Genomic DNA, 56,010 nt, shown 5'->3' with positions numbered 1-56,010 from the left:
TGACGAAGACAACGCAGCAGACGCAGAACGACACCGCCCTCCGCACGCTGGTCATCGGCGGCACCGGCAAGACGGGCCGGCGCGTGGCCGAGAAGCTCACCGCCCTGGGCCGTCCCGTCCGCATCGGGTCGCGCTCCGGTGAGCCGGCCTTCGACTGGAACGAGCCCGCGAGCTGGGGACCGGCCCTGGAGGGCGTGGACCGGGCGTACGTCACCTACTACCCCGACCTCGGCTTCCCCGGCGCCGCCGAGCACGTCGGAGCCTTCGCCCGGGTGGCCGTGGCCGCCGGGGTCCGCCGGCTCGTGCTGCTCTCGGGCCGCGGCGAGGAGGCGGCGCAGCGGAGCGAGGAGGCGCTGAAGGAGTCCGGGGCCGACTGGACGGTGGTGCGCGCCGCCTGGTTCAACCAGAACTTCGACGAGAGCTTCTTCCTGGAGCCGGTGCTCGCCGGTGAGATCGCCCTGCCGACGGCCGACGCCGTCGAGCCGTTCGTCGACACCGAGGACATCGCCGACGTGGTGGTGGCCGCGCTGACCGAGGACCGGCACATCGGCCGTACCTACGAGCTGTCCGGCCCGCGGCTGCTCAGCTTCGCCGACGTCGCGGCCGAGCTGTCGAAGGCGACCGGGCGCGAGATCGCGTACGTCCCGGTCTCGGACGAGGCCTACCGGGCGGTGCTGCGGGAGAACGGGCTGCCGGAGGAATTCGCGGAGCTGTTCACGCTGATCCTGGACGGGCGCAACGCGCACCTGGTGGACGGGGTCCAGGAAGTGCTGGGCCGCAAGCCGCGGGACTTCTCGGACTTCGCGCGGGAGGCGGCGGCCCGCGGCGTCTGGGACGTGTAGGGCATGGGCGGCCGGGGAGCGGATGGTTGGGGACCGGGTGGGGAGAATGGGCCGATGGATACGCTGACGGCTCTGCTCGAAGGCCCCAAGGCCACATCGGCCTTCCTCATCAAGTGCGTGTTCAATCCGCCCTGGTCGGTCCGGATCGAGGACCGGGCCCCGCTGTCGGTGATGACGACGGTGCACGGATCTGCCTGGCTGCTGCCCGACGGGGGCGAGCCGGTGCTCATCGGGCCGGGTGAGGCGGCCCTGGTGCGGGGACCGCTTCCGTACACCCTCGCCGACGCGAAGGACACGCCCCCGCAGATCAGGGTGGGTCCGGACCAGCGGTGCAGCAGGGTGAACGGCGGGGAGGACGTGTCGGACTCCATGGCCCTCGGAGTGCGGACCTGGGGCGCGGCGGAAGGCTCGGCGGTGCTGCTGAGCGGCACCTACCAGGACCCGGGCGAGATCGGCAGCCGCCTGCTCACCGCGCTTCCGCGGGTGCTGGTCGGCCCGGTGGACCCCACGCTGGTCGGGCTGCTGGGCGTGGAGATCTCCCGTACGGAGCCGGCCCAGGAACTCGTCCTGAACCGGATCCTGGACCTGCTGCTGATCGGCGTCGTACGCGGCTGGCTCGCGGAGCGCGGCGGCGCCGAGAACGACCCGGTCACCGGTCCGGCGCTGCGGCTCCTGCACGAGAACCCGGCCTTCGGCTGGACCGTGGAGTCGCTGGCCCGCAAAGTCGGCGTCTCGCGGGCCGCGTTGGCCCGCCGCTTCACCGAGCTGGTCGGCGAGCCCCCGATGTCCTATCTGACGGGCTGGCGGCTGGCCCTGGCGGCGGACCTGCTGCGCGACCCGTCCACGACGCTCGCCTCGGCCGCCCACCGGGTCGGCTACGGCTCGGCGTTCGCCCTCTCGACGGCCTTCAAGCGGGTACGGGGGGTCAGCCCGCGGGAGTACCGGGCGGGGACAGCGGCCGCGGCCGGCGCCCCCGCCGCGGGGTCGCCGGGTTAGAGGGTCGGGGCGGTGAAGCCCGTCACCTTCGGGTACGGGGTGGCCGTGCCCTTGCCGGGATGGACGGTGAAGACACCGGTGGGGGAGACCGACCAGATGTCGGGGATGCCGTCGCCGGTGAGGTCGCCGTCCGAGCCGATGCGGGGGGCGGTCGTGGTGGTGAGGGTGGCCAGGACCGGGGCGGCCTTCGGGTCCGTGAAGACGGAGGGGGCGTTGAGGGCGAAGGCGCGGATCTTGCCGTCGGCCTTGGAACGGGCCCACAGGGTCGGGAAGTCCGTGCCCTGGGCGCGGCCGGGGGTCAGGAGGTCGTAGCCGGCCCAGCGGGTGTCGTTCGGGGAGAGCAGGGTGGCGGTCTTGGAGACCATGCCTGCGGGTCCGGAACCCACGAGCCAGAGGCGGCCGTTCTCGACGAGGAGCAGGGAGGTCTTCGGCAGGGCGCCGCCGGCGAGGTTCGTGTCGCCCGTGGGGGATCCGACCGCCGCGATCGCGGTGACCTTCGTCCAGTCGGTGCCGAATCCGTTGGCGGAGCAGGGGATCGCCTTGGCCGCCGAGTTCAGGCAGGTGGTGGGCTTTTCGAGTGTCATCGGGCCGTCGTTGGTGAACTCGCCGACCCCGTTGTTGCGGAACACGTAGGCGTACAGGCCGCCGGGCGCGTGTGCGACGAGATCGTCGACCGTGCGGACGCCGAAGCCACCCCGGTGGCTGTACTGGACGGTCGCCCAGCTGCCGGTGCTACCGGGGGCCGCCATTCTGTGTGCGCCGGCGGTGCCGCGGGGGTCCGCGCCGGGCTTGCGGAGGTCGCCGGCCGCGTCGGGGAGCAGGACGTCCGGTTTGCCGTCCTGGTCGATGTCGCCGAAGACGCTCCTGGCGTTGGGGTCGGAGGGCACGTAGAAGGAGTAGTGGAGGGTCTGGGAGAGGTTGCCCGCGTTGTCCATCAACTCGAGGAAGAGGTAGTTGGAACCCCAGGTCGGCGGGCGGACCTTGATCTTCGCCGCGCCGTTCGTCAGGCGCACGACGTGCAGGTCGGTGGCCTCGTCGGAGCACTTCCAGCCCACGGACAGACTCTCGTTGACGCTCCAGCGGGCGCAGGCGATACCCGAGCCGGTGTCGGCGCCGGTCAGGGTGAAGGTGCCTTCCTGGCCCGGGTACTTCGTCGGCGTGATGCCGCTGCCGGAGGCGGGGAAGTCCTTGGAAGCGATACGGCCCGTCGGGGAGGTGTGGTCCACGCGGAAGTAGCACCACGGCGTGTACGGGCTGGTCAGCTTGGAGTCGCTGAGGCGGGCGCGCCAGCCGTACTGCTTGCCGTGTGTCAGGTCCCGGCCGATGTACGCCCGGTGGTCGGAGGCGCCGATGCCGCTGCCGGGGTAGGTGGTGCGCTTGCCTCCGTACGAGGTGTCCCACAGCTGGAAGCTCGGGGTCAGCTCACGGCCCGCCGGGGACTTGCCGGTCACGGTGAAGGTGACCTCGCCGTTGCCGACCCAGCCCGGGCCGTCGCCGCTCAGGCTGGTGTCGCAGGGGGAGTAGCGGTCCGTGCCGTGGAAGCCGGGTGTGGGGCCGGTGCGGGGCGCCGAGACCCTCGGGGTGGGATCCGGGGTGGCCGCGGAGGCCGCGGAGGCGGCGGGGGTGGCGAGCAGGCCGGCGCCGAGTGCCAGTGCGGCTGCCGCGGTACTCGCGAGGAGGCGCAGGCGGGGTCTGCGGCGCTGTCCCGGGTGCGGGCGTGGCTGTGCTGTGGGCTTCATGCGGGCGGTTCCCCCCAGGGAAATTGATGATTCGCAATCTGTAAGTTGTCAGAAGAATGACCAGACCGCACGGGCCATTACAGGTTTGCGAGTTCCAGAACGGCCACGGTTTCGCCGTCGCTGTCTTCGCCCGTCGGGCGGAAGCCGAGGGAGAGGTAGAAGGGTTCGGGGGTGCCGGGGCCCGGGTGCCACGTGACGTAGGCGTGGGAGGCGCCCCGGCGGCGGAGTTCGGCGGCGACCGCCGTGACCGCGAAGCGGCCGTAGCCCTTGGACTGGTGGGCGGCCGAGATGTTCAGGCGCCAGAGGCCGGAGCGGATGTCCCGGGGGTCCTCGGCCGGGTTCCAGGCAATGTCGAGGAAGGCCATCACGAAGCCGACGACCTCGCCACCGTCGACGATCGCCCGGGGCCAGGCCGTCTCCCCGTGGGCGTAGGCCTCGGCCAGCGACTTCACGACCGGGGAGACGAGGTGCTCCTGGTCGGGGCGGACCGACAGCGCGCAGACGGCGGCGAAGTTGTCGGGGGTGACCGGGGCGAGGTGGAGGGAGGTGGCGGGTGTGCTCATTCGCGCAGCCTACGTGTGCGCTACATGTGAGTTGGAGGGGGGCTGGGGGGGCTGGAGGTGTGCTGCAGGGGTTGTGGGGGCTCTGGGGGCTCTGGGGGCTGTGGGGCTGTGGGGCGCCGAAGGTTCGCTGGCCGGATGGCGACGGTGATGGCACGATCAACAGCCGTCGGGGGCGGTGGGATCCTCCCGGGTTCGGATTTCGACGCACATACGGGGGTACAGCTGATGGGATCCACCGGAACCAGACTCTCCACCGCGCTGCTCGTCCTGTCGACCGTCCTGGTCGGCCTGATGGCGGGGCTGTTCTTCACCTTCGACGTCTCGGTGATGCCGGGACTGGCGAAGACCGACGACCGTACGTACGTCACGGCGATGCAGAGCTTCAACGCCGTCATCGACGGCAACCCGCTCTTCGGGACGGTCTTCGTCGTCGCGCTGCTCGCGGCCTTCGCCGCGGCGTTCGTCGAGGCGCGCGCCGGGCGCCGCGCGGTCGCGCTGTGGGCCGCGGTGGCCGCGGCGGCGTACCTCGTCGTGCTCGTCGTCACCTTCGCGGTCAACATCCCGCTCAACAACGAACTCGCCGACGCGGGTGACGCCGCGAAGCTCACCGACTTCTCGGTCGTCGAGAAGTTCAAGGGCACCTGGGAGACGGCCAACATCGTGCGCACCCTGCTCTGCGCGGCGGCGCTGACCGCCCTGGCGCGGGCGCTCGTACTGTACGGGCGGGCGACGGGCGCGACGGGTGCGAGGGGAACAAGGGGAACAAGGGGAGCATCGACGGCGATGAAGGGCTGACGGCCTAGGCGGCCGCCGCCAGGAGGGCCCAGGACTGGCAGGCCAGGGCGGCCGTGCACAGGGCGGTACGCCAGCGGTTGGCGGGTACCCACTTCTTCTCGAACGCCGCGCGCACGGCGGCCGGATCCGCGATCCGCTCGGCGGGGCCGGCCGCTTCCAGGGCGTTGTTGAGGGGGATGTTCACCCGGCCGGTGACCACGACGGCGAGCACGTAGAAGACGAGCGCGCCCGCCAGCGCGGGCAACGGCGCGTGCTCGTCGGCGGGCAGGTGCAGGGCCAGCGCGAGGCCGGTGAACAGGAGCGCGCCCAGGAACGCCAGCATGAACCAGCCGTTGATGATGGAAGTGTTCACGCGCTGCATCACGGAGATGAGGGTCCGGTCGTCGGAGCGCTTCAGCGCCGGCATCACCGAGACGTCGAAGGCGAAGAAGAGGCCCGCCATGAGGCCTGTCGTGAGCGTCGCGGCGACGAGGGCGGCGACCCGTGCGATGTCCATATGGCCTGTCTATGTCCTGTCCCGTGGTTCTGTCCATGGTGGAGCGCGGGTCGAGTCATCCATGGTGGAGTGGGCGCCGATGAGAGCAGGCCGGAAAGGCTCGTGGCCGTGGTCGGCAGGAGGGGCACCCTCCGGCTGGGGACTGTGTTCGGATAAAGATTTCCGCCATGCGGAATTCTGGTCCGGAGCTTCGAGCCGCATCTCGGGGCCGGTCCCCACATCGAGACCTGGAGGAACAGACCGTGACGGACCCCAAGGACCCGCAGGGCCGGCTGGACGCGCTGCGTGCCGACATCGAGCGCCGCAACCCCGCCCAGCCCGAGTTCCACCAGGCCGTACGGGAGGTCCTGGACACCCTGGCCCCCGTGTTCGCGGCACGTCCCGAGTACGCGGAACCGGGTGTGGCCCTGCTGGAGCGGCTCACCGAGCCGGAGCGGCAGATCATCTTCCGGGTGCCGTGGCAGGACGACCGCGGTCGCGTCCACGTCAACCGTGGCTACCGCGTCGAGTTCAACAGCGCGCTCGGCCCGTACAAGGGCGGCCTGCGCTTCCACCCGTCGGTGGACATCGGCGTGGTCAAGTTCCTCGGCTTCGAGCAGATCTTCAAGAACGCGCTGACCGGGCTCGGCATCGGCGGCGGCAAGGGCGGCAGCGACTTCGACCCGCACGGGCGGTCGGCCGCCGAGGTCATGCGCTTCTGCCAGTCCTTCATGACCGAGCTCTACCGGCACATCGGTGAGCACACGGACGTCCCGGCCGGTGACATCGGCGTCGGCGGGCGCGAGATCGGGTACCTCTTCGGCCAGTACCGGCGCATCACCAACCGCTGGGAGGCCGGCGTCCTGACCGGCAAGGGCCAGGGCTGGGGCGGCTCGCTGATCCGTCCGGAGGCCACGGGCTACGGCAGCGTGCTGTTCGCCGCCGAGATGCTGGCGGTCAAGGGGCTGTCGCTGGACGGGTTGACCGCGGTCGTGTCCGGCTCGGGCAACGTCGCGCTGTACACGATCGAGAAGCTGCAGCAGCTGGGGGCGAACCCGCTGACCGCGTCCGACTCCCAGGGCTACGTGGTGGACGAGAAGGGCATCGACCTCGCACTGCTGAAGCAGATCAAGGAGGTCGAGCGCGGGCGCGTGAGCGAGTACGCGCAGCGGCGCGGGCCGTCGGCGCGGTTCGTGCCGGGCGGGCGCGTGTGGGACGTGGCGGCGGAGGTGGCCTTCCCGTCGGCGACGCAGAACGAGCTGACCGCCGATGACGCGCGGACGCTGATCGCGAACGGGGTCAGGGCGGTGTCGGAGGGCGCGAACATGCCGACCACGCCGGAGGCGGTGCACCTGCTGCAGGCGGCCGGGGTGTCCTTCGGGCCGGGCAAGGCGGCGAACGCGGGCGGTGTCGCGGTCAGCGCGCTGGAGATGGCGCAGAACGCGGGACGCGTGGCGTGGAGCGCGGAGCGGGTCGAGGCGGAGCTGGCGGGGATCATGCGGGACATCCACGCGGTGTCGTACGCGACCGCCGAGCGGTACGGCTCCGCCGGGGACTATGTGACCGGGGCGAACATCGCGGGGTTCGAGCGGGTGGCGGACGCGATGCTGGCGCAGGGGTTGATCTGAGGCGCTGAGGCGTTGATGCGCTGAGTGAGGGCGGGTACGGGGTGCGGGCGCCGTCGTGGGTGGCGCTGCGTGAGGTTGTCCCCGACCCGCCCTTCCTCCGTTCCCCGGGGCTTCGCCCCGGACCCCGTGGCGCGGGCGCCGGTGGGGGGTGGGGTGGGTTCAGGCCCGGACCCCGTGGCTCGGGCGCCGGTGGGGTGGGTTCGGGTCCGGAGCCGTGGCTCGGGCGTCGGTGGGGGTGGGGTCGCCTGGGGTGGGCGGTCGTAGGGTGGGGTCGTTGATGGTGATCGACTCCGTAGGGGGATCAGTGCTGACCGCGCTCACCGGGGTGTATGGAGACCGGCCCGATGCCCTGCGGGTGGCCGGACGGGACGCCTCCTACGAGGAGCTGCTCGGTGCGGCCCGTGCCGTGGCTGCCGATGTCGCGGGGGCGCCCGCCTTCGCGGTGACCGCGACGGCCTCGCTGGAGACCGTCGCCGCCGCCGTCGGCGGGCTGCTGGCCGGGGTGCCCTTCGTACCGCTGCCGCCCGATGCGGGGCCCGCCGAGCGGGAGCACATCCTGCGGGACTCCGGCGCGGTGCTCGTCGACGTGGACTTCGCACGGCGTGGCGGGGAGGGGGGCTCGGCTGGAACGGTGGCCGGGCCCGGGCAGCCGGCGCTGATTCTCTACACCTCCGGGACCACCGGCCCGCCCAAGGGCGTCGTTCTCACGGCCGAGGCCGTGGCCGCCGATCTCGATGCCCTCGCCGAGGCCTGGCAGTGGAGCGCCGAGGACACTCTCGTGCACGGGCTGCCGCTGTTCCATGTGCACGGTCTGGTCCTCGGGGTGCTCGGAGCGCTGCGTACCGGCAGTCGTCTCGTGCACACCGGGCGGCCCACCCCCGAGGCCTACGCGGAGGCCGGGGGCAGCCTGTACTTCGGGGTGCCGACCGTGTGGTCCCGTATCGCGGGGGCGCCGGCGGCGGCCGCCGCGCTGAGCGGGGCCCGGTTGCTCGTCTCCGGTAGTGCCGCGCTGCCCGCGCCGGTCTTCCGGGACCTGGAGCGGCTGACCGGGCTGCGGCCCGTGGAGCGGTACGGGATGACCGAGACGCTGATCACCGTGAGCGGGCGCGCGGGCGGGGAGGTGCGGCCCGGTACGGTCGGCACCCCGCTCCGGGGGATCCGTACGCGCATCGTGGCGGAGGCCGGCGCGGAGATCGGCGAGCTCCAGCTCAGCGGGCCGACGCTGTTCTCCGGGTACCTGGGCCGGCCCGAGGCCACGGCCGCGGCGTACACCGAGGACGGGTGGTTCCGTACGGGCGACATCGCGGCCGTCGACGAGGCCGACGGGGTCCACCGGATCGTCGGCCGGGCCTCCATCGACATGATCAAGTCGGGCGGCTACCGGATCGGCGCCGGCGAGATCGAGAACGCGCTGCTGGACCACCCCAAGGTGAGCGAGGCAGCGGTGGTGGGGCTGCCGGACACGGATCTCGGGCAGCGGATCGTGGCCTTCGTGGTGGCCGAGGGCGTCACGGGGCCGGAACTGACGGACTTCGTCGCCGCGCACCTGTCGGTGCACAAGCGGCCGCGCGAGGTGCGGTTCGTGGCGGCGATCCCGCGCAACGCGATGGGCAAGCCGCAGAAGAAGCTGCTCCTGGGTGACGCCTGAGGGTGCGTGCGTGCCTCCCGGTTGCCGTCGGCGTGGTGAACGCCGAGGGTAGTGGGAGGTTTTGTCCGTTTCGGGTGGGGTCGATCGGAGTGCACGTGGACGCGGAGCAATTGCTGGAGCAGATCGCACAGGGGCACGAGAGGGCCCGCGGGGACGAGGGGTACTGGGCGGGGATGGCGGCGTTCCGTTACGGCTACCCGCTGGTGGAGATGCACCGCAGCCTGTGGGAGTGGCACGTCGACACGGGTGCGCCCACCCACCTGGGGGCGATCAACCAGGTACACCACACCCCGCGCCGCGCGGAGCCCAAGGACACCTACTTCGTCACCCCGATCGTCGACGCACCCTATTCACGGACCTTCGTCGACCTCTCGGCCGGGCCGGTGGTGCTGTCGGTGCCCCCGATCGCGGACCGGTACTTCACCGTGCAGCTGCTGGACATGTACACCAACAGCTTCGCCTACGTCGGCACCCGCACCGGCGACACCACGGGCGGCACCTACCTGCTGACCGGCCCGGGCCGGCGCGGCACCACACCGCCCGGCATCACGCGCGTCATCACCGCGCCCACCGAGCTCGTCTGCCTCCTGGCCCGCGTCACCATCCTCGACGACGACGTCCCTGCCGCCGTCGCCCTCCAGGGGCAGATCGCCCTGCGCCCGGCCGACCCCGGCGCGCCCGCGCCCGACCCCGCCGTCAACCCGCCCGCGCGTGACTTCCGCACCGGCGACCCGCTCGACTTCTACCGCATGCTCGCCGACTGCCTCACCGCCAGCCCGCCCCCCGCCACCGACGCCGGTGTCCTGGGCCTGCTCGCGCCGCTGGGCATCGCCCCGCACCACCCGTTCGACCCGGACGCCCTGCACCCGGCCGCCGTGGACGGCATGCGGCGCGCCGTCGCCGACAGCCTGCGGAACCTGTACGCCGAGATGCCCTTCGCCGGGCCCGCCCGCAACGGGTGGGTCATGGTCGACCCCGACACCATCGGCGACTGGGGCACCGACTACTTCTCCCGGCTGGAGATCGCCCAGCTCGGCCTGCTCGCCAACAAGGCCCAGGAGGCGTACTACGTCGGCGCCATGCTGGACGCCGACGGCCGGCCCATGTCCGGCGACCACACGTACGAGATTCGCTTCGCCCCCGACGGCTTCCCGCCGGTGGGCGCCTTCTGGTCGGTGACCATGTACCTCAACCCCGAAGGGTTCCTCGTCGAGAACCCGATCGGGCGTTACCACCTGGGGTCCCTGACCAAGGGCCTGCAGTACGGGCCCGACGGGTCCCTGACCCTCTACCTCCAGCGCGAGAATCCCGGTCCCGACAAAGAGGCCAACTGGCTGCCCAGCACCGAACCGGGCACCCTCTTCCGGCTCATCCTGCGCCAGTACCTGCCCCACCCCGACATCCTCACCGGCCGCTACGCACCGCCGGCCGTCACCCGTACCGACGGCTGACCCCGGAGTCCTGCCGGGGATCCGGGCATCAGGGGCCGGGTGGGTCAGGGAGTGGCGCGGGGCTTCGGCTACTTCATCCACGACGTCGAAAAGGGCAACGGGGCTTTCGGGCGGGGCAGGTAGCTTGCTCGCATGGACAAGACGTCTGATCAGGTCAGGACCGACCGGCGGGCTCTGATAGCCGCCGGAGTGACCGTCGTGCTGTGGGCCTCCGCGTTCGTTTCCATCCGCTCGGCGGCCGCGCACTTCGGGCCCGGAGCGCTCGCGTTCGGACGGCTGCTGACCGCCTCGGTCGCGCTCGGGCTGGTACTGGTCGTCAAGCGGGTGCCTCCGCCGCCGAGGCAGGCGTGGCCCGGGATCCTGATCTCCGGTGTGCTCTGGTTCGGGCTCTACATGGTGACGCTGAACTGGGGCGAGCAGCTCGTGGACGCCGGCACCGCGGCCATGATCGTCAACATCGGCCCGATCGTGATCGCGCTGCTCAGTGGCTGGCTGCTGAAGGAGGGCTTCCCGCCCCTGCTGTTGGCGGGCATGGCGGTCTCCTTCGCCGGCGCGGTGCTGGTCGGACTGTCCACCTCGCACGGCGGGTCCGCCTCGCTGGGAGGGGTCCTGCTCTGCCTGGTCGCCGCGCTCACGTACGGGGCCGGGGTGGTCGCGCAGAAGCCGGCGCTGGCGTACGCGAGCCCGATCCAGGTGACCACGTACGGCTGCTTCGTCGGTACGGCCGTCACCCTGCCCTTCGTCGGTCAGCTCGTCGACCAGCTTCCCGGGGCTCCGCTCGCCGCCGTCCTCAACATGTTCTACCTGGGGCTCTTCCCGACCGCGCTCGCCTTCACCACCTGGACGTACGCGCTGTCGCGGACCACCGCGGGGAAGATGGGCGCGACCACCTACGCGGTGCCCGCCGTCGTGGTGCTCATCGCGTGGATCGCCCTCGACGAGGTCCCGGCCGCGCTGACCCTGCTCGGCGGTGCGGTCTGCCTGGCCGGGGTCGCCGTGTCCCGGAAGCGCCGGGTCCCGGCGGTCTAGGGCGAGTTCCGGTGCCAGGCTGCGTCCACGTAGCCGAGCGTGCGGTTCATGGCGATGGCCGAGGCGTTCGCGGGGTGGTGCATCGTGCGGATGACGGGGGCTCCGTGGTGGTCGGCGAAGGCGATGCCGCGTCGCCCAGCCGGGCGAGGGTCGTGAAGCTGAAGCCCTCCGCCCGGCACCGGTCGACGTACGGGGTGAACCGGGCGGCGTCGAAGGTGCGGACGGTGAGTTCGAGGCGCACCCAGCGGACGCTCACGCGAGGCGCAGGTCTACGAAGGGCACGGTGTCGCCGGGGAGGACGTAGCGGTCGAACTCGGTGAAGCCCGCTCGGCGCGCGAAGTCCAGGCCCTCCGGGTTGGAGGCGAGCACCACGGTCTCGATCACCTCGGCGCCGAGGGACCGTGCCTGGGCGAGTGCGTAGGAGTACAGCTCCCGGCCGAAACCCCGTCCCCGGTACGCGGGCAGGACGCGCGCGATCACGGTGGCGGTCGTGGAGCCGGCGGCGGGGGGCCGGAGCGTCGTGCATCCGACGAGGGTGTCGCCGAGGTGGGCGACGTGCAGGACGTGGCGCGCGGAGCGCTCCCGTACGTCTTCCAGGGAGAGGACGGCCGTCGGGATGACGGTGTTGTGGACGTGCTGCCAGTCGCTCAGGGCGGCTTCGGAAGCGGCGTCCACCGAGTGGATGCGGAGACCGGAAGCCGGCGGCGGGGTGTCCTGCGCGGCGGCGTCGAGGAGGACGCGGGCCAGGGCGGACGGGGCGGAGAACATCGGCCAGTGGCCCGTGTTCAGGGTGACCCACTGCCAGTCCGGGCCGGTGGCCAGGAGCTTCGCCACGTCGGGGTGGGGGTCGGCGCCGTCCAGCAGGCATTTGACGTAGGTCGCGGGGAGCTCGGCGAGCGGGTGGGTCAGTACGGCCGGTTCGGTGAGCGTGGCGCCCGGGTGCGGGGTGGCACCGGCGAGGAGCCGGGCGGTCTGCTCGTCGGTGAGACCCTGGCCCTCGAAGTCGGCGGCCTGCAGGGGCGGCCAGAAACCGTCGTGCGCGGCGATCGAGGCCTCTACGGCGGAGCGGCCTTCCGGCCAGCCGGAGACGAAGGATCCGTCGTGGACGGGGACGTTGGCATCGACGAAGACCACCCGGTTCAGGCGGGCGCCGATCCGCTCGGCGGCCTGGCCGACCGGGATGCCGGAGTAACTGTGGCCCACGAGGACCACATCGCGCAGGCCGAGCTCGTCGATGGCGTCGACTATGTCCGTGACGTGGGTCTGCTGGCCGGCTGCGACGCCCCGCTTGTCCGCGAGGCCGGACAGGGTCAGTGCGTGGACCTCGTGGTCGCCGTCCGTGCCGTGCAGTGCGGTGCGGAGTTCGGCGGCCACCTCGTCCCATGCCGCTGCTCCCAGCCAGGCGCCTGCCACCAGTACGAATTCAGTCATGAACGTACGTTAATCGAACCGGATGTCGGCGGTGAGGGGCAGGTGATCGCTGGCGGTGGCGGGGAGCGTACGGACGTGGGTGACGGTGCCCGAGCGGGCCAGGATCTGGTCGATCCGGGCCAGGGGGAAGGCCGCGGGCCAGGTGAAGGCGAAGCCGGGGGTGGCGGGCGTTGCTTGTGCTGCCAGGGCGGTGCGGACGGGGGCCAGGCCGCGGTCGTCGGCGGTGCCGTTGAGGTCCCCGAGCAGGACGACGCGGTCGGCGGGCTCCGCGGCGAGGACGGCGCCGAGGAGGACGGCGCTCTCGTCGCGGCGGGCGGAGCCGAAGCCGGAGGCACCGAGGCGCAGGGAGGGCAGGTGGACGACGTAGACGGCGACGGGCCCGGCGGGGGTGGCGGCGGTGGCGCGCAGGGCGCGGTTCCAGTGCGGGTCGTCGGCGAGGGCCGACGGCCTGATGTCGACGGGGCGGACGTCCGTGAGCGGGTACGTCGACCAGAGGCCGACCGTGCCGTGGGTGGCGTGGTGGGGGTAGTCGGCGCCGAGGGTCTCGGTGAAGGCCGTGATGGCGGCGGGGGTGAGCTCCTCGACGGCGATGAGGGCGGGGTGCGGGGCGGCTAGGGCCTTGGCCGTGCGGGAGGGGTTCTGGTTCTCGTCGCTGATGTTGTGCTGGACGGTGGTGAGGGTGGTGTGCGTGGTGGCCGTGGGGGTGGCCGGGTGGGGGAGGAGGGTGCCGAATTGGCTCAGCCAGGCGGCGGTGGGGAGCAGGAGGGCCAGGGCGGTGGCCGCGGAGCGGCGTCGGAGGGCCAGGGCGAGGAGGAGGGGGACGGCCAGGCCGAGCCAGGGGAGGAACGTCTCCAGCAAGCTGCCGGGGTGGCCGGGGGTGTTGGGGACGAGGGAGGGGCGGGTGAGGAGTGCGGCGAGGAGTAGGGAGATCAGCACGGCGAGGGCTGTTGGCCCGGCCGTGGTTCTGGCCGTGGGCCAGGGGAGGGGGCGAGGGAGGAGGGGGCGGGGTCGGGTGGTGGGGCCGGGGGTTGAGTTGGGGGTTGAGCTGGGGGGCGGGCCCGCGTTTGCCTGGGTCATGGGGCCGTTCCTGTCTGTTCCGTGGGGAGTGTGTGGTGCGGCTCGTACGACGACGTCGGGGGTGGGGAGTCGGTTCCCGAGGGGTGTGAGCGTCCGGGGGGCGGGTGGGGCGTCGGCCGGGTTCGGGTGGGTTGGTGTGGGGGAGAGGAGCGCAGCGTGGTGAGTCGGTCGGCAGGGGTGTTGGGGCGGGGTGGTGGGGCGGTCGTGCGGTTGGGGGCTCTCGTGCCGTTGATGCGGCCCGGGTGGGTCGATGCGGGGCGGCAGTTGCTCGCGGGGCTCGAGCTGGCCGTGGGTGAGGTCAACGACGGGGGAGGGATCGACGGCCGGGCGCTGGAGCTTGTGGTTCGGGATACCGCGGCCGATCCGGAGCGGGCCGCCGCGGCCGTGGAGGAGCTGGCCGGGCTGGGTGTGGCCGCCGTGGTGGGGGAGTACCACAGCGTCGTCGCCCGGGCCGCCGCCGCTCGGGCCGACGCCCTCGGTGTGCCGTTCCTCTGCTCCTCCGCGGTGCTCGACGCGCTCACCGAGGAGCCGACGGAGTGGGTCGCGCGCCTGGCCCCGGCCCAGTCCCACGGCTGGCGGACCTACGCGGAGTTCCTGCTCGGGGCGGGCCACCGCAGGATCGCCGTGGCGACCCAGCCGAGCGTGTACTGGGCTTCCGGGACCCGCATCCTGCGGGAGTGCTTTGCCGCCCGCGGCGGCAGCGTCGTCGAGATCGGTGTGGAGGGGGACCCTGCCGAGGGGCTGTGCGACACCCTCGTCGAGGAGGGGGCCAGCGCGCTCCTGCTGCTGGTCGGGTATCCGGAGCCGGCGGCGGCGATCGTCAGGGCCGTACGGGGCGACCGGCGGCTCGGGGACGTCCTGATCGGGGCTCCGGCCGGACAGCCGGAGTTCGCCGGATGGGCCGGGGCGCTGGGCGAGGACGGCGTCGGGATCCCGTTCCTGCGCTACCTGCCCGAGCGGCTCGGGCCGCTCGGCGAGCGGGTGGGCAAGGAGCTCCGCGAGCGGTTGGGCGAGGAGCCCTCGTTCGTGGCCTTCGAGGGCTGGGACAGCGTCACCGTCCTCGCCGAGGTGCTGCGTGTGTACGGCACGGAGCGGGCGGCCGTCGCCGGGGCGTGGCCGCGGGTGGAGGTCGAGGGCACCCGCGGGCCGATCCGGTTCTCCCGGACACCGGGGGTCGGTGTCTGGCAGTGGGTCTGGGCACCTGTTCGTGTGGCCGACCGGGATCCGGCGGACCGCACCGGCCGTCGCTTTCGGATCGTCCACGGGGAGGACGGCGAAGGCACCCGCTGATGTGGCTTCAGGTGCCGGCCAGGTGGGCGCGGTACCAGGGGGCGGCGGAGGGGAGCAGGGCGAGGGGCGTGGAGGCGGGGCGCAGGCGGGTCAGCCGCCAGATGGGGTCGGCGCGCTGGTGGTAGTCGCGGGCCAGCAGGGAGAACTGCCGCTCCGTCACCCGGCCGGGGCGCACGCGGAGCTGTTCCACGCAGCGGTCCCACGACCACTCCTCGCGCACCTCCGGCACGATCCCTTCGGCGGCCAGGGCCGACACGAGGTCGGCGCTGGTCACCGCGGCGGGGTGGCTCGCGTGGTGGATCCCGCCCGCGACGGGGCCCGGGTCCGTGGCCAGGGCCTCGATCAGGCGGGCCAGCTCGCCGACGTCGATCACGGACAGCAGCGCGCGGCCGCCGTCCCAGCTGGCCGGGACCCGGTCGATCAGCTCGGCCAGGGCCGGGACCACCCAGCGGTCACCCGCGCCCAGCACCAGACCCGGCCGCAGGACGGTGCCGCCGGCGGCCAGCACCGGGGCCTCCGCCGCCAGCCGGGTGCGGCTCGCGGCGGACACCGGATCCGGGGCCACCTCGTCGACCTCGATCCCGCGGTGCGGGACGTTGCCGTAGACCGCGGCCGTGGACAGGTGGACGATCCGGCGCACCCCCGCCCGCGCGGCCTCCGCGAGGAGGGCCTCGCCGCCCAGGACGTTGACCGTGTGGCAGCGCTCCTCGTCCCGCCCGATGTAGGAGGCCAGGTTCACCAGCACGGCCGCGCCCTCGCAGACCCCGCGCAGCGAGTCGGGGTCGCCCAGGTCCGCACACACCCACTCGATGCCTTCGCGCTCCGCACCGGGGGTGCGGGCGAGGGCCCGCACCAGGACGCCGGGACGGTGGGCCAGGGCGTCCAGTGCGGCCGAGCCGATGAAACCGGTGGCTCCCGCCAGGACGATCACCCTGCGTCTTTCGGATATCTGCATGGAGTGACTTTATCGGCGCGGACCCGGCCCGGCCGGGTGCCCCCGTGTGCCCGTACAGCTCTTCTTCTCTCCTTCGCCCCGGGGTTCCGCCGTGTTCCCCCGTGTTCCCCCGTGTCCCCCGTTTTCCCGTTGCGCGGGCGAACGCCCTCGTGCCCAGCCGTCAGCGGGCGGTCCAGCCCCCGTCCACCGGGACCGTCGCGCCGACCACGAAGGACGCCTGGTCGCTCAGCAGCCACGCGGCCGCGTGCGCGATCTCGCGCGGGTCCGCCGTGCGCGGCAGCGGGGCCATGGTGTGCAAGTGCTCCTCCAGGCCCGGGTTCAGGTCGAACCACTGGGCCATCATCTCGCTGCGCGTGGTGCCGGGAGCGATGGCGTTGACCCGGACGCCCTGGGCGGAGTACTCGGAGGCCGCCTTCGTCAGCCCGATGATCGCGTGCTTCGAGGCGATGTACGCGGCGGCCGCCGGAGTGCTGACCAGGCCAGCGACGCTGCTGTTGTTCACGATGGCCCCGCCGCCCGGCAGCATCGCGGCGATCTCGTACTTCATGCAGTTCCAGGTGCCGCGGACATTGGTGGCCATGACGGCCTCGAAGTCCGCGTCCTCGGTGAGGTGCAGCGGCGCGGGCACGGTGCCCAGCCCCGCGTTGTTGAAGGCGGCGTCCAGGCCCCCGAAGAGCTCCACCGCCTTGTCCACCGCGGCCTTGACCTCTTCGGCGCGGGCCACGTCGACCACCGCGTAGGCGGCGGTGAAGCCCTCGTCCGTCAGCTCGCGGGTGAGGGTGGCCAGTTCCTCCTCGCGCCGGGCGGTGAGGAGCACCGACGCGCCGTTCTCGCAGAACACCCGGGCGGCGGCCGCCCCGATGCCGCTGCTGGCGCCGGTGATCAGGGCACGCCTGCCCACAAGGAGGCCGTTCTTTTCCGTCATGGTGAGTCTTCCGCCTTCGGTCTGCCGCGGTCCGGTGGAGTCTTCGGGGGAGGAGGTCGCCCCGGGCACTATTGGCTGGAAATCGACCCGTTGTGAGCGCTGGGCGGGCCCAGCGTCACGGGAACCGTCCGGTGGCCGTTCGAAACGAACGAGAACTTCGGCCGGAGTTCATCGGCCGGCACGGCCAGGGCGACGTCGGGAAACCGCTCGAAGAGCGCCGACAGCGCGATGGCGACCTCCATCCGGGCCAGGTTCACGCCGAGGCAGTGGTGGGCTCCGTACCCGAACGAGACGTGATCGGCGCGGGTGTCGCGGGTGATGTCGAAGAGGTCCGCCCCGGCCCCGTGCTGGAGGGGGTCGCGGCCCGCTCCGGCGAAGCAGATGACGATCGGGTCGCCCTGCGGGATCCGCACGTCGTCGTCGATCTCGATCGGCTCGACGGCGTAGCGCAGGATGCTGTGCGCGCCGGGCGGGTCCACGCGCAGGGACTCGTCGATCACGTCCTCCCACGAGGCCTTGCCGGCCCGTACGAGTTCGAGCTGCTCGGGGTGCGTGAGCAGGGAGACGACCGCGTTGTCGATGAGGTTCACCGTCGTCTCGTACCCGGCGGTGAAGAGGAGGATGAGATTGTCGAGCAGTTCTTTCTCGCTCATGTCCGCCGCGCCCGAGTCGCGTGCGGCGACGAGTCCCGAGGTCAGGTCGTCGGCGGGATTCTCCCTCTTGTGCGCGACGACCTCATTCAGGATCTCGTACATGGCTATGCCATTCGCCATCGCGTCCTCGGGGGTGATCGAGGTGGCGAAGAAGCTGTCGATGATCGTCTGGAGCGGATCACGCGCGGAATGCGGAATTCCGAAAAGCTCGCAGACGACCGCGTGCGGCAGTACGTGGGCGAATTCCTTGCGGAGGTCCACGGTCTGTTCCGCCGGGAGCCGTTCCAGGCGGTCCAGCAACCCGTCGGCGATTTCCTCGACCCGCGGCCGCAGGGCGGCCACCCGGCGCATGGTGAACTCCCCCGCCACCGGCTTGCGCAGGCGCGCGTGCTCCTCGCCGTAGGCGGTGACCATGTTCTGCACCGAGACCCAAATGGCCAGCGGCCACTCCTGGTCGACTTCTCCGCTGATCCACGCCGGCCAGTGCCGGTAGGCGTCCTTCGACACCCGGGGATCGGTGAGCAGGCGTTTCACGAGTGCGTAGTCCGTGACGGACCACGCCTCCACACCACCGGGGAGCACGATTCTGACGGCACGCCCGCGGGAGCGTATTTCCTTGATCTCTCCGTGAATGTCCTGGCCGAGCGGATCGATGACGAACGGGCACTGCCTGCTCACAGGAGTATCCCTCCTACAACTGCTGGTGACGGTGAGTCGGGTGACGTCACAGGCTGGCATGTCGCCGCCCTTCCCGCCACTTTGAGCATGGGTGTCTCGGACAGTGGATCGCGAGAAACCGCTCCCCATTTCACTGGAAATGGCGGAGATCAGGCGGAAACGGGAATTGCTTCGAGCAGGGCGAGGAAGACGCGTCGGCCGCTCTGGTGGCCGGTGACACTCAGGGAGAGGGTGTTGTCCCGGTTCCGGGTCACCGGCTGTGCCTGAACCAGGCAGGGGGTGTTGAACTCCGCGTACCGGTCGAAGGCCAGGCGCAGCGCGGTGGGGTACATCCGGGTCGTGCCGGCGACGGCGAAGGCGGCCTGGTGGGAGGCCTCCAGGAGGACCATGCCGGGCACATGATCGTTTTCGTGTGCGAACAGCGTCTTGCTCGTGGTGTGCGGCCGCAGGGTCCAGCACCGGGGATCCCTGGTGGGAGCCAGCAGGACGTGGGCGGGGTCGGTCCGCAGCACGAGGGCGGGGTGCACCGGTTCCGGCACGGGCAGGAGCGGCCGGGCGTCGGCGTACTCGCCCCGCATCCGGCGGTAGGCGCCGGGAGAGGTGCACGTCAGACTGCCGCCGCCGGTGGCGATGACCCGGCCGTCCCGCACCACGGTCATGTGGCAGACCATGCCGGAGAACCGGTTGCCCCGGCGCTTGATGTCCGTGCACGTCACGTCGATGTGGACGGGGGAGTCGCCGTCCGTTCCCAGGAGTTCGGGATCGATCCGGTAGTGGATGTCGGACATGACGAACTGGTGCCCGAGGGGGACGCCGTACTCGGCGTGGGAGAGCAGAATTCCCGTCTGGCGAATGGCCTCCGCGATGACGGCCGGAGAACGGAAACCGTGGAGCGCGGTATGGAAAGGATGGTTTTCCGGCCAACGCAGGGACACATTGAACCGGTCGGTACCGGTTCGTTCCCAGTCGGAGAGGAACACCTCGGAGGTGTCCGGGCGGTGTACAAGCCAGTGCGGTACGGCCGGAAGCCTTGCATCTGAGACCCCGACCGACGGTCTTTGGGCGTTTTCGGCCGGATAAGACGTTATTAACATGAACTCCCCCTCGGGCTCCAAGGCAGATTCGAGCCGCTGATGGTATGTCCCGGTCGCCGCAAGATACGTGCTGCCTGGTATAATTTGCAACGGCTGTTTTCGGTGACATGCTCGTACCCCCGAGGAGGTGCATGATTGGCCGCCAGCATCGTGGAAGGAGCGAGGGTGTCTCAGAGGGAGGCTTCTCGGCGCACCCGGCAGCTCATCGTCGAGGCGGCCGGCGCCGTGTTCGCGGAGAAGGGCTTCAACGGGGCCACGATCGCGGACGTGTACCAGCGGCTCGGCCTCACCAAGGGTGCCTTCTACTACTACTTCAAGGGCAAGGAAGAGCTGGCCCAGGCCGTTCTGGCCAGCCAGATCGACACGCTCGGCTTCCCGCTCGTACCGCGGAGCACCCGGCTCCAGGAGCTGATCGACAAGGGCATGCTCTTCGCCATTCAGATCCGCAGTGATCCGATCGTGCAGGGCAGCCTGAGGCTCTCCCTGGAGCGCGGAAGTCACCACGCGGACCGCTTGCGTCCCTACCAGGACTGGATCGACCACAACCGTTTCGCACTCGGGCAGGCCCGGGAGTGCGGTGAACTCCACGCGCACGTGGACCTGGACGCGGTCGCCAACCTCTTCGTCGGCGCCTTCACCGGAGTGCAGGTGCTCTCGGAGGTGCTGACCGACTGGGAGGACCTGGAAGTACGGGTATCCGTGCTGCTCAGGCACATCATGCCGATCATCGCCCTGCCGACGGTACTGGCCGAACTGGACATGGCCCCGGGCCGTGCCGAGCGGGTCATCGCCGACCTGGAGAAGCATCTGCGGGAGCGGGCCGAGAGCGAACTCGCGGAGCCGGCCGAGCTCCAGGACTAGTACCTCCCGCGGGACGACGCGTCCTGCGGAACGATCGCTTTCCCCCGCTTGCCTCCGCCGGGCGTCCTCGACGCCCGGCGGAGGGTTTTCCGCAGCAGATTCGGTGCTTCGGGCGACGACATCAGATCTTCCGATGACGGTTGCCTACCTTCATGCAGGTTTGTTTCCATGGGCGCGGCCCCGAGCCACATACGAGGCTCTTGACCGACCACGGAGAACCCACATGATCAAGCTCGATGACATCCGCCGGCACGCGGCGGGCGGCGTGACGCGGGATGCCTTGGTCGACGGCCAGGTGCGGCTGACCTGGGGCCAGTACGCCGAGACCGTGGAGCGGACCGCGGCAGGACTCACCGAGCACCTGCCCCAAGAGGGCGCGGTCCGGGCGGTCTTCCTCGCCGGGAACAGCTGGCAGCTCACCGTCGCGATGAGCGCCTGCGCCACCCTCGGCGTCTCCTGCACCGGTCTCGACCCGCAGAGCGGCACGGACGATCTCGGCCAGGTGCTCTCCTGGCTGGAGCCGTCCGTGGTCTTCGTGACCTCGGAGCACCGCGCCACCCTCGACCAGCTCGTTTGGCCCAGCGGGCCGCAGGCCGTGCACGTCCTCCTGGACGGGATCACGGCCCCCGGCGCCCCGGCCGCGCCCGGCAAGCACCAGGCGCTCAACTTCGACCTGCTGACCTCGGCCGAACCCCTGCGCACCCTGCCGGCGCCCCGGCCGTACGAGTCCTTCGCGGTCAGCGCGCGCAGTGAGGGGCCCTCCCGGATCGCCGTGCGCCGCACCCCCTCCGAGGGCCGCCACCTGGTCGACCTCGTCGACGAGTTCGGGCTCAACCGGGACGACGTCCACCTGGCCTCCGCCCCGCCGACCGAGCCCACGGCCCTCGCGCTGGCCCGCACGATGCTCGGCATCGGCGCCACCGTCGTCCTCGCGGACGGGGCCGGCCCCGAGACCCTGGCCGGCCTGCTCGTCGCCGAGCGCGTCAGCACCGGCGTGATCACCCCCTCCACCCTGCACGGAGTGCTCGGACTGCCGGAGACCGCCGAGCCCTCGCCGCGCACCCGCCACCTGCGGTTCCTCCTCACCCCCGGCGCCCACCTGGGCCGATGGACCGTCAACACGGCCTGGGAGCGGCTCGGCCCGGTGCTGCACACCGCGCTCGGCAGCGCGGAGACCGGGCTGACCGCCGTCATGGGCCCCGAGGAGCTGCTGGTCTCGCCGCCGCGCTCGGGCCACACCACGCTCGGCACCACCGTCGCCGTCCTCGGCGAGGACGGGCAGCCGGTGGGGCAGGGCGAGAGCGGCCGCCTCGCCTTCGCGGGCCACCAGGTCATGGACGGCTACCTGGACGGCGAGACCCAGGTCGCCGAGCTGGACCTCGGCTGGGGCGCGGAGCGCTTCCTCGTCACCGACGAGTCCGGGTACGTGGACGAGACCGGCCGGCTGCTGGTCACCGGGCGGGTCACCGACGTGCCCGTGGTGGTCCGCGATTCGGCGGTCGACACCGAGCTGTTCCGGCTGGAGTCGGACCTGCTCAACCTGCCCTGCCTGCGCGACACCGCCGTCATGCGGGTCAGCAGCGCGGTGCTGGGCGACGCGATCGTGGTGCCCTTCATCGCCGTGGCGGTCGGCCGCGAGGCCACCGGCTACCAGGCGCTCAGCGCGGCCTGCGCCCGCCGGGTGCCGTCGCTGCCCGCGCACGTCATCGCCGTCGACACCATCCCGTACAGCCCGACGGGCCGCATCCGCACCGGGGACCTCCTCGACGCGGTCCTGCCCATCATCACTCTGAACCTGCAGCTTGAGCAGTCGATGCAACAGGAGATGTCCGCGTGAACCTTCCCTCCTTCGACGACCAGCCGTACGACGAGGTGCTGGTGGAAGACTTCGAGACGGCCTTCTTCGCGCTCGAGCTCGAGCTCCTCGACCTGCCCTGCGTCCAGGACATCGCGGTGATGCGCACCCGGCTGCCCGAGGTGGGCGAGACGCTGGTGGTGGCCTTCGTACCGCTCGTGGAGGAGGACCAGGAGGCCGGCGGACGCCAGGCCGCGCTGGCCGCCTGCGAGCGGCGCATGCCGTGGGTGCTCTCGCACGCGGTGGCCGTCGACGCGATCCCGCGGGCCGCCGACGGATCCGCGCGCACGGGGGTCCTGATCGACCGTCTGCTCCCGCAGATCGCCCGGGACCTCCTCTCGCCGATGGAGATGTCCGACTAGTCCACTCCGCCCAACCCGCTGTCAACCACGAAGCAGCGGCTGACCTGTGGCCATGCCCTCCCTGCGGGCATGGCCACAGGTATGTCCGCGGTCGTGCGGGGCAGTTGAGCGCGAATCCTCGTACTGCAGTTATACCTGCACCGTGGTATGTTTCTAGTCTCCGAGGCTCTGAGCCTCGCAGAAGGGAGCCCCTGCCGTGCAGTTCCAGCAGTTACGCTCGTTCCGTGAAGTGGCCGCCGAGATGAGCTTCACTCGCGCCGCCCGCAACCTCCACTACTCGCAGCCCAGCGTCACCGCCCACATCAAGAACCTCGAGGACTACATCGGGGCCGAGCTGTTCCATCGCGCCGGCGGCCGGGTCCAGCTCACCGAGGCGGGCATGCGGCTGCTGCCGCACGTAGAGAAGATCATTCTGATAGCCGAGGCCGCCTGCATCGACGCGGCGTCCGCCGGCCACACCCGTCCCGCCGCCTGACCAGCCGCCGGACATCTTTTTGCAATTCATTTCCATTCGGCCCGGCTGTCGTATCCGAATTACTTGGATCAACGCCGGGTCGAAGGTATTTACGGGCATTCGGAATTCACTGTTCCGCAATATTGAGAAGCGTGCCGCGACCCTTCTCTGCGAAGTCGACAAGGCTTCTCCATCTGGTTGTTGACGTACTGCCTCGAACGTGTTGGCGCCAGGGTTGGCGTAGATGGGCAATTGTCCGTGCGCAGCCCCGCAAGAGCTGATCGGCGGCCGAGCCTACGCTCGGGTCAATCGAACTGTGCGCCCGGCAGCGGTCGCTTGTATTACCCCTGGAGAGGACACCAAAATGGGTCAGGTCCCGATAGTGGATCAGTCGGCCGGCGAGGCTCCGAACGACCTCATGACGGGCGACTCCTACCTGGAGAGCCTGCGTGACGGCCGCCAGGTCTTCGTGGACGGCGAGCTCGTCAAGGACGTGACGACGCACCCGGCCTTCGCCATGGCCGCGCGGTCGACCGCGCACCTCTACGACGCGCTCCACCACCCGGACACCAAGGACCTGATGACGACGGTCGACCGGTACACGGGGTACCGCGTCCACCGCTTCTTCACCCCGGCGCACTCGCCCGAGGACCTCATCAAGGCCCGCGACGCCATCGAGCACTGGGCCCGCCTGAGCTACGGCTTCATGAACCGCACGCCCGACTACAAGGCGTCGTTCATGGCCGGCCTGGCCGTCACCCACGACTTCTACGAGCCCTTCGGCGACAACGCCCGCGCCTGGTACGAGAAGTACGCCCGTCAGGGCCTCTCGATCAGCCACGCGATCGTCAACCCGCCCGTCGACCGCAACAAGCCGGCGCACGAGATCCGCGACGTCTACCTCAAGGTCGTCGAGGAGCGCGGGGACGGCATCGTCGTCGAGGGCGCCAAGCTCATGGCCACCGCCTCGGCGCTGAGCAACGTCGCCTTCGTCGGCCAGATCCACCTGGCCAACCTGGAAGCAGGCAAGGCCGAGGACATGGCGCTGGCCTTCATGGCCCCGCTGAACACCCCCGGCATGAAGGTCGTCTGCCGCACCTCCTACGAGGGCCAGGCCACCAGCCCCTTCGACAACCCGCTCTCCAGCCGGTTCGACGAGAACGACGCGGTGCTGGTCTTCGACAAGGCGTTCATCCCGTGGGAGAACGTCCTGATCTACCGGGACACCGAGAAGATCCACCAGTACTTCCCGCGCTCCGGCCTGCTCTCCCGCGGCTTCTTCCAGGGCGCGATCCGCATGTCGGTCAAGCTCGAGTTCATGGCGGGCATCCTCGACAAGGGCACCCGCATCAACGGCACGGACGGCTTCCGCGGCGTCCAGGCCGGCCTCGGCGAGCTGCTCGCCTGGCGCCACCAGACCTGGGCCGTCACCAGCGCCATGGCCCTGGACCCGGAGGCCGGCCCGGCCGGCACCGTCCTGCCGCGCATGGACTACTCGGCCGGCTACCGGGCGCTCGCCCCGCTCAGCTGGGAGCGCACGCACCGCTTCTTCGAGGAGCACCTCGCGGGCGCGCTGCTGATGACCCCGTCCAGCGCCAAGGACCTGCAGAACCCCGAGCTGCGCCCGCTGCTCGACCGTTACTACCGCGGCACCGGCGCCACCGCCGAGGAGCGCACCAAGCTCTTCAAGCTGGCCTGGGACGCGATCGGCACCGAGTTCGGCGCCCGCCACGAGCTGTACGAGCTCAACTACGCCGGCGGTCCCGACCAGGTGCGCCTCGACACCCTGAACTGGTCGCGCGGCGCCGGTCTGCTCGACAACTACGGCGACCTCGTCCAGCGGGCCCTGGACGACTACGACCTCGATGGCTGGACCCGCGGCCGCTGGGCCCAGGACAACTGACCGTCAAGCCCGCGTACGGACGGGTGCCCGCGGCCGACGCGCCGCGCGCACCCGTCCGCGCCCAGCAGAGAGGCCCGGCCATGAACCACGACCTGCGCGATGTGATGCGTTCCTTCGCCACCGGAGTCTGCGTCGTCAGCACCTACACCGACGAGGACGGCGTCCGCACCCACAACGCGATCACCGTCAACTCGCTCACCTCCGTCTCCCTGGAACCGCCGCTGGTGTCCCTGAGCTTCCGTCACGACTCGGAGTTCTTCGCCGAGCTGCTGCGGACCGGCGTCGTCGGAATCTCGATCCTCGGCGCCGAGGGCGAGTCCACGGCCCGCGCGTTCGCGCGCCGGCGGCCCGAGCGCGACCAGGCGCTGACCGAGGTTCCCGGCGCTCCGGGCGAGGCCACCGGGACGCTCCTGTTCGAGGCGGCGGCCTGGATGGAGTGCAGCCTGCGCGACCACGTGGTCGCGGGTGACCACGTGATGGTCATCGGCGAAGTCGTCGCCATGGGTGCCCGCGAGACCCAGACCCCCCTGATCTTCCTTCAGGGCGGATTCCACAGATTCGAACTGGAACAGGTGTGACGTGCGCGCGAAGAACCTGCTGAGCTGGCGGGTGCTCCTCGGAGCGGCCCTGGCCATATCAGCCCTGACCCTGCTGATCCTGCCCGGCAACCCGGCGCAGGCCACGGACTCCACCGCGGAGGCCGCGGCGCGTACGCCGGGCTCGGTGACCGTCTGCCTGGTGACCCGGGACGCCCCGACCCGCGAGCGCACCGTCAAGGTCGCGAAGTGGGCCTCGCAGGTCCTGCTCAAGGAGACGCTCTCCTACGCGGGGCCCTGTGCCTCGTACGGCGCCCCGAGCCCGCTCGGCAACGGCACCGTGCGCACGTACGCGCAGATCAACGGCACCACCCCGCAGACCGTCGGCTTCGTCTTCCCCAAGGACACGCTGACCGGCCTGCCGACCACCATGACCGACGGCAACCACTGCTACGACATGGACGGCAACGGCACGGTCAACGAGCACACCGAGTGCGTCGGCGGCCACGAGCGCCCGCTGGAGCTGCCCTCGCAGCTGACCGCGCTGCCCGGGATGCCGCTCAAGTGGGCCCTGCTGAACTACAACCCGATGGGTCACGGGCCGGAGCACATCTACACCGTCCCGCACTTCGACATGCACTTCTACACGCAGTCCAAGGCGGAGCGCGACGCGATCCGCAGCGGCCCCTGCGGCCTGGCCATCAACTGCGACGACTACGCGACGGCCATCAAGCCGATCCCCCCGCAGTACCTGCCGACGGACTACGTGAACAACAACGTGGCCGAGGCGGCCATGGGCAACCACCTGGTCGACATGAACTCGCCCGAATGGCACTCCACCGCCTTCACCCAGACCTTCATCTACGGCTCCTACGACGCCAAGATCAGCTTCCTCGAGCCGATGATCACGAAGGCCTGGTTCGAGGGCGTCGCCGCCGGGGTCAACCCGAGCCGCTGCTGGCCCATCAAGCAGCCGCAGCAGTGGCAGACCGCCGGCTGGTACCCGCAGGAGTACTGCATCGACTACCGCGCCAACCGCGGGGACTTCACCGTCTCGATGAAGAACTTCAAGAACTCCGCCGGCTGAGTCGCACGGACCCGAGTCGCAGAGAGCAAAAACCATTGGCCGACCGGCCCGCCCCCGCCGCACCGGGGGCGGCCGGCGGCTCCCACTGAATCCCCGGAGTAGGCGAGGAAAGGGCCACCGTGATCGCGGACAGCAAGGCCGGCGCACGACGACCCCGCGCCTTCCACGAATTGATTGGTGACTGACACATGTCCCGTGGATTCTCGATCGGTATCGTCGGAGGAGGCGCGGCTGCAGTCTGCTTGATCGACGCGTTGTCGCGAACACAAAGCGAACCGGGCAGCCTCACGGTCTTCGAACCGTCACCGCACCTGTGGCGCGGGCGTGCCTACCAGGTCGACACCGAGACCCTCAAGGTCAACGCGACGCCCGACGACATGTCCGTGCGCGCCGGCGACCTCCAGCACTTCGAGAACTGGCTGGAGACGCGGGACAAGGTCATAGGGGTCCGCACCGGAGTCGACCGCTGGTCCGGGAGCCGCTTCGCCCCCCGGACCGTCTACGGCGAGTACCTCGAGCAGACGGCCTACGCCGGGCTCGGCGAACTGCGCCGCCAGGGCTGGCGGGTCGACCTCGTCGGCGAGGGCGTCACCTCCGCGAGCCGCGCCGCCAACCGGGTCCTGCTGCGCACCGGCAACGGCCGCGCCCGCGCCTTCGACTACGCCATCCTGTGCGTCGGCGGCGACAGCCCCAAGGACGTCTACGGTCTGGGCGACACCCCCGGCTTCGTGGGGGACCCGTACCCGATCGTCAACAAGCTGGCGGACGTCGGCGAGCGGGAGCACGTCGCGATCATCGGCAGCGGCCTGACCGCCATAGACATCATCCTGTCGCTGGCCGCGCAGGGCCACCAGGGCAAGATCAGCCTGCTGTCCCGGCGAGGCGTCCTGCCCGGAGTGCGGCAGAAGGCGGTCCCCTTCGAGCTGCGGCACTTCACCCCGCACCGGATGGAGGAGATGGCCGCGATCCACCCCGAGGTCACCCTCGAGGACATCGCCACCATCATGCGGGCCGAGTTCCGCGACGTGGGCGCCGACCTGGACGCGGTGGTCTCGGAGATCATCCGGGTCGACCTGGAGGACCCGGTCGACCGGCTGCGCCGGCAGATCGAAGAGGTCGACTCCCCCCACATGGGTCTGCGCATCCTCCAGCGCGCCGTCCCCGAGACCGGCCCCGACGTCTGGCCGATGCTGCGCGAACAGGACAAGGTCCAGCTGCTGCGCGCCCACTACCGCACGATCATGAGCCTGTGCTGCCCCATGCCGCCCGGCAGCGCCGGAGTCCTCCTCGACCTCGTCGAGGCGGACAAGCTGGAGATCGTCGCCGGCCTGCAGAACATCACCCCGAACCCCGAGGCCGGCTTCGACGTCGTCACCGCCGAGGGACACGACTTCACGGCCGACCGCGTCATCAGCGCGGTCAACGCCTCCGAGGGGCGCATCCCCACCAGCGCCGCGCCCCTGGTCACCTCGCTGATGCGCAGCCGCGTCGCCAGCCGCCACCCCCACGGCGGCCTGCACATAGCGCGTCCGACCAGCCAGCTGACCACCAACGGCCGGCCCGACCCGCGCCTGTACGGGCTCGGGAACATCGCGGCCGGCTCGCTCTTCTTCACCTTCGGCATCCCCTCCCTGGTCGACCGCAGCCAGGACATCGTCGGCGCGATCCTGCAGCACGCCGAGACCGTCACGGCCGCGACCCAGGAGAACGAGGACGTCCTGCTCACGGTCTAGCCGCCGGCGGGGACCGCCCCGCTCACGGCCGGGCCGCCGCCCGCACCCGTACCCGTACCGACACCGGAAAACGACCCGGAGATTCCGGAGATGAGGACCCCCGAGCATGAGCGTCACCGAGACCGACCGGCCCGCCTACCTGGCGGACACGCACACCGGCCTGCCGATCCCGAGCGAGCCGGTCTTCGCCACCCACGAGGAGACGCGCCGCCACCGCAAGCAGCGGCTCGCCGCCGCGCTGCGGCTGTTCGGAAAGTACGGCTTCGGTGAGGGCATCTCGGGCCACATCTCGGTCCGCGACCCGGAGCACGAGGACCGGTTCTGGGTGAACCCCTTCGGCGTCTCCTTCAACCTGGTCCGCGTCGCCGACCTCATCTGCGTGGACTCGGCGGGCACCGTCGTGGAGGGCAAGCACCGGGTCAACCCCAGTGCCTTCGTCATCCACTCGGCCATCCACGAGATGCAGCCGGGCGCCACGGCGGCCGCCCACGGCCACACCGCGCACTCCCGCGCGCTGGGCGCCCTGGGCCGCCTGCTGGACCCCATCGACCAGGAGTCCGCCGCCTTCTACAACCGCCAGGTCCTCTACGAGGAGTACGAGGGCCCCTCGGTCTCGGCCGAACTCGGCCGCGACATCGCGGAGAAGCTCGGCGACAACCGCGCGATCCTGCTGCGCCACCACGGCCTGATAACCGTCGGCGGATCGCTCGACGAGGCCGTGCACTGGTTCTTCACCTACGACAGCTGCGCCCAGGTGCAGCTGCTCGCCCGGGCGGCGGGCACGCCCAAGAGCTTCACCCATGAGCAGGCCGTCGCCGCTGGGGACGGCTTCGGCAACGAGCAGCTGGGCTGGTTCAGCTTCCAGCTCCTCTGGGACGAGATCATCCGCGAGCAGCCCGACTTCCTCGAAGAGGACTAGCCCGCGGGACGTCTCCTCGTCCGGCACCACCCCCCGAAGAATCACCGAGGAAGAAGAGGCACCACCATGAACATCCTGCTTTTCGGAGCCAGCGGACACATCGGCAGCGCCATCGCCGGCGAACTGCTCTCCCGCGGCCACGCCGTCACCGGCGTGACCCGTACCGGCGAGATCGCGGGCACCAGCCACGAAGGCCTCAAGGTGATCGCGGGCGACGCCACCAACGCGGACACCGTGGCCGAACTGTCCGCGGCGGGCTACGACGCCGTCGCCTCGGCTGTCGGCCCCAAGCTCGGCGTCGACGACGACCACAAGATCATCGTCGGTGCGGCCAACGCGCTCATCGAGGGCCTCACCCGCAGCGGCGTACGCCGTGTCGTGGTCCTCGGCGGCGCCGGCAGCCTGGAGGTCTCCCCGGGCGTCAAGGTCATCGACAACCCGAACTTCCCGGCCATGTGGAAGCAGAACGCCCTCGCCCAGAGCGAAGCGCTCGCCCTCTACCGCCAGGCCGGCTCCCTGGACTGGACGTTCATCTCCCCGGCCGCCCAGATCGAGCCCGGTGAGCGCACCGGGACCTATCGCGTCGGCGGTGAGCAGCTCCTGGTGGACGCCGAAGGAAAGAGCCAGATCAGCATCGCTGACTACGCGGTCGCCTTCGCGGACGAACTGGAGCGCGGCGACGCGATCCAGGCCCGCATCACCGTCGCCTACTGATTCCGCGTTCCCCCGGAGGGGATCAGAAACATGACTTCATCCGCCACACCGAAGAGCGCCGGCATCGTCCGGTTCGCCATCATCCTCGGCGCCCTCACCGCTCTCGGCCCGCTCGCCAACGACGCGTACATGCCGGGCCTTCCGCAGATCGCCGAGGACCTGAACACGAGCGCCTCGGCGGCCCAGCTCAGCCTCACCGCCTGCCTGCTCGGCCTCGGCATCGGCCAGCTCATCGCCGGACCCGTCAGCGACGCGCTCGGCCGGCGCCGTCCGCTCATCGCCGGTCTGGCGCTGTTCGCCGTCACCGCGCTGCTGTGCGCCTTCGCCCCCAACATCTGGACGCTGGTCGGGCTGCGCGCCCTCCAGGGCCTCGGCGGCGCCACCGGCATCGTCATCGCCTCCGCGGTCGTGCGCGACCGGCACACCGGGCCCGCCGCGGCCCGGTTCTTCGCGATGCTGATGCTGATCACCGGCATCGCGCCGATCCTGGCCCCCGTCCTCGGCGGCCAGCTGATGCTCGTCACCTCGTGGAAGGGCATCTTCATCGCCCTCGCCATCATCGGGGCCCTGATGCTCTTCGGCGTCGCCGGCGCCCTGCCGGAGACGCACCCCGCGCAGCGGCGCGTGCGCGGCGGCCTCAAGGCCACCGGCCCGATCTTCCGCCGGCTGCTCTCCGACCGCGTGTTCGTCGGCTACAACCTGGCCTGCGGCTTCGCCTTCGCCGCGATGTTCGCCTACATCTCCGGCTCGACCTTCGTGCTCCAGTCCATCCACGGGATGTCCCCGCAGGGCTACAGCGTCGTCTTCGGGGTCAACGCGCTCGGCCTGGTCATCGCCGCGCAGGTCAGCGGCCGCATCGTGCACAAGACCGGCCCGCGCGCCCTGCTCGCCACCGGTCTGGCCATCTCTGCGGTCGGCGGCCTCGCGCTGCTCGCCGTCGTCCTCACCGACGCCGGTCTGGCCCCGCTGCTCGTCGCGCTCTTCCTGGTCGTCTCCAGCGTCGGCCTCGTCCTGCCGAACTCCTTCGCGCTGGCCCTCCAGGACCACGGCGACGTGGCCGGCTCGGCCGCCGCGCTGCTGGGCCTGTCCCAGCACCTGATCGGCGCGGCCGTGGTCCCGCTCGTCGGCCTCGCCGGCGAGGACAGCGCGGTGCCGATGGGCATTGTCATCGCCGTCCTCGGCGTCGGCGGTCTGCTCTTCTTCGGCCTCACCAAGGGCCACAAGGCCGCCGTTGAGGAAGCCGAGGGCCAGGCGTCGCAGGTCCAGGAGCCCGCGGCCCGGACCGCCGAGGTCCACGAGCCGGTCTAGGCCCCGGGCGAGACAGGCTCCGCAACGGAAATGCCCACCCGGGGGTCCGTACGGCCGCACCACCGTACGGACCCCCGGCACCCGGGGCCGCCATCCCGGGCGGCGACAGGCCCACACCTCTTCCCTTTCCCACCGAAACCGATCGAGGCACAGCCACCATGACCCTCGCCACGCACGCCACGGCCGTCGACTCCTGGCGGCTGCTGCCCGCCGCCCAGCAGCCGTCCTACCCCGATCCCGTCGCCCTGCGCTCCGCGCTCGACGACCTCGCCTCCTACCCGCCCCTGGTGTTCGCCGGCGAGTGCGACCGGCTGCGCGACCGGCTCGCCGACGTCGCCCGGGGCGAGGCCTTCGTCCTCCAGGGCGGGGACTGCGCCGAGACCTTCGACGCCGTCAGCTCCGACCAGGTCCGCGACAAGGTGCAGACCCTGCTGCAGATGGCCGCCGTCCTCACCTACGCGAGCTCCGTGCCCGTGGTGAAGATCGGCCGGATCGCCGGGCAGTACTCCAAGCCCCGTTCCAAGCCCACCGAGATCCGTGACGGCGTCGAACTGCCCGTCTACCGCGGCGACTCCGTCAACGGCCTCGCCTTCACCCCGGAGTCCCGCACCCCGGACCCCGAGCGGCTCAAGCGGATGTACCAGGCCTCCGCCGCCACCCTGAACCTCGTACGGGCCTTCACCACCGGCGGCTACGCCGACCTGCGCCAGGTCCACGAGTGGAACCGCGACTTCGTCGCCGCCTCCCCGGTCGGCGAGCGCTACGAGCGCCTCGCCAAGGACATCGACGACGCGCTCACCTTCCTCGCCGCCTGCGGCGCCGACCCGGCCGCCGTCCACTCCTCCGAGATCTTCGCCAGCCACGAGGCACTGCTCCTGGACTACGAGGCCGCGCTCACCCGCGTCGACGCCCGTACCGGCCGGCTGTACGACGTCTCCGGCCACATGATCTGGATCGGCGAGCGCACCCGTCAACTGGACGGCGCCCACGTCGAGTTCGCCTCCACGGTGCAGAACCCCATCGGAGTCAAGCTCGGCCCCACGACCTCCGCCGACGAGGCCCTGCGCCTCATCGACAAGCTGGACCCGCAGCGCGAGCCCGGCCGCCTCACCTTCATCACCCGGATGGGCGCACCCCACATCCGCGAGATCCTCCCCGAGCTCATCGGCAAGGTCACCGCCGAGGGCGCCCGCCCCGCGTGGATCTGCGACCCGATGCACGGCAACACCTTCGAGGCGCCCAGCGGCCACAAGACCCGGCACTTCGACGACGTGCTCGACGAGGTCACCGGCTTCTTCGAGGTCCACCGCGCGCTCGGCACCCACCCCGGCGGCATCCACATCGAGCTGACCGGCGACGACGTCACCGAATGCGTCGGAGGCGGCGCCGAGGTCCGGCTCACCGACCTCGGGCAGCGCTACGAGTCCGCGTGCGACCCGCGCCTGAACCGCAAGCAGTCGCTCGACCTGGCCTTCCGGGTCGCCGAGCTGTACCGCGACCGCCGGACGGACGCGGCGGCCCGCCGCGAAGCCGTACCGGCCGCCGCCTGATCCCGAGCGACCGATCGACGTACCGTCCTGAAGCAAAGGGAGAAGCCCATGTCCGTGCGTGCCCTGCGCGGTGCCATCCAGCTGGAAGTCGACGAGCGGGGCCACCTGCTGGACGGGGTCCGCACACTGTTCCAGGAGATGCTCGCCGCCAACGGGCTCGACCAGGAGGAGCTGGTCAGCCTGTTCTTCACGGCGACCCCCGACCTGGTCAGTGAGTTCCCGGCGGTCGCCGCCCGCGATCTGGGCGTGACCGACGTGCCGATGATGTGCGCGCAGGAACTGGACATCGCCGGGTCCCTGCCCCGGGTCGTGCGGATCCTCGCGTACGCCGAGACGGAGCTGTCCAAGCGCGAGATCAAGCACGTCTACCTGGGCGGCGCGGCCGCCCTGCGCCAGGACCTGGTCACCGCCGGAGACTCCAGATGATCCGCTCCGCCGCGGTGGTGGGGACGGGCCTCATCGGAACCTCCATCGCACTGGCCCTGTCCCGTCGCGGGGTGGCCGTCCACCTCATGGACGAGAACGATTCGGCCGCCCGTACCGCCGCCTCGCTCGGCGCCGGCATCGTGGGCGCCCCGAAGACCACCGTGGACCTGGCCGTACTGGCCGTCCCGCCGGCCCAGGTCGGCGCCGTGCTCGCCGCTCAGCAGAGGCTGGGCCTGGCCCGCTCGTACACCGACGTCGCCAGCGTCAAGACCGAGCCGGAGATCGGGGTCCTCGCCGCGGGCGCCGACCCCGTCAGCTTCATCGGCGGACATCCGATGGCCGGCCGGGAGCGTTCCGGCCCGCTCGCCGCCTGCGCCACCCTCTTCGAGGGCCGTTCCTGGGTGCTGACCCCCACGGCCCACACCAGCCGCGACGCGCTCAACATGGCGCTGATGATGGTGTCCCTGTGCGGCGCGGTGCCCGTGGTGATGGACAGCGACGTCCACGACCGCGCCGTGGCCCGCGTCTCCCACACCCCGCACGTGGTGGCCTCGCTGATGGCCGCCCGCCTCCAGAACCTCCCCGAGGACGCCTGCCGGCTGGCCGGGCAGGGACTGCGCGACGTGACCCGGATCGCCGGGGGCGATCCCCGGCTGTGGAGCGACATCCTCGAGTCCAACGCCACCGCCGTCGCCGACGTGCTGACCGAACTCGCCGAGGACCTCCAGGTCACCGTGTCCGCCCTGCGGGGCCTCGCCACCGACGACGCCGACGAACGCGCCCAGGGCACCACGCTCCTGGCCGACCTGCTCGGCCGCGGTCTCAGCGGCCGCGACCGCATCCCCGGCAAGCACGGGCACCCGGTGCCCGCCTGCGCACCGGTCCGCGTCCTGATCGGGGACCAGCCCGGCGAACTCGCCCGGCTCCTCGCGAACGCCGCCGAACTCGGCGTCAACATCGAGGACATGACCATCGACCACTCGCCCGGCGACGAGAGCGGCCTGGTCGAGCTGATGGTCGCCCGCGGGACCGCCGTCACCATGGCCCAGGGCCTGATGGGCGCCGGGTGGCGGGTCCAGCGGATGGGGCCGATCGAGGCTCCGCCGGTGGCCGTCGGCGTCTGACCCCGCAACCGCGGATCCCCGTACGCCCCCTTCCGCCGTCCTTCCCCCCTCTACGGGGATCCGGTCGCCCCACCGGCCGGGTCTCCGACTGCCCACCCGTGTCCCCCCTTCCGACCGCCCCCCCGCCGTGTCCGACCGCCCACCACGCCGGCCCACCACGCCGTATGACAGAGGATCACCCTTGAGTACTTTGCGATGGCTCACCGCGGGCGAATCGCACGGCCCCGCTCTCACCGCCGTCCTCGAAGGCCTGCCCGCCGGGGTGGAGATCTCCACCAAGGCGGTCGCCGACTCCCTCGCCCGACGCCGCCTCGGCCACGGCCGGGGCGCCCGGATGGCCTTCGAGCGGGACGAGGTGACCTTCCTCGGCGGCGTCCGCCACGGCCTCACCCAGGGCGGACCGGTATCGGTCCAGGTCGGCAACACCGAATGGCCCAAGTGGGAGACGGTGATGGCGGCCGACGGCGTGGACCCGGAGGCGCTGGCCGGCCGGGCGCGCAACGCCCCGCTCTCGCGCCCCCGCCCCGGCCACGCCGACCTCGCCGGGATGCAGAAGTACGGCTTCGACGACGCCCGGCCGGTACTGGAGCGGGCCAGCGCCCGCGAGACCGCCGCCCGCGTCGCCGTCGGCGAGGTCGCCCGGGCCTTCCTGTCGCAGGCGTACGGGATCACCATCGTCAGCCACGTCGTCTCCCTCGGCGCGGCCGCCGCCCCCGAAGGCGTGGTGCCCGGGCCGGACGACACCGAGCGCGTGGACGCCGACCCGGTGCGCTGCCTGGACCCGCAGGCCTCCGCCGCGATGGTCGCCGAGGTCGACCGGGCCCACGAGAACGGCGACACCCTCGGCGGAGTCGTCGAGGTGCTCGTGTACGGACTTCCGCCGGGCCTGGGCAGCTACGTCCACGGGGACCGGCGCATCGACTCCCGGCTCGCGGCCGCCCTCATGGGCATCCAGGCCATCAAGGGCGTCGAGTTCGGCGACGGATTCGGCCTCGCCAAGGTCCCCGGCTCCCTCGCCCACGACGAGATCGAGCGGGACGAGGAGGGGGTCATCCGCCGCCGCACCGCCCGCTCCGGCGGGGTCGAAGGCGGGATGACCACCGGCGAACCCCTGCGGGTGCGCGCCGCCATGAAGCCCATCGCCACCGTGCCGCGCGCCCTGGCCACCGTCGACGTCGCCACCGGCGAGTCGGCCGTCGCCCACCACCAGCGCTCCGACGTCTGCGCGGTGCCCGCCGCGGCCGTCGTGGCCGAGGCGATGACGGCGCTGGTCCTGGCGCACGCCGCGCTGGAGAAGTTCGGCGGGGACTCCGTCGCCGAGACCGCCCGCAACCACCGGGGCTACCTCGAGAACCTGGCCGTCCGGTGAGCGCCCCGACGCTGAACACGCCGACGCTGAACACGCCGGCCCTGACGGGGAGCACCCGCATCCCGGTCGGCGGCGACCGGCCGTACGAGGCCGTCGTCGGCCACGGGCTGACCGGCGAGACCGGCCGCGTCCTGGGCTCCGGACCGCTGCGGGTGGCCGTGGTCCACTCCCGGCCCCTGCTGGCCACGGCCCGGCGGATCGCCCGGGAGCTCACCGACGAGGGACGCATCGTGGTCTCCCTCGAAGTGCCCGACGGCGAAGCCGCCAAGGACATGACCGTCGTGGTGGGCCTGTGGCGGGCCCTCGCCGACGCCGGGTTCACCCGCTCCGACGCCGTCGTGGCCGTCGGCGGCGGGGCCACCACCGACCTCGCCGGGTTCGCCGCCGCCGGCTGGCTGCGCGGTGTACGCCTGGTCCTGGTGCCGACCACCCTGCTCGGCATGGTCGACGCCGCCATCGGCGGGAAGACCGCCGTCAACCTGCCCCAGGGCAAGAACCTCGTCGGCGCCTTCCACCCGCCCGCCGGGGTGCTGTGCGACCTGGATCTGCTGGACACCCTGCCGCCCGCCGACTACGTCAGCGGCCTCGCCGAGGTCATCAAGGCCGGGTTCATCGCCGACCCGGAGATCCTGCGCCTGGTCGAGGACGACCCCGCCGGCGCCGTCCACACCCGGGAGCTCGTCGAGCGCGCCATCCGCGTCAAGGCGGAGGTGGTCACCGAGGACTTCCGCGAGGACGGCCGCCGCGAGCACCTCAACTACGGCCACACCCTGGGCCACGCCATCGAGCGGGTCGCCGGCTACCGGGTCCGGCACGGCCACGCGGTCGCCGCCGGCATGGTCTTCGCCGCCGAACTCGCCCGGCTCGACGGCCGGCTGTCCGCCGCCGACACCGAGCGCCACCGCGCCCTGCTCGCCGCCGCCGGTCTGCCCACCACCCACGGCGGAGCCTGGGCCCCGCTGCGCGACGCGATGGGCATCGACAAGAAGACCCGGGGCAACCGGCTGAGGTTCGTCGTGCTCGACGCCATCGGCCGTCCCGCCCTGTTCAGCACCCCGGACGAGGACCTGCTCCGGGCCGCCTACGAGCGGCTCGGCCGATGACCCGCCCCGCCGTCCGCTACGCCCGCGCCCGGGCGGCCCGCTGCGCCCGCGCCGCAGCGGACGCGGCCGCCCGGGCGCCCCGTCCGGCCCCGCTCCCGCCGCACGCCGCGGCCCGTGCCCGGGCGGTGTTCCCGGCCCGCTCCGGTAGCGCCGCCGCGGTCCCGGTCCTGCTGGGCGCCGCGGTCCCCGCCCGGGCCGGAGCACCCTTGCGCGCCTGGGTGCCCGCACCGGCCAGAGCACTCGTACTCGCCGAATCCCCCGAACAGGAAGGCCCGTCATGACCGTCGCCAGCGCCCCGCAGGGCACCGCGCCCGCCCTGCTCTGGGGGGACGCCGACCGCCGGGCCGTCGAGGTCGCCCGCGCCCTGACCGTGGACGCGGTCGAGGCGGCCGGACACGGACACCCCGGTACCGCCATGAGCCTCGCGCCGGCCGCCTACCTGCTCTTCCAGCGGCTGCTGCGGCACGACCCCCAGGACCCGCGCTGGGCCGGCCGCGACCGGTTCGTGCTCTCCTGCGGCCACGCCAGCCTGACCCTCTACACGCAGCTCTACCTCTCCGGCTACGGGCTCACCCTGGACGACCTCAAGGGCCTGCGCACCGAGGGCAGTCTGACCCCCGCGCACCCCGAGTACGGGCACACCCCGGGCGTGGAGACCACCACCGGCCCCCTCGGCCAGGGCCTCGCCAACGCGGTGGGCATGGCCATGGCCGCCCGTCGCGAGCGCGGCCTGTTCGACCCGGAGGCCGCCCCCGGCACCTCCCCCTTCGACCACACCGTCTGGGCCATCGCCTCCGAGGGCGACCTCGAGGAGGGCGTCGCGCACGAGGCCAGCTCGCTCGCCGGCCACCAGCGGCTGGGCAACCTCGTCGTCCTCTACGACGAGAACCGCATCTCCATCGAGGACGACCGGCAGATCGCGCACTCCGAGGACACCCTCGCCCGCTACCGGGCGTACGGCTGGCACGTGCAGGAGGTCGACTGGACCGCGAGCGGCGAGGCCACCGAGTACACGGAGGATGTCGAGGCCCTGCACCGGGCGCTCGTCACCGCCCGCGAGACCACCGACCGGCCCTCCCTCGTATCGCTGCGCACGATCATCGGCTGGCCCGCGCCGAAGAAGCGCAACACCGGCGGTATCCACGGATCCGCCCTCGGCGCGGAGGAGGCAGCCGCCGCCAAGGCGGCGATGGGCCTCGACCCCTCGCTCTCCTTCCAGGTCCCCGCCGAGGTCCTGGCCCACGCCCGCCGGGTCGCCGACCGCGGCGCCGAAGCCCACCGCCAGTGGGACAAGACCCTCACCGACTGGCGCGCCCTGAACCCCGCGCGCGCCGAGCTCTTCGACCGGCTCTCCGAGCGCCGGCTGCCCGAGGGCTGGCAGGAGAACCTGCCGGTGTTCCCCGGGGGCGGCCAGATCGCCACCCGCAAGGCGTCCGGCGAAGTGCTGAACGCGCTCGCCTCCGTACTGCCCGAGCTGTGGGGCGGCTCCGCCGACCTCGCCGAGTCCAACCTCACCACCATGAAGGGCGAACCGTCCTTCATCCCCGAGGAGCTGGCCACCGAGGCCTACTCCGGCCACCGGTACGGGCGGACCCTGCACTTCGGCATCCGCGAGCACGCCATGGGCGCGATCCTCAACGGCATCGCCCTGCACGGCGGAACCCGCCCCTACGGCGGCACGTTCCTGGTCTTCTCCGACTACATGCGCCCCGCCGTACGCCTCGCCGCCATGATGAAGCTGCCCGTCACCTACGTCTGGACCCACGACTCCATCGGGCTCGGCGAGGACGGCCCCACCCACCAGCCCATCGAACACCTCTGGTCGCTGCGCGCCATCCCGGGCCTCGACGTGGTCCGGCCCGCCGACGCGAACGAGACCGTCGTCGCCTGGCGGACCATCCTGGAGAACGACGACCGCCCGGCGGGCCTGTGCCTGTCCCGGCAGAACCTGCCCGTGCTGGAGCGCACCGAGGAGAGCGGGCTGTCCCCCGCCGAGGGCGCCGCGCGCGGCGGGTACGTGCTGGCCGAAGCCGACGGCGGCCGTCCCGAGGCCATCCTCATCGCCACCGGCAGCGAGGTGCCCATCGCGCTCGACGCCCGCCGCATCCTGCAGGACGGGGGCCTCGCCACCCGCGTCGTGTCCATGCCCTGCCTGGAGTGGTTCCAGGCGCAGGAGGAGGCCTACCGAGAGGAGGTGCTCCCCGCCGAGGTGGCGGCCCGGGTCTCCGTCGAGGCGGGCTCCAGCCTCGGCTGGTACGCCCTGGTCGGCGCGGCCGGCACCTCGCTGGGCATCGACTCCTTCGGCGCCTCCGCCCCGTACCAGTCCCTGTACGAACTCCACGGCCTGACGGCGCCGAAGGTCGCCGCGGCCGCCCGCGCGAGCTTCGAGCGCGCGCAGCGGGCCCGGCGCAAGGCCGCTGCCCGATGAGCGCCGCCACCACCGTGCTGGAGGCCCGGATCCCCGGCTCCAAGAGCATCACCAACCGGGCGCTGCTCCTCGCGGCCGCCGCCCCAGGCCGCAGCCGCCTCGGCGCGCCCCTGGTCAGCGACGACACCCTCGCCTTCCGGGCCGCGCTGACGGACCTGGGCACCGGGGTCCGCGACATCGGGGACGGCGGATACGGCTACGGAGACGGCTCCGGCTACGGCGACGGCTCCGGCGAGGTCTGGGAGGTCACCGGGCGCGGCGCGGGACCGGCCGGCCCCGGCCGGGTCTGGTGCGCCGACGCCGGCACCGCGGCGCGCTTCCTGCCGCCCTTCGCGGCCACCGGGCGCGGGGAGATCGCCTTCGACGGCTCCGACCAGTTGCGGGCTCGCCCGCTGCGGCCGCTGCTGGAGGCGCTCACCGGGCTCGGGGCGAAGGTGCGCGGTACGGGCCTGCCCTTCACGCTCACCGCGCGGGGGCTCGCCGGCGGCCGCATCGAGCTGGATTCCGGGCTCAGCAGCCAGTACCTCTCCGGGCTCCTGATGGCGGCCCCGCTGATGGGCGGACCGCTCACGGTGGACGTGCCGCGGCTGGTCAGCCGTCCGTACGTGGACATGACCCTGTCCCTGATGCGGCACTTCGGCGCCCGGGTCGAGGAGGAGGGCAGCGCGATCACGGTCCACCCGGGCGGCTACCGGCCCGCCGACCTCGACATCGAGCCGGACGCCTCGACCGCCTCGTACGTCTTCGCGGCGGCGGCCGTCACCGGCCGCACCGTACGGGTCAGGGCCCTGGGCTCCGGCAGCCTCCAGGGCGACACCGCGTTCGTGGAGGTGCTGCGGCGCGCCGGGGCCCGGGTCACCAGGACCGCGGACTGGACCGAGGTCACGGGGACCGGTGCGCTGCGCGGCGGATTCACCGTCGACATGGGCGATATCTCGGACACCTTCATGACCATGGCCGCGATCGCCCCGCTCGCGGACGCCCCGGTCACCATCACGGGCATCGCGCACGCCCGGTTGAAGGAGTCCGACCGCATCGCCGCCGTCGCGGGGAACCTGCGCGTGCTGGGCATCCGGGTCGAGGAGGGCCCGGACCGCATCACCGTCCACCCGGGCGCCCCCGCCCCGGCGACGGTCGACTGCCACCGGGACCACCGCATCGCGATGTCCTTCTCGGTACTGGGCCTGCGCGCCCCCGGCATCACTCTCGACGACCCGGCCTGCGTGGCCAAGACCTTCCCGGGGTTCCACGAGGAGCTGCGCCGGCTCTTCGGCTGAGACGCGCGGACGGATGCGAACGGCGCCCCCTGCATGGCGGGGGGCGCCGTTTTCGCTCTCGCGTGGCTCCGGTCAGCGGACCACGTCGAAGACGTTCAGCTGCAGGCCGTTGGCGTAGGCCTCGTGCTCGACGAGCTTCAGCTTCTGCGCGTCCTTGTCCGTGGCGCTGAAGAGCCGCTTGCCGGCGCCGAGCAGCAGCGGGAAGACGAGCAGGTGGTAACGGTCGATCAGGCCGGCGTCGGAGAGCGCCCGGTTCAGGGAGGCGCTGCCGTGGACGATGATCGGGCCGCCCTCGGTCTCCTTCAGGGAGGCGACCTCGTCGAGCGAGCGCAGGATCGTCGTGTCGCCCCAGCCCGACACCAGGTCGTCCTCGGCGAGGGTGGTGGAGACGACGTACTTCGGCATCACCTTGTAGTCGGCGAAGTCCTCCATGGCGGGCCACACCGGGCTGAACGCCTCGTAGCTCGTGCGGCCCAGCAGCATCGCCGAGGCCTCCTTCTGCTCCCGGCCCTTGATCTCGAAGGCCTCGGGCAGGAACTCGACGTCCTTGAAGGTCCAGCCCGAGTTCCGGTATCCGGGCTCGCCGCCGGGGGCCTCCACAACGCCGTCGAGGGAGATGAAGGCGGAGCTGATCAGGGTGCGCATCGTGGGTCCTCGGATCTCGTGGCTGGCTCTCGGCGGGTCCGTCCGGCGCCCCGCGGCCACTTCCGTGGCTGCTGCGGCGCGCCTTTCATGATCTAAGACTGCGGACCCCCGGAAAACTCATCGGTCCCCGCGAAAGTTCCTTCGGTTCAGAAGGCGGCCGCGTGGTCGAGGACCCGTGCGCGGTAGCTGCGCGCCTGGTCGGCGCGGGTCAGCGACTCGGGCCCTCTTGTAGCGTTCATCTCTAGTCCATTGCAACGCATGGCATCCCTGTCGTTGCATTTAGTTTTGTGTCTGCGCAACGATTTGACGGCTCTGACCTGCTGTTATGTAGATTCCTTGCGATGAACTGATTGTCGAGATGTGGAAAGCAACGTAGCTTTTCCCTCATCGGAAACAACGAGTCGCAGGAGAGAATCATGCAGAAGTTCGCCACCCCCACCCCGATCTCCGCTGTTCTGGGCATCCCCGCCGGCACCGTCCGCTTCATCGCCGCGGACCGCGCGGACACCGCGGTCGAGGTCCGGCCCGCCGACGCCTCGAAGGGCCGCGACGTGAAGGCGGCCGAGCAGACCTCGGTCGAGTACGCCGACGGGGTCCTGCGGATCGCGGCCCCGGCGAAGAACCAGCTCCTGGGCGCCTCCGGTGCCATCGAGGTGACCGTCCAACTGCCCACCGGCTCCCGCGTCGAGGCGAAGGCGGCCGACGCCGAACTGCGGGGCGTCGGACGCCTCGGTGACGTCGTCTTCGAAGGCGCGCGCTGCTCGGTCAAGCTCGACGAGGCCGCGAGCACCCACCTGACCCTCGCGGCCGGCGACGTGTCGGTCGGCCGCCTGGGCGGCCCCGCCCGGATCAGCACCCAGAAGGGCGACCTGCACATCGCCGAGGCCCTGGGCGGCACGGTCGAACTGCGCACCGAGTACGGCGAGATCTCGGTCGGCGCCGCCCGCGGGGTCAGCGCCACCCTCGACGCCGGCGCCGCCCACGGCCGGATCCACAACGCCCTGCGCACCACCGACGCCGCCGCCGGCCGCCTCGACATCCACGCGACCACCGCCTACGGCGACATCACCGCCCGCAGCCTCTGACATCCGTAAAGGAGCACCGCTCATGACCAGCTGGGCCATCACGGCGAACGGGCTGCGCAAGTCCTACGGCGACAAGACCGTCCTCGACGGCATCGACCTGGCCGTCCCCGAAGGAACGGTCTTCTCCCTGCTCGGCCCGAACGGCGCGGGCAAGACCACCGCCGTGAAGATCCTCTCCACCCTCGTCTCCCCGGATGCCGCCTCCGGCGAGATCCGGGTCGGCGGCCACGACCTGGCCACCGACCCGCGGGCGGCCCGCGCCGCGATCGGGGTCACCGGGCAGTTCTCCGCCGTGGACGGGCTGATCACCGGTGAGGAGAACATGCTCCTGATGGCGGACCTGCACCACCTGTCGAAGCGGGAGGGGAAGCGGGTCGCGGCCGAACTCCTCGAGCGGTTCGACCTGGTGGAGGCGGCGAAGAAGCCGGCCTCGACCTACTCCGGGGGCATGAAGCGGCGGCTCGACATCGCCATGACCCTGGTCGGCGATCCGCGGATCATCTTCCTCGACGAGCCGACCACGGGCCTGGACCCGCGCTCCCGGCACACCATGTGGCAGATCATCCGTGAACTGGTCACCGGCGGCGTGACGGTCTTCCTCACCACGCAGTACCTGGAGGAGGCCGATCAGCTCGCGGACCGGATCGCGGTGCTGAACGACGGCCGGATCGCCGCCGAGGGCACCGCGGAGGAGCTGAAGCGGCTGATCCCCGGAGGCCACGTACGCCTGCGGTTCTCCGACCCGGACGCCTACCGGAACGCCACCGTCGCGCTCGGCGAGGCCGCCCGGGACGACGAATCCCTCACCCTGCGGATCCCCGGCGACGGCAGTCAGCGCGCGCTGGGCTCGCTCCTGGGCCGGCTGGACTCGGCCGGCATCGAGGCGGACGAACTGACCGTGCACACCCCCGACCTCGACGACGTGTTCTTCGCCCTGACCGGTACCGACCCGCGCCCCGGCCGGTCCGACGCCCACGACCGGCCCGACCTGAACAAGGAGAACGTCCGATGAGCACCCTCGCCCTCGCCGTCCGCGACTCGTCCACGATGCTGCGCCGCAACCTCCTGCACGCGCGGCGCTACCCGTCCCTGACGCTGAACCTGCTGCTCACGCCGATCATGCTCCTGCTGCTCTTCGTCTACGTCTTCGGCGACGTGATGAGCGCGGGCCTGGGCGGCGGCGACCGCTCCGACTACCTCGCCTACCTCGTGCCGGGCCTGCTGCTGATGACCATCGGCAGCACCACGATCGGCACCGCGGTGTCGGTCTCCACCGACATGAGCGAGGGCATCATCGCCCGCTTCCGCACGATGGCGATCCACCGCGGCTCGGTGCTCATCGGGCACGTCGTCGGCAGCGTGCTGCAGTCGATCGCGAGCGTGGTCCTGGTGGGCGCCGTCGCGGTGGCCATCGGCTTCCGCTCGACGGATGCCACCGCCGTCGAATGGCTGGCGGCGTTCGGCCTCCTCGTCCTGTTCGCCCTGGCGCTCACCTGGATCGCCGTCGGCATGGGCCTCGTCAGCCCGAACGCCGAAGCCGCGAGCAACAACGCGATGCCGCTGATCCTGCTGCCGCTCCTGTCCAGCGCCTTCGTCCCGGTCGAGGGGATGCCGGGCTGGTTCCGGCCGGTCGCCGAGTACCAGCCCTTCACCCCGGCCATCGAGACCCTGCGCGGGCTGCTGCTCGGCACCGAGATCGGCAACAACGGGTGGATCGCGGTCGCCTGGTGCCTGGGCCTCGCGGTGCTCGGCTACTTCTGGTCGGCCGCGAAGTTCAACAGTGACCCGAAGTAGCGGCCGGGGCAGCACGGGCTCCCTCCCGCACCCCGCTCCGCCCGAAGGCGGCGCACCCCGACAACACGTCGGAGTGCGCCGCCTTGTTCGTGTGCGACCGGGGGAGCGTCGGCGCAGGAGCCGAGCTGACGGTAGGTGCAGGGAACCTCGTTGCCCGGCCAGGACGAACCGGATAAGACCCCGGCCACAGAAGGTGTGCCCAGACGAAACCCGTCACCGCGATCACCGGCGCCCACGGATTCGCTCAGCCCCAGCCGGTATCAGCCACGCTGCTGCTTGTTTCGGGCAGTGACCACGACGATCCGTGCGACGGGGTCCCGGCGGTGGACCCACCTGGGAGCGCTGGCGCGGAGCGACAGGGCGAGCAGCCGCCGACCAGGGCCTGCAGGTACTCACCACCTTTCCAGGTATTAAGAACGCGCAGCCCCCGCACTCTCTTGACCTGCGCAAACGTCGAGCACAACCCGATCCTGGGGTCGGGTAACCCGATCCTGGGGTCGGGTAACCCGATCCTGGGAACGGGTCAGTTAGCTATGTGCACATTCGCGACTGGGCCCGTGAGTGGGGGGCCGGAGCCGAACCTCATTAGCAATGAGCAAAGGAACCTTTCCTCACGGTGAGGTCGGTTGGCTATGCGGTAATGTGCAATGTGCTAATTGTGGGGCCCCGGAGTGGGTCGCGCGGCTCGTGGCGACGAGGGGCGGGGCGGGTTCAGGCATGGCGGAGTCGGCGCGGAGCAAGATCCTTGCACTGGTGGATCCGGACACCGGCGTTATGGAAGAGGTCCCCCGTGCCCCGTATGCCTTCGACGGACCTCACATCAACGTCGGGATCCGGCGCGGCCGCCAGCTTGCCTCCGGGGCTTCGGGACTGAGTGACCGTGAGTTTCGCGTGCTGGTCTGGTACTGGTTCGCGACGGAGGAGCGACAGGGGCCCGTTCAGATGACCGGCGTGGCCGTCGCATCAGAGCTCGACATGAGTCCTGACGCGCTGTCGAGGGCCATCAAGGTCCTCAAGGGTGCCCGCCTGCTGGTCGAGTCCGGCGGGATCGGCCGTACGACGTTCTACCGAACGACCCCGTACCTTGCGTTCATCGGGACGGGCTTCGAACATCGTGAGGCGGTTTCCGACTGGAATCCCCCGGAGATGCGCATCCCGAAGCCGGGCGACCGCGAACGCAGGAAGATCAAGGGAGACGCGACATGAAGGTCCACCGCAGCGAGGACGTGCTATACGTCCTCAAGCGCACGGGACGCGTCCTGAACCCGAACCAGCGGATCGTCGTCATGCTGTACGCAGCCTCTGAGCAGCGGCCGGACGGGTCGGTCTGGATCAAGGCCACCGAGCTCGCCGAAACCGCGGGTATGAGCGCCCCGGTCTTTTCCCGGACGCGCAAGGAGCTGGAGGCTCTCGGGTGGCTCGAAGAGGTGGACAGCGTCGGCCCGGTCCGGGTCTTCCGGCTGACCCCGACGATCGAGGCGGAGCGCGACCAGCCGGCCGCCCGGCTGAGGGTCATCGGCGGCTGAGCCCGCTGCTGTCGGCCGGTGTGGTCACTGGTCCCAGTCGGCCGCTGTCTTCAGGAGGCGGTCGTTCGCTGTCGGGGAGCCGATCGTGATGCGGACGCCCTCGTCGCCGAAGGGGCGGACCATCAGGCCGGCCGCCTCGCAGGCGTCCGCGAAGTAGGAAGTGCGGGAGCCCAGGCGCAGCCAGACGAAGTTGGCGTGGCTGTCGGGGACCTCGTAGCCCTCCGCGCGCAGGCCGGCGCTGACGCGCTCGCGTTCCGCCACCAGGTCGGCCACGCGCTCGCGGAGTTCCTCGGTGGCCCGCAGGGAGGCCAGGGCGGCGGCCTGGGCGGGGCCGCTCACGCCGAGCGGTACGGAGCAGGCGCGCAGGGCGGCCGTCACGTGCGGATGGGCCACCGCGTAGCCGACGCGGAGCGCGGCCAGACCGTAGGCCTTGGAGAAGGTGCGCAGCACCGCCACGTTGGGGCGGCTGCGGGCGAGCTCGATGCCGTCGGGGATGTCCTGGTCCTCGCCGACGAACTCCCGGTAGGCCTCGTCGATGACGACGAGGACGTCGGAGGGCACCCGGTCCAGGAAGCGTTCCAGTTCGGCGCGGCGTACGGCGGTGCCGGTCGGGTTGTTCGGGTTGCAGACGAAGACCAGGCGGGTGCGGTCGGTGACCGCGTCGGCCAGGGCGTCCAGGTCGTGGGCCTCGTCGCGCAGCGGGACCTGGACGGAGGTCGCCCCGGCGGCCCAGGCCAGCAGCGGGTACGCCTCGAACGAGCGCCAGGCGAAGACGACCTCGTCGCCCGGACCCGCGGCGGCGGCGACCAGGTGCTGGGTGATGCCGACCGAGCCGGTGCCCAGTACCAGGTGGTCGGCGGGCACGCCGAGGCGCCCGGAGAGTTCCGCGACGAGCTCGGCCGCGGTGGGGTCGGGGTAGCGGTTGAGGCGGCCCAGCCAGGTCTCGACCGCGGCGATCACCGACGGGAGCGGCGGGTACGGGTTCTCGTTCGAGGAGAGCTTGTCGACGAACTCGTCGCGGGCCGCGCGGCCCGGCACGTAGGCGGGGACCGTCGAGACGTCGGCGCGCAGCCGGGGCAGGACCGGGCCGGGCGTGGCGGGCGTGGCGGGCATGGCGCAGTCCTTAAACGGGGGAGTCCTCACAGCGGGGAGTCCTCGGGCGGAGGGGCAGCGTGCCGGGCAGGGCGTACAACACCGTCCGGCCGCACCGACGGGGGAGGCGGCACGGCCGGACGGTTACCAGGGAGCCGGGGAGAGGGGGACGGCGCGGGGGCTGAGGGGGTTCAGCCGCGCGCCGGTGCCGGCGGGTTGTAGGGCGAGGGACCGCCGAACGCCCAGCGCAGCCGGGTCGCCCCGTCGATCTGCACCACGCGTTCGATGTCGAACTCGCACATCCGCAGGGCTCCGGGCACGTCGGCCCGGTCCCCCTCGGCCCAGTTGATCCGTGCCTTGCCCGTCAGTTGCAGGGTGTGGCCGGACTCCCAGTCCAGGAAGAGCAGTCCGCAGTTCTCGTTGAGCTGCAGATTGCCCAAGGTCATGTAGAAGGAATTGCCGAAGTAGTCGGGCCATACGAGCCTGCGCGGTCCCGCCACCGTGACGAAACCGGGGTCGCCGCCCCGGTGCGAGGAGTCCGCGCCGTAGCCGTCGGCCTGACTGGCGATGAAGAAGGTGTCCGCTCCGCGGATCCACTTCTCCTGCTCGGGCGTCAGCTCGTCGCCGTCCCGGGTCTCCCGGGTCGCCGATGCGGGCCCGTCCGCGACCGGGACCCGTACCTGGAGGTACTTCGGGCAGTTGCCCAGCACCTGTTCGGTGCGGATCTGCAGCGAATCCCCTTCGCGCCGCGCCACGCCGTTGATCCGGATCCGGGTCGTCGTGTGCGGTTCGAGGGCGAGCAGCCCGATGTCGGCCGTCTCCGCGAAGGCTTCGGCGAGCGGATCGCCCGGCACGGGCAGGGAGGACAGCGTGATCGTGCGCCGGCTCGTGGGCAGCGCGAAGCCGGGGTCGCCCGTGACCAGCGAGGACCACATGGCGCCCGTGGCGTCGGCGCCGCCCAGGAAGAGCATGCGCTGGCGCATCAGGTACTGGTCGAAGCCGGGCTGGATCACGTCGTCGAACATCGGCGATCCCCAGCCGGGACCGCCTTCGCCGGCCTGCTTCTGGACGGCCTGTTCACCCTCGTGGTGGGGGGTCTTGATCACGGGAATCGGGAACCTCCGGTCGGGACGGGCGCCGCGGTCGGCGGGATCGCCGCCGGCGGGCGCCCGTCTACGGGGCGCCGGTCAGCGGGCGCCGATCAGCAGGGCGGTGTCCACGACACGGTTGGAGAAGCCCCACTCGTTGTCGTACCAGCCGACGATCTTGACCTGGCGGCCGTCGCCGATCACCTTGGTCAGGCCCGAGTCGAAGATGCACGACGCGGGGTCGGTGACGATGTCGCTGGAGACGATCGGCTCGTCGGTGTAGGTGAGGATGCCCGCGAGGGCGCCCGCGGCGGCCTTCGCGAAGATCTCGTTGACCTCCTCGACCGTCGTCGCGCGGCCGACGCGGACGGTGAGGTCGGTGGCCGAGCCCGTCGGGATCGGCACGCGCAGCGCGTACCCGTCGAGCTTGCCCTTGAGCTGCGGCAGGACCAGGCCGATCGCCTTGGCGGCGCCGGTGGTGGTCGGCACGGTGTTCGTCGCCGCCGAGCGGGCGCGGCGCAGGTCGCTGTGCGGACCGTCCTGGAGGTTCTGGTCCGCGGTGTAGGCGTGGACCGTGGTCATCAGGCCGTGCTCGATGCCGAGCGCGTCGTCGAGGACCTTGGCCAGCGGGGCCAGGCAGTTGGTCGTGCACGAGGCGTTGGAGACGATGTCGTGCACGGCCGGGTCGTAGAGCTCGTCGTTGATGCCGAAGGCGATCGTCAGGTCCTCGTTCTTCGAGGGCGCGCTGATGATGACCTTGCGGGCACCGGCCTCCAGGTGGGCGCGGGCCTTGTGCGCATCGGTGAAGACACCGGTGGACTCGATGACGACGTCCACCTCCAGCTCGCCCCACGGAAGCTTCGCGGGGTCGCGCTCGGCGGTCACGCGTATGGTGCGCCCGTCGATGACGAGGTTGCCCTCGACGGCCTTGACCTCGTGTCCGAGCCGGCCGAGCGTGCTGTCGTACTTGAGCAGGTGGGCCAGCGTCGCGGCGTCGGTGAGGTCGTTGACGGCGACCACCTCCAGGCCGGTGCCCCGCTGAAGGGCGGCGCGGAAGAAGCTGCGGCCGATGCGGCCGAATCCGTTGATGCCGACCTTGATCGTCACGTGATACCCCTCGTTCGGAAACTACATCCATGACCGCACGTGAAGCCGCGTTGTCCGGCCAGTCCTCGTCCTCAACTGTACCGGTCGACCTGTCGGCTGGCTTGCGTAAATGCGCCCGTTCATGGCCTGTTTGCGCATGAAAGTCGAGGTGAGCCCTTGCGTATCGGAACATCTGATGGTGTTCGAGTACCTGCATGCAGGTATGTTTTTATGGGCCTGCCTGTCACGATGACATGACGCTTCCCGGAGCGAGGAGACCGATGGACATGCTGCCCCTTCGCGGGCCGAGCGCATTCGTGCCGGACCGCAGTCCACCGCTCGCCGTGCCCGCCCCCTGCACGGCGCGGGTCATCCGATCACACGGCGAGTCCGTGTACGGGACCACCGTCCGCCGCGAGTTCGGAGACGTCACCATCTCCCTCGTCACCGGGGAGGCCCACGAGGCCGTACGCCCCGGCCGCCACATCCGCCCCGACCCCGCCGAGTCCCTGCGGGTGTTCCGGGCGCTGGCCGGCGAGATCCAGGTCCACCAGGACGGCCGCCGGGGCCAGGCGAGCGGCCCGCAGATCATCTGCTGCGACACCAGCCGGCCGTACCGCCTCGTCCTGCCCCGGCCCTTCCACCTGGTCGAGGTCCAGCTGCCGCACCGGCACCTCGGCATGTCGGCGGGCGACACCGCGAAGCTCACCGCCACCGGCTGGTGCGGGCGGATGGGCGCGGGCGCCTTACTCTCCCAGCTCCTCGCCGGCCTCCACGACCACGGCACCGAGATCCACTCCGCCGTCGACCGGGTCGGCGCCACCGTGGCGGGCCTGACCGCGGCCGTCCTCGCCGACCGGCTGCGCCACGTCGCCGCCGAGGACGAGGTGGCCCGGCACGACCTCATGCTCAACATCCAGGCGTACATCCGTGCCCGGCTCTCCGACCCCAACCTCACCCCGCAGGCGGTCGCCGGGCACCACAACATCTCGCTCCGCTACCTCCAGCGGATCTTCCAGGAGCAGGGGACCAGCCCCGCCCGGTGGATCCGGGACGAACGCCTCGCCCGCTGCCGGTCGGAGCTGCGCGACCCGCGGCTCGAGCACCTGCCCGTCGGGGTGATCGGCGAGCGGTCCGGCCTCTACCAGGCCTCGCACTTCAGCCGGCTCTTCCGCGACCGGTACGGCCTCACCCCGCGCGGCTACCGGACCATGCGCGAGGCCGTGCCCACGTAGGGGACGGCGGCGCCGCCGAGCGCCGCCGGGCGGCGATGAGCAGCGCCTGGCAGCGACGGCCGACGCGTTCCGCCGAGCACCGAGCACCGAGCACAGAGCACCGAGTACCGCCGAGCACCGACGACCGACGAGCACTGACATCCGAGGAGGATGACGGATTTGACCGGCACGAGCTTCGAATTCCCCGGTGAGTACTACGAGATCATGCGGAAGGACTTCCGCAACCTCGACGCCGAGACGGAGTTCCTCGCGTCCTTGCTCCCCGACGCGGGCACCGTACTCGACCTGGGCTGCGGCACCGGCTCCAACCTGCGCGCCCTGCGCGAGCGCGGCCACCGCGGCACCGGCATCGACCAGAGCGCCGCGTTCCTGGAGTACGCCCGGGCCGCCGGCGACGAGGACATCTCCTACGTGGAGGCCCGCGCCGAGGAGTACCGCACCGACGAGCGCTACGACCTCGTGTACAGCCTCTTCATGACGCTGAACTACCTGGACCGCGGCCGGCTCCCGGCCGTCCTGCGCTCCGTCCGCGAGCTGCTGAACCCCGGCGGGCAGGTCGTCCTGGAGTTCGGCCACCTGCTGAACTTCGTCGACTCCTTCCAGCCCAACAGCGTCGGCCACCACCGCCGGGACGGGGTCCTCATCACCCGCCTCGCCCGCCAGTTCATCAACGCGCACGCCGCGAACTGGCGCAACGAGGAGACCCTGCTGGTCCGCACCGCGGACGGCAGCGTCGCCATGTACGACAACTTCTTCGACCAGGCCGTCCTGACCGGGCCCGAGGTCCGCGAACTGCTGGCCGCGGCGGGACTGACCATCACGGCCGAGTACGGCGGCTTCCGCAAGGAGCCCGCGCCCTTCCACGGCCGGGGCCCGCTCGTCATCGTGGCCACCGCCACCCCCGCCGACACCGCGTCCGACACCGCTCAGCAAGAGGAGAACCAGGCATGACCGGCACCGGCATATCGCTGCTCGACGGCGGGCCCGCCCCCGAAACCGGCGTCGCGCACCTCGGCGCCGCCCTCATCCGCGCCGTCGCCGAGAGCGAGGGCCGCGGGGTGACCTACATCCGCGCCGACGGCACCGAGGTCCACCAGAGCTACGCCGAGCTCCTCGACGCGGCCTCGCGCGTCCTGGCCGGCCTGCGCGCCTCCGGCGCGACGATCGGCGAGAAGGTCATCCTGCAGTCCGCCGACGACGCCGACCTCCTCGCCGGCTTCTGGGCCTGCATCCTCGGCGGCTTCCTGCCGCTGCCCGTCAGCGCCGACGCGGTCAACGGTCCCGGCCTGCTGGAGCGCGTCTGGGCCGGCTACGGCCGCCCCCGCGTCCTGACCGGCACCGGCCAGGAGCTCGCGCCCGCCGTCACCGCCGACGCCGGCTGGAGCGCCGCCCACCTGGGCGACGTCGCGAGCCTGCGCACCGCCCACGAGCCGGACCTCGCCTGGCACGAGCCGGACGCCGTGGACCCGGCCGTCCTGCTGCTCACCTCCGGCAGCACCGGCGTGCCCAAGGCCGTCTCGCTCACCCACCGCAACATCCTCACGCGCAGCGCGGCCACCTCCCGCGTGAACAAGCTCGACGCGGACACCCGCACCTTCAACTGGATGCCGCTGGACCACATCGGCGGGCTGATCATGTTCCACGCGCGCGACGTCTTCCTGGGCGCCGCCCAGGTCCACGCCAAGATCCAGTGGGTCCTGGAAGACCCGCTGCGCTGGCTCGACGCGGTCTCCACCCACCGGGCCGACACCACCTGGGCGCCCAACTTCGCCTTCGTGCTCGTCAACGACCAGGCCGACCGCTTCGAGGGCCGCGGCTGGGACCTGAGCCCGCTGCGCTACATCATGAACGGCGGCGAGGCCGTCCGCTCCGGCGTCGTCCGCCGCTTCCTGGACCTGCTGGCCCCCTACGGGCTGCCCGCCACCGCCATGTTCCCCGGCTGGGGCATGTCCGAGACCACCGCCGGCGTGGCCGACTGCCAGTTCACCGAGGCCGCCGCCGGCGACGACCGCTACGTGCCCGTCGGCCGTCCGCAGCCCGGCACCCGCATCCGGGTCGTCGACGAGCACGGCGCCCTCGTGCCGTGGGGCATCACCGGCCGCCTCCAGGTCACCGGTTCGACCATCACCGCCGGGTACTACGACAACCCCGTGCAGAACCGGCAGTCCTTCACGGACGACGGCTGGTTCAAGACCGGCGACCTGGCCTACGTGGAGAACGGCATCCTCACCGTCACCGGCCGCACCGACGACGTCATCCAGCTCGGGGAGATCGCCTACCACGGCCACGAGATCGAGGCCGCCGTCGAGGAACTCGACTTCATCGAGCCCTCGTACACCGTCGCCTCCCTGGTCACCGCCGAGCCCGGCGGCGCCGAGGAACTCGCGGTCTTCTTCAGCCCGCGCGCAGGCACCCTCACCGGCGAGCAGGGCGAGCGGATCCGCGAGCGCGTCCGCGAGCGGCTGGGCGTCGACGTACCGCACCTGCTGCCCGTCGACCGGTCCGAGATCCCCAAGACCGGCATCGGAAAGCTCCGCCGCGCCCAGCTCCGCAAGAGCTTCGAGGACAGCCTGGCCTCCGTCTCGGCCGGCACCGCGGCCTGACCGTACGGGTGGTGTGGTCCGGGCGGGCCCGCCCGGACCACACCACCCGTACGTCTCCATCCCCTACGCACGAGGAGCGCCCATGGCGCAGCAGGAGCGAGCCGAGCGGACGCGCCGGGCTCTGATCAACGGCGCCGCCAAGGCCATCGACCTCTACGGCTACGAAGGGGCCTCGCTCGCCGTCATCTGCACCGCCGCAGGGGTGACCAAGGGCGCCTTGATGTACCACTTCCCCGCCAAGGACGACCTGGTCAGAGCCGTGCGCACCGAAGCCCGGCAGGCGATCGTGGGCGCCTTGGGCGCGGTACCGCACCGCGGGATCCGGCCCTTGCAGGCCGCCGTCGACATGACGCACGCCGTCGCCGGGCGGCTCGGGCACGACCCCCTCGTACGGGCCGGCGCCCGGCTCACCCGGGAGTTCGTGCACTACCCCGACGGCAGCGTCTCCTGGACCGACGCCGTCCGCGAGGAGCTGGCCGACGCCCTGGACGGAGCGGCCGACCCCTGGGGAACGGCCGCGCAGCTCGTGTACTCCCTGATCGGGATGGACGTGTGCCTGCGCGCTGAGGAGCACCGCCCGGGCCGGTCCTGCGGGCCGCTGCGCGGGCACCTGACCCGGCTGTGGCAGCTGATCCTGCCGGGGATCCTCGCGGCGCCCCAGGCCGTGGAGCTGTACCGGGCCGAGGGCTCGTCACCGTACTGCGCCTTCGCGGCCGTCCCCGCACCCGTGCACCTCGGGCCCCGGGGGTGAGCGTGGACCGCGCGGGGGCCACCGTGGCGACGAGCGCGCCCGATCCACGTCCGCTGACCGGCGAGCCGCTCAGCCTGGACCTCCTCAACACCCTCTGGCACGACCGGTACGGCCGCTACGACCTGCTGGACTCCACCGCCGGCCTCGCGCGCTGGCTGGCCGGGTCCCGGGCGGCGGCCGCGTACGCCGGCGGCGATCTGCGTGCCGACCGGACCACCCTGACCGCGGCCCGGGCCGCCCGCTCGGCCCTGGCCGGTGTGGCCGGGCGCGCCGACGCGGGGCCGGGGGCGCTCGACGCCTTCAACCGGCTGCTCGACGCGGGCCGGATCCGTCGGCTGCTCACGGCTTCCGGGCCCGTCGAGCGGCTGGAGGCGCCCGACTCGGGCCGCCTGCTCGGGTATCTCGTGGCGGCGGACTACCTCCGGCTGCTGAGCACCGCGCGGGACCGCGTGCGTACGTGTGCCAACCCGACGTGCGGGCTGCACTTCCACGACGTCAGCCGCAACGGCACCCGCCGGTGGTGCACGAGCACGGGCTGCGGGAACCGCGCGAAGGCGGCCCGCCACTACGCCCGCCGGACGGCATCCGCGTCCTGACCGGTGCGGCGCCGCTTCCGGGGGCCGGCCCCCGGACCCCCGCTCCTCAAACGCCGGAGGGGCTGGATTTTGCCTGGCGTCAGCCTCCCCGTGCAGCGGTGATGTCGGCCTGGTGTCACTGTGGCGCAGGATAGCACCATCGCTCTGACCAGCGGTTTTATATGTCGTGGTGTCGCCGTAAAGTGGAGTGGCGCCACATTGGCTCGACATGGCGCCATGGCTGTGCCATGCTGGGGGACATGGACCTCACGCCCTACGTCGCCACCCTCCGCCAAGAGCTCGCCGTCGCCGCCGAGGCCGGCGGCGACGAAGCCCGCAAGCTGGCCGAGAGGCTCACCGCTCCCCTGGAGTCGGCCACCCGGCTGACCCTGCTCAATGTGCTCTCCGCCGCGATGGACGAAGTCACCCGCGAACTCGCCCCCGGCTCGGTCGACGTGCGACTGCGGGGACTCGACCCCGAGTTCGTGGTGACGGTGCCGGCCGGCGAGGGCCGCGCCCCCGCGGAGCCGGACTCCGCCGATCGGTTCGCCGAACCGCTCGCGCCGCACGCATCCGCCGACGGCGACGAGGGCGGCACCGCTCGCGTCAACCTGCGCCTGCCGGCCCACCTCAAGGCCCGCGCCGAGGAGGCCGCGAGCCGTGAGGGGCTGTCGGTCAACGCCTGGCTGGTGCGCGCCGTATCGGCCGCGGTCGACGGCGGCGCCCGGCCCCGTACGACGGAGAAGTCCCAGAGCGTGGGGCAGAGCTTCACGGGCTGGGTCCGCTAGCCCGGCTCCACCGCGCACGCATCGCACCGCATCAGTTCGCCCACATCACGTCCCACCAGCGGGGACGCCCGGAAGACCCAAGAGGACGGGACAGTCATGCCTTCTTTCGACACCTCCGAAGCGATCTCGGTCACCGCACACGTGGAGGCCGGCTCCATCCAGTTCACCGCGGGCGACCGCCTCGACACCGTCGTCGCGGTGCGGCCCCGGGACCCGAAGCGCGACAAGGACGTACGGACCTCCGAGCAGACCGAGGTCACGTTCGCGGGCGGCGTGCTGACCGTCAGGACGCCCAAGTCCAACCCGTTCGGCAAGCCCGGCATCGTCGACGTGACGGTCGAACTGCCCACCGGTTCGCACGTCGACACGACCGGCGCCTGGACCCAGGTGCTCGGCGAGGGCCGGCTCGGCGAGGTCCGGGTGAAGACCTCGGCCGGAGACGTGCGCCTCGACACGACCGGCCCGCTCAAGCTGACCGCGTCGCACGGCTCGATCACCGTGGACCGGGCCGAGGGCGCGACCGAGATCACCACCAGCTCCGGCAGCCTGCGCCTCGGCTTCGTCGACGGTCCCGCCGTCCTGAAGAACTCGCACGGCACCACGACCGTCGGAGCCGCCATCGGCGAGCTGCGGGTGAGCGGTGCCAACGGTGACATCGAGATCCGGCGGGCCGAGGACTCGGTCACCGCCAAGACCGCCCACGGAACCCTGCGGGTGGGCGAAGTCGCCCGCGGCACCGTGGAGCTGGAGACCTCCTACGGGGCCATCGAGGTCGGCGTCCGCGAGGGTACGGCCGCCTGGCTCGACGTCAGCTCGGGCTCCGGCCAGGTGCGCAACACGCTCACCGCGTCCGGGAGCCCGGAGGGCAGCGCGGACACCGTCAAGGTCCGCGCCCGGACGAAGTACGGCAACATCGACGTCCGCCGCGCCCCGGCCGCCGGGGCCTGACCCGCACCCTCCTCTCGCCTCTCCCCCTGTCACTTCAGCCTTCGAATGGAGGGCCTCATGCCTTCTTCTGTCATGTCCACATCACACCGAGGTGGCGGTCACCCGTCTCCGGCGGCCGTCTCCGCCGTCGGTCTGCGCAAGTCCTACGGCGACAAGACCGTCCTCGACGGCATCGACCTGAGCATCCCGGCCGGCTCCGTGTTCGCGCTGCTCGGCCCCAACGGTGCCGGCAAGACCACCGTCGTGAAGATCCTGTCCACGCTCATCACCGCCGGCGGCGGACAGGCGCAGGTCGCGGGCCACGACATCGCGGCCTCCCCGGGCGGGGTGCGGGCGGCGATCGGGGTGACCGGGCAGTTCTCGGCCGTGGACGGGCTGATCACCGGTGAGGAGAACATGCTCCTGATGGCGGACCTGCACCACCTGTCGAAGGCGGAGGGGCGGCGGGTCACCGCTGATCTGCTGGAGCGGTTCGACCTGGTGGAGGCCGCGAAGAAGCCTGCTTCGACCTACTCG

The 56,010-nt window shown here is 71.7% G+C and carries 53 protein-coding genes and 1 pseudogene (2 of these 54 running past the window's edge); 40 read left to right on the top strand and 14 right to left on the bottom strand.

The genetic code is table 11. The features are described from left to right. Together AC3IX6_RS40330 and AC3IX6_RS40325 are read left to right on the top strand one after the other, a co-directional pair. Positions 1 to 842, top strand: partial view of an NmrA family NAD(P)-binding protein gene (locus tag AC3IX6_RS40330; RefSeq protein ID WP_489371930.1) — the 3' portion only. 1 nt of this gene lie to the left of the window's left edge; 842 of the gene's 843 nt are visible here — the last part of the coding sequence; only part of the start codon is in view: it crosses the left edge, with 2 bases visible at positions 1 to 2; it ends in the stop codon at positions 840 to 842. A gap of 54 nt (positions 843 to 896) precedes the next feature. Further along, positions 897 to 1,838: an AraC family transcriptional regulator gene (locus AC3IX6_RS40325; RefSeq protein WP_489371929.1), complete on the top strand. Its 942-nt coding sequence runs from the start codon at positions 897 to 899 to the stop codon at positions 1,836 to 1,838. Here AC3IX6_RS40325 and AC3IX6_RS40320 read toward each other — a convergent pair. Together AC3IX6_RS40320 and AC3IX6_RS40315 are read right to left on the bottom strand one after the other, a co-directional pair. Continuing rightward, complete coding sequence (locus AC3IX6_RS40320) at positions 1,835 to 3,577, bottom strand: hypothetical protein (protein ID WP_489371928.1); 1,743 nt, start codon at positions 3,575 to 3,577, stop codon at positions 1,835 to 1,837. The two genes, AC3IX6_RS40325 and AC3IX6_RS40320, sit on opposite strands and share 4 nt — an antisense overlap. Before the next feature lie 77 nt (positions 3,578 to 3,654). After that, on the bottom strand, positions 3,655 to 4,140 hold the full coding sequence (locus tag AC3IX6_RS40315; RefSeq protein ID WP_489371927.1) for a GNAT family N-acetyltransferase: 486 nt from the start codon (positions 4,138 to 4,140) through the stop codon (positions 3,655 to 3,657). Positions 4,141 to 4,365: 225 nt separating this feature from the next. On the opposite strand from AC3IX6_RS40315, the gene AC3IX6_RS40310 reads away from it, so the two are divergent. Next, complete coding sequence (locus AC3IX6_RS40310) at positions 4,366 to 4,935, top strand: anthrone oxygenase family protein (protein WP_489371926.1); 570 nt, start codon at positions 4,366 to 4,368, stop codon at positions 4,933 to 4,935. A gap of 4 nt (positions 4,936 to 4,939) precedes the next feature. On the opposite strand, the gene AC3IX6_RS40305 is transcribed toward AC3IX6_RS40310, so the two are convergent. Then, positions 4,940 to 5,431, bottom strand: coding sequence for an anthrone oxygenase family protein (locus AC3IX6_RS40305; RefSeq protein WP_489371925.1), 492 nt, complete (start codon positions 5,429 to 5,431; stop codon positions 4,940 to 4,942). Positions 5,432 to 5,673: 242 nt separating this feature from the next. Between AC3IX6_RS40305 and gdhA the strand changes: the two genes are divergently transcribed. The 4 genes from gdhA (at position 5,674) to AC3IX6_RS40285 (ending at position 11,166) form a co-directional block, all read left to right on the top strand. Then, positions 5,674 to 7,038, top strand: coding sequence for an NADP-specific glutamate dehydrogenase (gene gdhA, locus AC3IX6_RS40300; protein ID WP_489371924.1), 1,365 nt, complete (start codon positions 5,674 to 5,676; stop codon positions 7,036 to 7,038). A 277-nt stretch (positions 7,039 to 7,315) separates the two neighbouring features. Further along, positions 7,316 to 8,686 (top strand): AMP-binding protein, encoded by a 1,371-nt coding sequence (locus AC3IX6_RS40295; protein ID WP_489371923.1) that lies wholly within the window; start codon positions 7,316 to 7,318, stop codon positions 8,684 to 8,686. A 74-nt stretch (positions 8,687 to 8,760) separates the two neighbouring features. Then, complete coding sequence (locus AC3IX6_RS40290; protein ID WP_489371922.1) at positions 8,761 to 10,137, top strand: DUF1254 domain-containing protein; 1,377 nt, start codon at positions 8,761 to 8,763, stop codon at positions 10,135 to 10,137. A gap of 132 nt (positions 10,138 to 10,269) precedes the next feature. Beyond that, positions 10,270 to 11,166 carry a DMT family transporter gene (locus AC3IX6_RS40285; protein ID WP_489371921.1) on the top strand — a complete coding sequence of 299 codons (897 nt, stop codon included), beginning with the start codon at positions 10,270 to 10,272 and terminating at the stop codon, positions 11,164 to 11,166. A gap of 252 nt (positions 11,167 to 11,418) precedes the next feature. On the opposite strand, the gene AC3IX6_RS40280 is transcribed toward AC3IX6_RS40285, so the two are convergent. The 3 genes and pseudogenes from AC3IX6_RS40280 to AC3IX6_RS40270 all read right to left on the bottom strand — a co-directional run bounded on the left by AC3IX6_RS40280 (position 11,419) and on the right by AC3IX6_RS40270 (position 13,530). Further along, positions 11,419 to 11,850 (bottom strand): GNAT family N-acetyltransferase, encoded by a 432-nt coding sequence (locus AC3IX6_RS40280; RefSeq protein WP_489371962.1) that lies wholly within the window; start codon positions 11,848 to 11,850, stop codon positions 11,419 to 11,421. Positions 11,851 to 11,880: 30 nt separating this feature from the next. Then, positions 11,881 to 12,597: pseudogene (locus AC3IX6_RS40275) on the bottom strand (alpha/beta fold hydrolase); the annotation flags it as partial. Positions 12,598 to 12,606: 9 nt separating this feature from the next. Continuing rightward, positions 12,607 to 13,530, bottom strand: coding sequence for an endonuclease/exonuclease/phosphatase family protein (locus tag AC3IX6_RS40270; protein WP_489371960.1), 924 nt, complete (start codon positions 13,528 to 13,530; stop codon positions 12,607 to 12,609). A 354-nt stretch (positions 13,531 to 13,884) separates the two neighbouring features. On the opposite strand from AC3IX6_RS40270, the gene AC3IX6_RS40265 reads away from it, so the two are divergent. Then, the gene (locus tag AC3IX6_RS40265) at positions 13,885 to 14,964 is read left to right on the top strand and encodes an ABC transporter substrate-binding protein (protein ID WP_489371958.1); all 1,080 of its coding nucleotides are present in this window, start codon (positions 13,885 to 13,887) and stop codon (positions 14,962 to 14,964) included. A 7-nt stretch (positions 14,965 to 14,971) separates the two neighbouring features. On the opposite strand, the gene AC3IX6_RS40260 is transcribed toward AC3IX6_RS40265, so the two are convergent. The 4 genes from AC3IX6_RS40260 to AC3IX6_RS40245 form a co-directional block, all read right to left on the bottom strand. Next, a complete protein-coding gene (locus AC3IX6_RS40260) occupies positions 14,972 to 15,919 on the bottom strand; it encodes an NAD-dependent epimerase/dehydratase family protein (protein ID WP_489371920.1) in 948 nt (315 codons plus the stop codon). A 160-nt stretch (positions 15,920 to 16,079) separates the two neighbouring features. Next, positions 16,080 to 16,844: an SDR family NAD(P)-dependent oxidoreductase gene (locus AC3IX6_RS40255; RefSeq protein ID WP_489371919.1), complete on the bottom strand. Its 765-nt coding sequence runs from the start codon at positions 16,842 to 16,844 to the stop codon at positions 16,080 to 16,082. A gap of 68 nt (positions 16,845 to 16,912) precedes the next feature. Continuing rightward, entirely contained in the window at positions 16,913 to 18,175 is a 1,263-nt protein-coding gene (locus AC3IX6_RS40250; RefSeq protein ID WP_489371918.1) for a cytochrome P450 family protein, read from the bottom strand. Between the two features lie 149 nt (positions 18,176 to 18,324). Then, complete coding sequence (locus AC3IX6_RS40245) at positions 18,325 to 19,269, bottom strand: ScbA/BarX family gamma-butyrolactone biosynthesis protein (RefSeq protein WP_489371917.1); 945 nt, start codon at positions 19,267 to 19,269, stop codon at positions 18,325 to 18,327. Between the two features lie 165 nt (positions 19,270 to 19,434). On the opposite strand from AC3IX6_RS40245, the gene AC3IX6_RS40240 reads away from it, so the two are divergent. The 19 genes from AC3IX6_RS40240 to aroA all read left to right on the top strand — a co-directional run bounded on the left by AC3IX6_RS40240 (position 19,435) and on the right by aroA (position 40,278). Then, positions 19,435 to 20,130 carry a ScbR family autoregulator-binding transcription factor gene (locus tag AC3IX6_RS40240; protein WP_489371916.1) on the top strand — a complete coding sequence of 232 codons (696 nt, stop codon included), beginning with the start codon at positions 19,435 to 19,437 and terminating at the stop codon, positions 20,128 to 20,130. A 223-nt stretch (positions 20,131 to 20,353) separates the two neighbouring features. Next, positions 20,354 to 21,967, top strand: coding sequence for a class I adenylate-forming enzyme family protein (locus AC3IX6_RS40235; protein ID WP_489371915.1), 1,614 nt, complete (start codon positions 20,354 to 20,356; stop codon positions 21,965 to 21,967). Next, entirely contained in the window at positions 21,964 to 22,347 is a 384-nt protein-coding gene (locus tag AC3IX6_RS40230) for a hypothetical protein (RefSeq protein WP_250744325.1), read from the top strand. Before AC3IX6_RS40235 ends, AC3IX6_RS40230 begins: the two co-directional genes overlap by 4 nt. A 241-nt stretch (positions 22,348 to 22,588) precedes the next feature. Next, positions 22,589 to 22,822: a LysR family transcriptional regulator gene (locus AC3IX6_RS40225; protein WP_430625857.1), complete on the top strand. Its 234-nt coding sequence runs from the start codon at positions 22,589 to 22,591 to the stop codon at positions 22,820 to 22,822. Between the two features lie 397 nt (positions 22,823 to 23,219). Beyond that, on the top strand, positions 23,220 to 24,704 hold the full coding sequence (locus AC3IX6_RS40220; RefSeq protein ID WP_489371957.1) for a 4-hydroxyphenylacetate 3-hydroxylase family protein: 1,485 nt from the start codon (positions 23,220 to 23,222) through the stop codon (positions 24,702 to 24,704). 80 nt (positions 24,705 to 24,784) lie between these two features. Then, a complete protein-coding gene (locus tag AC3IX6_RS40215; protein WP_489371914.1) occupies positions 24,785 to 25,282 on the top strand; it encodes a flavin reductase family protein in 498 nt (165 codons plus the stop codon). 1 nt (position 25,283) lies between these two features. Then, positions 25,284 to 26,327 carry a hypothetical protein gene (locus tag AC3IX6_RS40210; RefSeq protein WP_489371913.1) on the top strand — a complete coding sequence of 348 codons (1,044 nt, stop codon included), beginning with the start codon at positions 25,284 to 25,286 and terminating at the stop codon, positions 26,325 to 26,327. A 188-nt stretch (positions 26,328 to 26,515) separates the two neighbouring features. Further along, positions 26,516 to 28,060, top strand: a complete 1,545-nt coding sequence (locus AC3IX6_RS40205; RefSeq protein ID WP_489371912.1) for an FAD/NAD(P)-binding protein — start codon at positions 26,516 to 26,518, stop codon at positions 28,058 to 28,060. Positions 28,061 to 28,166: 106 nt separating this feature from the next. After that, a complete protein-coding gene (locus AC3IX6_RS40200) occupies positions 28,167 to 28,979 on the top strand; it encodes a class II aldolase/adducin family protein (protein WP_389694236.1) in 813 nt (270 codons plus the stop codon). A 66-nt stretch (positions 28,980 to 29,045) separates the two neighbouring features. Next, entirely contained in the window at positions 29,046 to 29,693 is a 648-nt protein-coding gene (locus tag AC3IX6_RS40195) for an NAD(P)-dependent oxidoreductase (protein ID WP_489371911.1), read from the top strand. 30 nt (positions 29,694 to 29,723) lie between these two features. Next, entirely contained in the window at positions 29,724 to 31,001 is a 1,278-nt protein-coding gene (locus AC3IX6_RS40190; RefSeq protein WP_489371910.1) for a multidrug effflux MFS transporter, read from the top strand. A 158-nt stretch (positions 31,002 to 31,159) separates the two neighbouring features. Beyond that, on the top strand, positions 31,160 to 32,551 hold the full coding sequence (locus tag AC3IX6_RS40185; protein WP_489371909.1) for a class II 3-deoxy-7-phosphoheptulonate synthase: 1,392 nt from the start codon (positions 31,160 to 31,162) through the stop codon (positions 32,549 to 32,551). A gap of 48 nt (positions 32,552 to 32,599) precedes the next feature. Continuing rightward, on the top strand, positions 32,600 to 32,977 hold the full coding sequence (gene aroH, locus AC3IX6_RS40180) for a chorismate mutase (RefSeq protein WP_489371908.1): 378 nt from the start codon (positions 32,600 to 32,602) through the stop codon (positions 32,975 to 32,977). After that, complete coding sequence (locus tag AC3IX6_RS40175) at positions 32,977 to 34,101, top strand: prephenate dehydrogenase (RefSeq protein WP_489371956.1); 1,125 nt, start codon at positions 32,977 to 32,979, stop codon at positions 34,099 to 34,101. The genes aroH and AC3IX6_RS40175 overlap by 1 nt, the downstream gene beginning before the upstream one ends. A gap of 181 nt (positions 34,102 to 34,282) precedes the next feature. Continuing rightward, on the top strand, positions 34,283 to 35,470 hold the full coding sequence (aroC, locus tag AC3IX6_RS40170; RefSeq protein WP_489371907.1) for a chorismate synthase: 1,188 nt from the start codon (positions 34,283 to 34,285) through the stop codon (positions 35,468 to 35,470). After that, complete coding sequence (gene aroB, locus AC3IX6_RS40165; RefSeq protein WP_489371906.1) at positions 35,467 to 36,573, top strand: 3-dehydroquinate synthase; 1,107 nt, start codon at positions 35,467 to 35,469, stop codon at positions 36,571 to 36,573. The genes aroC and aroB overlap by 4 nt, the downstream gene beginning before the upstream one ends. Beyond that, positions 36,570 to 36,854 (top strand): hypothetical protein, encoded by a 285-nt coding sequence (locus AC3IX6_RS40160; protein WP_489371905.1) that lies wholly within the window; start codon positions 36,570 to 36,572, stop codon positions 36,852 to 36,854. The genes aroB and AC3IX6_RS40160 overlap by 4 nt, the downstream gene beginning before the upstream one ends. Continuing rightward, positions 36,851 to 39,001, top strand: a complete 2,151-nt coding sequence (tkt, locus tag AC3IX6_RS40155; protein WP_489371904.1) for a transketolase — start codon at positions 36,851 to 36,853, stop codon at positions 38,999 to 39,001. Before AC3IX6_RS40160 ends, tkt begins: the two co-directional genes overlap by 4 nt. Then, entirely contained in the window at positions 38,998 to 40,278 is a 1,281-nt protein-coding gene (aroA, locus tag AC3IX6_RS40150) for a 3-phosphoshikimate 1-carboxyvinyltransferase (RefSeq protein WP_489371903.1), read from the top strand. The genes tkt and aroA overlap by 4 nt, the downstream gene beginning before the upstream one ends. A gap of 72 nt (positions 40,279 to 40,350) precedes the next feature. Here aroA and AC3IX6_RS40145 read toward each other — a convergent pair whose 3' ends face one another. After that, positions 40,351 to 40,923 (bottom strand): dihydrofolate reductase family protein, encoded by a 573-nt coding sequence (locus AC3IX6_RS40145; RefSeq protein WP_489371902.1) that lies wholly within the window; start codon positions 40,921 to 40,923, stop codon positions 40,351 to 40,353. Positions 40,924 to 41,339: 416 nt separating this feature from the next. Here AC3IX6_RS40145 and AC3IX6_RS40140 point away from each other — a divergent pair, with 416 nt between their 5' ends. The 5 genes from AC3IX6_RS40140 to AC3IX6_RS40120 all read left to right on the top strand — a co-directional run bounded on the left by AC3IX6_RS40140 (position 41,340) and on the right by AC3IX6_RS40120 (position 45,328). Continuing rightward, the gene (locus tag AC3IX6_RS40140; protein WP_489371901.1) at positions 41,340 to 42,008 is read left to right on the top strand and encodes a DUF4097 family beta strand repeat-containing protein; all 669 of its coding nucleotides are present in this window, start codon (positions 41,340 to 41,342) and stop codon (positions 42,006 to 42,008) included. Between the two features lie 22 nt (positions 42,009 to 42,030). Next, positions 42,031 to 43,020, top strand: coding sequence for an ATP-binding cassette domain-containing protein (locus AC3IX6_RS40135; RefSeq protein ID WP_489371900.1), 990 nt, complete (start codon positions 42,031 to 42,033; stop codon positions 43,018 to 43,020). Next, positions 43,017 to 43,802, top strand: a complete 786-nt coding sequence (locus tag AC3IX6_RS40130) for an ABC transporter permease (protein ID WP_489371899.1) — start codon at positions 43,017 to 43,019, stop codon at positions 43,800 to 43,802. The genes AC3IX6_RS40135 and AC3IX6_RS40130 overlap by 4 nt, the downstream gene beginning before the upstream one ends. A gap of 717 nt (positions 43,803 to 44,519) precedes the next feature. After that, entirely contained in the window at positions 44,520 to 45,008 is a 489-nt protein-coding gene (locus AC3IX6_RS40125) for a MarR family transcriptional regulator (protein WP_356512550.1), read from the top strand. Beyond that, positions 45,005 to 45,328 (top strand): replication initiation protein, RepL2, encoded by a 324-nt coding sequence (locus AC3IX6_RS40120; protein ID WP_489371898.1) that lies wholly within the window; start codon positions 45,005 to 45,007, stop codon positions 45,326 to 45,328. Before AC3IX6_RS40125 ends, AC3IX6_RS40120 begins: the two co-directional genes overlap by 4 nt. Before the next feature lie 24 nt (positions 45,329 to 45,352). Here AC3IX6_RS40120 and hisC read toward each other — a convergent pair whose 3' ends face one another. From hisC to gap, 3 genes are all read right to left on the bottom strand, one after another. After that, positions 45,353 to 46,441, bottom strand: coding sequence for a histidinol-phosphate transaminase (gene hisC / locus AC3IX6_RS40115; protein WP_489371897.1), 1,089 nt, complete (start codon positions 46,439 to 46,441; stop codon positions 45,353 to 45,355). Between the two features lie 170 nt (positions 46,442 to 46,611). Next, complete coding sequence (locus AC3IX6_RS40110) at positions 46,612 to 47,526, bottom strand: pyridoxamine 5'-phosphate oxidase family protein (protein WP_489371896.1); 915 nt, start codon at positions 47,524 to 47,526, stop codon at positions 46,612 to 46,614. 81 nt (positions 47,527 to 47,607) lie between these two features. Beyond that, positions 47,608 to 48,615 (bottom strand): type I glyceraldehyde-3-phosphate dehydrogenase, encoded by a 1,008-nt coding sequence (gene gap, locus AC3IX6_RS40105; protein ID WP_383946266.1) that lies wholly within the window; start codon positions 48,613 to 48,615, stop codon positions 47,608 to 47,610. A 266-nt stretch (positions 48,616 to 48,881) separates the two neighbouring features. On the opposite strand from gap, the gene AC3IX6_RS40100 reads away from it, so the two are divergent. The 8 genes from AC3IX6_RS40100 to AC3IX6_RS40065 all read left to right on the top strand — a co-directional run. Further along, complete coding sequence (locus AC3IX6_RS40100) at positions 48,882 to 49,829, top strand: helix-turn-helix domain-containing protein (RefSeq protein ID WP_489371895.1); 948 nt, start codon at positions 48,882 to 48,884, stop codon at positions 49,827 to 49,829. Positions 49,830 to 49,979: 150 nt separating this feature from the next. Beyond that, a complete protein-coding gene (locus AC3IX6_RS40095) occupies positions 49,980 to 50,780 on the top strand; it encodes a class I SAM-dependent methyltransferase (RefSeq protein ID WP_489371894.1) in 801 nt (266 codons plus the stop codon). Continuing rightward, positions 50,777 to 52,432, top strand: a complete 1,656-nt coding sequence (locus AC3IX6_RS40090) for an AMP-binding protein (RefSeq protein ID WP_489371893.1) — start codon at positions 50,777 to 50,779, stop codon at positions 52,430 to 52,432. Before AC3IX6_RS40095 ends, AC3IX6_RS40090 begins: the two co-directional genes overlap by 4 nt. An 82-nt stretch (positions 52,433 to 52,514) precedes the next feature. Continuing rightward, positions 52,515 to 53,183, top strand: coding sequence for a TetR family transcriptional regulator (locus tag AC3IX6_RS40085; RefSeq protein ID WP_489371892.1), 669 nt, complete (start codon positions 52,515 to 52,517; stop codon positions 53,181 to 53,183). Between the two features lie 2 nt (positions 53,184 to 53,185). Continuing rightward, on the top strand, positions 53,186 to 53,779 hold the full coding sequence (locus AC3IX6_RS40080; RefSeq protein WP_489371891.1) for a CGNR zinc finger domain-containing protein: 594 nt from the start codon (positions 53,186 to 53,188) through the stop codon (positions 53,777 to 53,779). A gap of 239 nt (positions 53,780 to 54,018) precedes the next feature. After that, the gene (locus tag AC3IX6_RS40075) at positions 54,019 to 54,546 is read left to right on the top strand and encodes a hypothetical protein (RefSeq protein ID WP_489371890.1); all 528 of its coding nucleotides are present in this window, start codon (positions 54,019 to 54,021) and stop codon (positions 54,544 to 54,546) included. A gap of 96 nt (positions 54,547 to 54,642) precedes the next feature. Further along, a complete protein-coding gene (locus AC3IX6_RS40070; protein ID WP_489371889.1) occupies positions 54,643 to 55,494 on the top strand; it encodes a DUF4097 family beta strand repeat-containing protein in 852 nt (283 codons plus the stop codon). A 72-nt stretch (positions 55,495 to 55,566) separates the two neighbouring features. Further along, positions 55,567 to 56,010 carry the 5' end (the start) of an ATP-binding cassette domain-containing protein gene (locus AC3IX6_RS40065; RefSeq protein ID WP_489371888.1) on the top strand. The gene runs 549 nt beyond the window's last position, so the window shows 444 of its 993 coding nt (coding positions 1-444); it begins with the start codon at positions 55,567 to 55,569; its stop codon lies off the right edge, out of view.

Source organism: Streptomyces sp. GL_141, assembly GCF_057834385.1.
This window is presented reverse-complemented; position numbering and strand designations above follow the sequence as displayed.

Bases quoted from the DNA above. Each gene is read 5' to 3' on its own strand.
- AC3IX6_RS40325 (WP_489371929.1), top strand. From the start codon at position 897: ATGGATACGCTGACGGCTCTGCTCGAAGGCCCCAAGGCCACATCGGCC.
- AC3IX6_RS40320 (WP_489371928.1), bottom strand. From the start codon at position 3,577: ATGAAGCCCACAGCACAGCCACGCCCGCACCCGGGACAGCGCCGCAGA.
- AC3IX6_RS40315 (WP_489371927.1), bottom strand. From the start codon at position 4,140: ATGAGCACACCCGCCACCTCCCTCCACCTCGCCCCGGTCACCCCCGAC.
- AC3IX6_RS40310 (WP_489371926.1), top strand. From the start codon at position 4,366: ATGGGATCCACCGGAACCAGACTCTCCACCGCGCTGCTCGTCCTGTCG.
- AC3IX6_RS40305 (WP_489371925.1), bottom strand. From the start codon at position 5,431: ATGGACATCGCACGGGTCGCCGCCCTCGTCGCCGCGACGCTCACGACA.
- AC3IX6_RS40295 (WP_489371923.1), top strand. From the start codon at position 7,316: ATGGTGATCGACTCCGTAGGGGGATCAGTGCTGACCGCGCTCACCGGG.
- AC3IX6_RS40285 (WP_489371921.1), top strand. From the start codon at position 10,270: ATGGACAAGACGTCTGATCAGGTCAGGACCGACCGGCGGGCTCTGATA.
- AC3IX6_RS40260 (WP_489371920.1), bottom strand. From the start codon at position 15,919: ATGCAGATATCCGAAAGACGCAGGGTGATCGTCCTGGCGGGAGCCACC.
- AC3IX6_RS40255 (WP_489371919.1), bottom strand. From the start codon at position 16,844: ATGACGGAAAAGAACGGCCTCCTTGTGGGCAGGCGTGCCCTGATCACC.
- AC3IX6_RS40245 (WP_489371917.1), bottom strand. From the start codon at position 19,269: ATGTTAATAACGTCTTATCCGGCCGAAAACGCCCAAAGACCGTCGGTC.
- AC3IX6_RS40235 (WP_489371915.1), top strand. From the start codon at position 20,354: ATGATCAAGCTCGATGACATCCGCCGGCACGCGGCGGGCGGCGTGACG.
- AC3IX6_RS40225 (WP_430625857.1), top strand. From the start codon at position 22,589: ATGAGCTTCACTCGCGCCGCCCGCAACCTCCACTACTCGCAGCCCAGC.
- AC3IX6_RS40220 (WP_489371957.1), top strand. From the start codon at position 23,220: ATGACGGGCGACTCCTACCTGGAGAGCCTGCGTGACGGCCGCCAGGTC.
- AC3IX6_RS40215 (WP_489371914.1), top strand. From the start codon at position 24,785: ATGAACCACGACCTGCGCGATGTGATGCGTTCCTTCGCCACCGGAGTC.
- AC3IX6_RS40205 (WP_489371912.1), top strand. From the start codon at position 26,516: ATGTCCCGTGGATTCTCGATCGGTATCGTCGGAGGAGGCGCGGCTGCA.
- AC3IX6_RS40200 (WP_389694236.1), top strand. From the start codon at position 28,167: ATGAGCGTCACCGAGACCGACCGGCCCGCCTACCTGGCGGACACGCAC.
- AC3IX6_RS40195 (WP_489371911.1), top strand. From the start codon at position 29,046: ATGAACATCCTGCTTTTCGGAGCCAGCGGACACATCGGCAGCGCCATC.
- AC3IX6_RS40190 (WP_489371910.1), top strand. From the start codon at position 29,724: ATGACTTCATCCGCCACACCGAAGAGCGCCGGCATCGTCCGGTTCGCC.
- AC3IX6_RS40185 (WP_489371909.1), top strand. From the start codon at position 31,160: ATGACCCTCGCCACGCACGCCACGGCCGTCGACTCCTGGCGGCTGCTG.
- aroH (WP_489371908.1), top strand. From the start codon at position 32,600: ATGTCCGTGCGTGCCCTGCGCGGTGCCATCCAGCTGGAAGTCGACGAG.
- AC3IX6_RS40160 (WP_489371905.1), top strand. From the start codon at position 36,570: ATGACCCGCCCCGCCGTCCGCTACGCCCGCGCCCGGGCGGCCCGCTGC.
- tkt (WP_489371904.1), top strand. From the start codon at position 36,851: ATGACCGTCGCCAGCGCCCCGCAGGGCACCGCGCCCGCCCTGCTCTGG.
- aroA (WP_489371903.1), top strand. From the start codon at position 38,998: ATGAGCGCCGCCACCACCGTGCTGGAGGCCCGGATCCCCGGCTCCAAG.
- AC3IX6_RS40145 (WP_489371902.1), bottom strand. From the start codon at position 40,923: ATGCGCACCCTGATCAGCTCCGCCTTCATCTCCCTCGACGGCGTTGTG.
- AC3IX6_RS40140 (WP_489371901.1), top strand. From the start codon at position 41,340: ATGCAGAAGTTCGCCACCCCCACCCCGATCTCCGCTGTTCTGGGCATC.
- AC3IX6_RS40135 (WP_489371900.1), top strand. From the start codon at position 42,031: ATGACCAGCTGGGCCATCACGGCGAACGGGCTGCGCAAGTCCTACGGC.
- AC3IX6_RS40130 (WP_489371899.1), top strand. From the start codon at position 43,017: ATGAGCACCCTCGCCCTCGCCGTCCGCGACTCGTCCACGATGCTGCGC.
- AC3IX6_RS40125 (WP_356512550.1), top strand. From the start codon at position 44,520: ATGGCGGAGTCGGCGCGGAGCAAGATCCTTGCACTGGTGGATCCGGAC.
- AC3IX6_RS40120 (WP_489371898.1), top strand. From the start codon at position 45,005: ATGAAGGTCCACCGCAGCGAGGACGTGCTATACGTCCTCAAGCGCACG.
- hisC (WP_489371897.1), bottom strand. From the start codon at position 46,441: ATGCCCGCCACGCCCGCCACGCCCGGCCCGGTCCTGCCCCGGCTGCGC.
- AC3IX6_RS40100 (WP_489371895.1), top strand. From the start codon at position 48,882: ATGCTGCCCCTTCGCGGGCCGAGCGCATTCGTGCCGGACCGCAGTCCA.
- AC3IX6_RS40095 (WP_489371894.1), top strand. From the start codon at position 49,980: ATGACGGATTTGACCGGCACGAGCTTCGAATTCCCCGGTGAGTACTAC.
- AC3IX6_RS40090 (WP_489371893.1), top strand. From the start codon at position 50,777: ATGACCGGCACCGGCATATCGCTGCTCGACGGCGGGCCCGCCCCCGAA.
- AC3IX6_RS40085 (WP_489371892.1), top strand. From the start codon at position 52,515: ATGGCGCAGCAGGAGCGAGCCGAGCGGACGCGCCGGGCTCTGATCAAC.
- AC3IX6_RS40075 (WP_489371890.1), top strand. From the start codon at position 54,019: ATGGACCTCACGCCCTACGTCGCCACCCTCCGCCAAGAGCTCGCCGTC.
- AC3IX6_RS40070 (WP_489371889.1), top strand. From the start codon at position 54,643: ATGCCTTCTTTCGACACCTCCGAAGCGATCTCGGTCACCGCACACGTG.